The following is a 43,779-nucleotide window of genomic DNA, read 5'->3' as shown; positions in this document are numbered from 1 at the left end:
GGCCGGGACCGGGACCAGAGCCGCAGGCTGCGGCCGGTGGCCGGGGGCGCCGCGCACGCCACAAGACCGGCACAACCCGCACCCCGACAAGGAGCCCCACCATGCACACCCCCGCCCCCGCCACAGCCGGCAGCACGGCGCCCCCCACAAACACCGACACCGGCACCGTTCTCCTCGTGGGCGGCACCGGCTTCATCGGACGCGCCGTACTCAAAGCACTCACCCGCCACCACCGGGTGCACGGCACCACACCCAGCCTTCGAGTGCTCTCCCGAAGAACACCCCCCACGCTCGCGGCACACCACGTGACCGGCGACCTCACCGACCCGCCCAGCCTGCACGGCATCTGCTCCGGCATCACCACAGTGATCCACACCGCCAGCTACGTCGGCAGCGATCCGCAAAAATGCCACGCCATCAACCACACCGGCACCCAGGCCCTGCTGGCCGAAGCCGCCCGCCACGCAGTCACACGCTTCATCTACGTCAGCACCGCCTCCGTCTACGGCACCGGCCCCCACCGCGGCCCCCACGAAGGACAACTGCAGCCCGCGCCCCTCTCACCCGCCAGCACAACCCGCCTGCACGCCGAAGAAGCCGTACGCGCCGCAGGCGGCACCATCCTGCGCCCCCACCTCATCTACGGCACCGGAGACCACTGGTTCATCCCCACCCTCGCCCGCATCCTCCGCCACATACCCACCTGGCCCGACACACCACCCCCCCACACCTCCGCCATCGCAGTCCAGGACCTCGCCCGCATCATCACCGCACTCACACACCAACCCCCACCCCACAGCGACGACGCCGGCGCCACCTACCACGTGGCCGATCCCCGCCCCCTGCCCATGGACCACCTCCACACACGCCTGCGAACCCTGCTCCACCTCCCCCCCGCCCACCCCACCCCCATCACCGAACACCGCGCACAGGTACGAAAACACCTCCCCCAACTCACCGACCACCAATACGCCCTCCTCACCGAAGACCACTACTACGACACCACCCGCATCTGGCACCACACACAACTCCACCCCGGCCCCGGCTTCCACACACGCTTCACCACCAACACCCCCTGGTACACACACCACCTCAACCACCCCACCCCAACAACACCACCGCAAACCATCCTCCCGCCGGCACCGGCCTGATCAAGGACCACCAACCCACGCCACCCCCCGGTGACGGACGCCGAGGCCGAGGACCCGCCGCCGACAGGGGCGGCCGGCGCCGGCCGAAAACCCGTTGCCTGCCGGCCGCCTTCCTGGTGCGATGCAGGGGTTCCGACGGCGAGGGGAGCCGACTTGGCCGTGTTCGGGTGTGCTGGCTGCGGTGCCGTACTGACGGCGCCGGTGTCGCAGGTGGCACTGCCTATCCACCTGAGCGACACCCACTGGGAGACACTGCACCCGCCGCTCCTGGAAGCGGGGACCTACGCCATCGACCCCGAACCGTACGGGCCACCCTGGCGGCCCTGGGAAGAGATCGGAGCACAGCAGGCGGCGGCACGCGGCGTCTTCGCTCCGATCAGCCATCTGTCCGACGGGCCGCCGGACACCGTCCTGCTCGCGCCCGGCGACATGCGCGGCACCGGGCTGATCGCGAAGCGGACCGAGGGCTACTGCCTAGGGATCAACGGCAGCGGCGGACCGAACCTCGCCTGCCTGGACTGCGGGCTGGCCGCCGGATCCCGGATCGACGACTGCGGGCAATGGCAGGTGGTCAGGCTCCTCCCCCACGCAGTGGTGCGACTGCCCGGCCCGCCGGAACGGCCCGTCATGGACTGGGCGGACCTGCCGGCCGACGGCGCACTGCGGCACAGGCTGAGCGAGTACCGGGACATCCCCGCCGGCGTGACCCTCGCCCATGTCGTGGCAGCCGCCGCGGGCCAGCCGGTCAACGTGGTACCCGGCCCGGTCGCCGAGCTCCTCGGCCCGGCCCTCGCCGCGCTCCTGCCCACAGGGGAACACGCGAAGCGGCTGGCCCTGGCCGGACCGGGGATCGGCGAGCCGGCCGCCGACCTGGTACTGGTGCCGGTCCACCCGCAGACCGGCCAGACATGGCAGCCGAACAGCGGCGCCGTGCCCGTTCCCGCCGAAGCCACGCTCTGGACCGACCTCGCCTTCCCACCCCACCGCACACGGCTGCCGGCGGCCGGCCGGCTGCCAGCGGGCGTGGAGCGGGACGATCCGCTGCCGCCACACCCCCAGTCACGGTTCCGGCCCTCCCGCGACGCGTTCCGGCACACACTCACACGGATCCCCGCCGTCCGAGAACCATGGCTGCAAGCGATCCACGCCCGCGGGTACTGACCGTCACAGGCCGCATCGAAGTCAGACACCGGCCGACCAGAACAGTCCTTCCGCTCCACAGACGAAACACCGGACCGTCAGCAGCACCGAACACGACACCCCGTCCACCGAGCCGGACCCTGGTCAGGATCCGGAAGTCTTCAGCCGTCGAGAAGGCCCGCCCTCGTTCCCTTCTCTCATGTGCTCCCTTCTCTCATGTGCTCCCTTCTCTCATGTGCTCCCTTCTCTCATGTGCTCTCTTCGCTGAGGCGGTCGACTGCCCACGGCAGGAGCTCCTTGGCCAGCGCAAGACTGAACGGCCTCACCAGCGAACGAAGTTCAGCGCAGGCGGCAGGACCGAGAGTGATGTAGGGCAGGGCGGCAAGCCTGTCGGTGGTGTGCTCGATCTCCGCCCTGCGTCGCGCACCGTCCTCGGTCAGGGCCAGGTGAGGTCCGTCGTCGAGCCATCCACGCTCACGCAGGTCCTGCACGGCCTGTCCCCACTGCTCCGGCGTCCATGCCCGCGAGGCGCGCAGCACCTCCGCGTCGATGTCGCCTGTGGCGGCGTGCGCGACGAGGGACTCGAGCCCGCTCAGCCCGGCAGCCAGTAGTGCCGCCACGTGACCGTCGCCACGGAACTCCCGCAGCAGAGTCTGCGCGTGCCAGAGCACGAGGTGGGGTGCGCTCGGCCACGGCAGTGCGGCGTGCGCGGCGAAGAGGGGGCGGCCTTGTGGATGGTGCACGGTCACTTCAGCCGCGGTACGGGCCAGTTCCGCCGCGCGGGCCAGTGCCGGTGAGGAGACGTCCGCGCCGAGGATGCGGCGGAGTGTGGTATCGATCCCGGAGAGCCGGGCGGCGGCGAACCGCTGGGGCGTGGCGGCTTCCCATGCCGCGGGTATGGCCCGGCGCACCAGTTGGGGATTGAAGTTGTAGAACGTGGCGATGACCAGATCCGCGGGAGCCGCGCCGAGCGCGGCGGAGCGGGACGCGAAGTACCCCGTCCTGGCGTCCACGCCCAACTCGGCGTACTGGCCTGCTGCTTCGGGCGAGAAGTAGACAGCCCCGTGGTAGGGCTCGAGAGTTCTCCAGGTCTGGCGTGCGAGGACCGGGCCGTCGCGGTCCGTGTTCTGCGTCATGAGGGGATCTCCGTCCTGTGGCGGATAAGACGTTGCTGTTCATCGAGCACACGACGGTGCGTGGACCACAGCCATGCCGTACCGTCTGGTCGGTACGTTATCGGAGGACGGCTCCCGCAACTACTGCCCTGCGACCATTTCTCGGTGCCAGTTCACAACCGTCGGGCCCGCACGACGAACTCCCGATGCCCCGGCGGCGCAGTGCCACCGTCAACATCTGGAACAGGCCGATGAGGCTGGCCTTCTTGCCGGGCGTCCAGGCGCAGGGCGCGGCCGAGGGCCTGGACGCAGCCGACGGCGCTGCAGGTGGGGTGGCGGAGACGATGGCATCCACGCTGGGGATGTCGACGCCTTCGACGATCAGCCCTGGAGGTCGCCCCAGCAGGTACCAAGTAGGTACCATGCCGGTATGCCATCACTGAATGTGCCCTTTACTGAGGAAGAAATGGAAGGCGTGCGCGCGGCTGCTGCGGCTGAGGGCAAGAGCCTCAAGCAGTACCTGCACGACCTCGGTGTGCGCGAGATGCAGCGCAAACGGTTCGTGGCCGGCGCCGCCTCGTGGGCGGACAGACTGCGTTCCGAGTTCGACGAGGCGTTCCCGGACGAGGTTCCCGCGTCCGAACGCGGCCAGGGGGCAACCGCCGCCTGATGAGCGAGATCCTGTACATCGACGTCTCCTGGCTTCTGGACGTCCAGGACGTCGCTCTCGGTCACGACGACGTGTCGGTCACTGATTACTCGGCCCTCGTAGCGGCGATCGCGCGCCACAAGACACGCATGCCGACTCTCGCCACGTCCAATCCCGATGCCGCGTGGCGCGCTGCCGCGCTCCTGCACACCATCGTGCGTCTCGAACCACTCCCCCACCGCAACAGCCTCTTCGCCGGCTTCGTCACCGGCCAGTACATGGACCAGTCCGGAGAAGGCATCGACCCTCCCTATGGCGCTCTGTCCGACCTCATCAGAAAGGTCCGCGAGACCCGGCTGAGCATCTACGACGTCGCGGACGCGCTCCGCTCCTGGCGGATCTGAGGGGCTTTCCCGTATCCGTAGTGGGTCACAGGAGCTGGGCGGGTCGCCGGGGCCGTCTTCACCGTCACGTCAGCCTTCGTGCCGTCCCCCATCTGGGGCGTGTATCGGAAGTGGATCACTGGCTGGGCTCGACGTCCAGGATCGCCTTCTTCGGCAAGTCGATCCGGGGAGGCGACCCCAGCGACCAGCGCGGTTTGGGTTCACGGCCTGTATCACCAACCTGAGCACTTCATCCGGGTTACTGAGGGCCTGCGAGCCGTAGGCGTGGACGTCGTTGCTCCCGAACTGCATCGGGGCTCCTTGACCGCGGACACGGCGGCGGTGCAGGCCGCCGTAGACGTGCTGCCGGAGCCGCCCTTGGTTCTGGGCCACTCCTACGAAGGGTCCGTGCTCACTGGTCTGCGTGGAGTCGGGCGCTTGGCGTATCTGGCGGCCTTCGTGCCGGATACGGGGGAAAGTGCGGCGGGCTCGGGCGGCGCCTCCAGCCAGTTGAAATCCGCCATCGAGCCGCAGAACGACGGTTCCACGCGTCTTGACCCAAGCCGGGCCGTGGATGCGCTGTACGCAGATTGCCCTGGGCACCTGGCCGCGTGGGCAGTGGGACTACGACGAGCCCAGGCAGCCGGCGACGGGCGAGGAGTCCCGGAGCGCCAGGGCTGGAAACATGCCCCTTGCGCCTACGTCGTGTGCGCGAAGGACCGAGCCATCGACCCCGGACTCCAACACATCATGGCCGCGCGCTACGACTCCATCCGCGAGTGGCGGACCGGACACTCTCCGTTTGCGGGTCGGCCGGAGCTGGTCATCGACCTGGTCCTGGAACTGCTCGATTCCTCGGACGCACCGGGCCAGCCTCGTCGATCCCTACCGCGAGCACCTGCGCAAACGCCGCTCCGAGGACCCCGCCGTCCCCGTCAAGCACCTCTTCGAAGAGATCAAGGCCCTCGGCTTCACCGGCTGCCTGAACCTCCTGCACAAGTACATCAACCAGGGCCGCGCGGACGCCGACCGCAGCCACATCTCCCCGCGCAGATTCGCTCGGATGCTGCTGACCAGGCCCGACAACCTCAAGGCCGAGCATCACGAGCTCCTGGCCAAGCTCACCGCCGCCTGCCCCGAGATGACCCAACTGGCCACCCTCATCCGGGACGTCGCCCAACTCCTGACGCCTCAGGCCGGAAACGCCGCTGCGCTCACGCACTGGATCGCCCAGGCCCGCGCCGTCGACCTACCTGATCTCCACGCCTTCACCCGCGGCCTGGAACGAGACCGCGACGCCGTGAACTACGCCCTCACACTTCCGTACAGCAACGGCCCCACCGATCGATACGAGCGCCCTGGACACGCCTGCCTTCGCGGCTACGTCCGCCATCGTGGGCCGCTGCTTGGCTGACGCATCCACCTGTGAAAACCCCCCTTTGACGCGCCCCACCCCGGGGGCGGTCGCGAAATCTCCCGGCAACAAGCTATTGACATGACATTTGGACGGGGCCCATCGTACTCACCTAGAGCGCGCTAGTAGAGCGCGAGAGTGCACCATCCCCCGAGGAACTCCCCGGTACCTCCGGAGCGAAGGGAACCCAGCGATGCCGTTCGATGTACTGGCCATGGGCCGAGTGGGAGTGGATGTGTATCCGCTCCAGACGGGCGTGGGGCTGGCGGAGGTCACGTCGTTCGGCAAGTACCTCGGCGGCAGCCCCACCAACGTCGCTGTGGCCGCCGCCCGTTACGGGCACCCCGCGGCCGTGATCACCAAGACGGGCCGGGACCCCTTCGGCGACTTCGTGCGGTCGGCCCTTGAGGACTACGGCGTCGACACCCGCTTCGTCGGTACGTCGGACATCGCGCCGACGCCGGTGACATTCTGCGAGATCTTCCCGCCGGACGATTTCCCCCTGTATTTCTACAGGCTGCCGAAGGCCCCTGACCTGGACATCCGCGCCGACGAGCTGGATCTGGACGCCGTGCACGAGACCCGCGTCTTCTGGGTGACCGGTACCGGGCTGAGCGAGGAGCCGAGCCGTTCGGCCACGCTGGCGGCGCTGGCCCACCGGGGCAAGGCGGGGGCGACGGTGTTCGATCTGGACTGGCGGCCGATGTTCTGGAGCAGCCCGGCGGACGCGCGTACGTACTACGCCGAGGCCTTGCGCCACACCACGGTCGCGGTCGGCAATCTCGACGAGTGCGAGGTCGCGACCGGTGAGCGCGAGCCGTACGCCGCCGCGAAGGCGCTGCTGGCAGCCGGCGTGGAGCTGGCCGTGGTCAAGCAGGGACCGAAGGGCGTGCTGGCGATGAGCCGCGACGGCTCGGCCGTCGAGATCCCGCCGGTCCCGGTGGACGTCGTCAACGGACTCGGCGCCGGTGACGCCTTCGGCGGCGCCCTGTGTCACGGCCTGTTGTCCGGCTGGGGCACCCGCCGCACCGTCTCCTTCGCCAACGCGGCCGGCGCCATCGTGGCGGGCCGGCTGTCCTGCTCCGACGCCATGCCGACCCAGGCCGAGGTCGAGGCCAAGCTCCGCCAGGCCTCCGCTGCCCCCATCGACGGAAAGGTGTGACGACGTGCTGTCCGACAACGTGAACCGGATCGTGGCAGCCCGGGTGGGCGACCCCGGTGCCATCGCGGTGGCAGCCGCGCGCCGGGTGAGGGCCGCCTCACCGCTCGGCGGGCACGGCAGGGCGATGATCATCGCCGCCGACCATCCCGCACGCGGCGCCAACGGCGTGGGTGGCGACCCGAACGCCATGGCCGACCGCTTCGAACTCCTCGACCGCCTGTGCACCGCCCTGGAACGGCCCGGCGTGACCGGAGTGCTGGCCACCGCCGACATCCTGGAGGACCTCCTTCTGCTCGGCGTCCTGGACGGCAAGAGCGTCTTCGGTTCCATGAACCGCGCCGGACTGGCCGGCTCCGTCTTCGAGATCGACGACCGGTTCACCGGCTACGACGCGGCGACGATCGCCGCGATGGGCTTCGACGGCGGCAAGATGCTCACCCGGATCGCCCTCGACGACCTGGCGACCCCGGCCGCGCTGGAGAACACCGCGCACGCCGTCAACGAGCTGAACGACCGTCAGCTCATCGCCATGGTGGAGCCGTTCCTCAGTTCCTGGCAGCACGGCAAGGTCCGCAACGACCTCTCGACGGATGCTGTCGTCAAGTCGGTCAGTATCGCCTCGGGGCTCGGTCGGCGTACCGCGTACACCTGGCTGAAGCTGCCGGTCGTGGACGACATGGAGCGGGTGCTGGCCGCCTCGACGCTCCCCGCGCTGCTGCTGGGCGGCGAGGTCAAGGACGCCGCCGCCGCGTTCGCCTCCTGGGGCAAGGCCCTCAAGCAGCCGACCGCCCAGGGCCTGGTCGTCGGCCGCTCCCTCCTCTACCCCTCGAACGGCGATGTCGCCGGGGCGGTGGACCAGGCGGTGAGCCTGCTGTGACCGGCACGAGCAAGTACCACCTCCCTGCCGGGAGTTCGGCCGACGGACCCTACGAACTCCTGGTCACGCCCGAGTCGGCGGGCTGGGGATACTCCGGCCTCAGGATCCTGACCCTGAAGCCGGGCGAGGCGCACGCCCTGTCCACCCGGGACTGCGAGTTCCTGGTCCTGCCGCTGACGGGCTCCTGCACCGTCACCACGGACGGCATGACCTTCGAACTCGCCGGGCGGACAGGCGTGTTCGCCTCGACCACCGACTTCGTGTACCTCCCCCGCGAGTCGGAGGCCCTGATCGGCAGCGCGGACGGTGGAACGTTCGCGCTGCCCGCAGCCCGTACCGAGCGGAGCTCACTCTCCGCCCGGTACGGGCCCAAGGAGAACGTGCCCATCGAGCTGCGCGGGGCCGGGGCCTGCTCCCGCCAGGTCAACAACTACTGCCTGCCGGGCACGTTCGAGGCCGAGCAGCTCCTCGTCTGCGAGGTCCTCACGCCCGGCGGCAACTGGTCCTCGTACCCGCCTCACAAGCACGACGAGGCCCGCCCGGGCGCGGAGTCGGAACTGGAGGAGATCTACTACTTCCAGGTCTCCGGCGACGGAAACGGCTTCGGCTACCAGCGGGTGTACGGGACCCCCGGGCGGCCGATCGACGTGCTCGCCGAGGTCCGCTCCGGCGACACCGTGCTGATCCCGCACGGCTGGCACGGCCCGTCGATCGCCGCACCCGGCTACGACCTCTACTACCTCAACGTCATGGCGGGTCCCGGTCAGGACCGTGCCTGGCTGATCTGCGACGACCCGGCACACGGGTGGGTGCGCACGACATGGGACACGCAGGACATCGACGACCGGCTGCCCTTCGGCGCCGAGGAGAAGCACTGATGGAAACGATCCGGCTCACCACCGCGCAGGCCCTGGTCCGCTTCCTGGCGAACCAGTACAGCGAGCGCGACGGCCAGGAACAGCGCCTCGTCCCCGGCGTGTGGGGCATCTTCGGCCACGGCAACGTGGCCGGTCTCGGGCAGGCGCTCCTCCAGGCCGCCGTCACCGGCGAGGCCGACCTGCCCTACTACTTGGCCCGCAACGAGCAGGGCATGGTCCACGCGTCGGTGGCCTACGCGAAGATGCGCGACCGGCTCGCCACCTTCGCCTGCTCGGCGTCGACAGGGCCCGGGTCCACCAACATGATCACCGGTGCGGCGCTGGCCACCACCAACCGCATCCCGGTGCTGCTGCTGCCGTCCGACATGTTCGCCACGCGCGCCGCCGACCCCGTGCTCCAGCAGCTGGAGGACACCCGGGGCGGGGACGTCACCGTCAACGACGCCTTCCGCGCCGTGTCGAAGTACTTCGACCGTGTCTCCCGGCCCGAGCAGTTGATCCCGGCTGCGCTGGCCGCCATGCGGGTGCTCACCGACCCCGTCGAGACCGGCGCCGTCACCCTCGCCCTGCCGCAGGACGTGCAGGCGGAGGCCTACGACTGGCCGGTCGCCTTCTTCAGGCGGCGGGTGTGGCACATCGGTCGCCCGGTGCCGGAGCCCCCGGCCGTGCAGCGGGCCGCCGCCCTTCTCCGCAACGCCAGGAAGCCGCTGATCGTGGCCGGCGGCGGCGCCGTCTACTCCGGTGCCGAGACCGCGCTGCGCGCCTTCGCCGAGGCCACCGGCATCCCCGTCGCCGACACGCATGCCGGCAAGGGCGCGGTGCCGTGGGACCACCCGTACGCCGTCGGGGGTCTCGGCTCGACCGGCTCGTACGCCGCAAACGAACTGGCCCGCGACGCCGACGTCGTCCTCGGCATCGGCACCCGCTACTCCGACTTCACCACCGCCAGCCACACCGTCTTCGACAACCCGGACGTCACCTTCGTCAACCTCAACGTGGCCCGCCTGGACGCCGTCAAGCACTCCGCCGAACCCCTTGTCGCCGACGCCCGCCTCGGCATCCAGGCGTTGGCGGGCGCGCTCACCGACTGGGAGGTGGACCCGGAGTACCGGGGCCGGACACGTCAACTCATCACCCGTACAAGGGAGATCGAGGAGGAGTGCTTCGCACCGGAGCGCACCACCGGCCACCTCCCCGCCCAGACCCAGATCCTCGGCGCCCTGAACGACGTGCTCGGCGACCGCGACGTCGTCATCAACGCGGCCGGCTCGATGCCGGGTGACCTGCAACAGCTGTGGCGGGCCCGGGATCCGAAGGCCTACCACGTCGAGTACGCCTACTCCTGCATGGGCTACGAGGTCGCCGCCGGCGTCGGCGCCAAGATGGCCGACCCGTCGCGCGAGGTCGTCGTACTGGTCGGCGACGGCTCGTATCTGATGATGGCTCAGGAGATCGTGACCATGATCTCCGAAGGCCTGAAGGTCATCGTCGTCCTCGTCCAGAACCACGGCTTCGCCTCCATCGGGGCGCTCTCGGAGTCGCTCGGCTCGCAGCGGTTCGGCACCAAGTACCGCTACCGCGACGGCGATTCGGGCCAGCTCGACGGCGATGTCCTCCCGGTCGACCTCGCCGCCAACGCCTCCAGCCTGGGCGCGGACGTGGTGCACGCCACCTCCGTCGACGAGTTCCGCGCCGCGATGGAGAAGGCCAAGGCGGCCACCCGCACCACGGTCGTGCACGTCGAGACCGACCTCTACGGCCCCAACCCGCCCGGCCACGGCTGGTGGGACGTCCCCGTCGCCCAGACCTCCGCCCTGGACTCCACCCGCGCCGCGTACGAGACGTACGCCTCCCACAAGCTCGACCAGCGCCACTACCTGTAAGGACGCCTCACGTGACAACCATCCAGCACTGGATCAACGGGTCTCCGGTCACCGGAAGCACCTCCGCCACCGCGCCGGTGTTCAACCCTGCCACCGGCCAGGAGCAGGCTCGGGTCGTACTCGGCGGCTCCGCCGAGGTCGATGCCGCCGTGATGGCCGCCGCTGCCGCGTTCGAGACGTGGTCGGAGTCGTCGCTCGCGCGGCGAACCCAAGTGATGTTCGCCTTGCGCCAGTTGCTCGTCGAGCACGAGGAGGACCTGGGCCGGATCATCTCCGCCGAGCACGGCAAGACGGTCGACGACGCGCGCGGCGAGATCACCCGCGGCCGGGAGGTCGTCGAGTTCGCGTGCGGGCTCGGAGACGTGCTCAAGGGCAGCTTCTCCGACCAGGTGTCGCGCGGCGTCGACGTGCACGACTTCCGGCAGCCGCTGGGTGTCGTCGCGGGCATCACACCCTTCAACTTCCCCGCCATGGTGCCCCTTTGGATGCACCCCATGGCCATCGCCACCGGCAACACCTTCATCCTCAAGCCGAGCGAGCGCGACCCGTCCGCCGCCAACTTCGTGGCCGGGCTGTACAAGAAGGCAGGCCTCCCCGACGGCGTCTTCAACGTCGTGCACGGCGGCAAGGACGCGGTCGACGCGATCCTCGCCCACCCCGGAATCGAAGCCGTGTCCTTCGTCGGTTCGACCCCGATCGCCAAGTACGTGCACGACCAGGCCACCGCCCACGGCAAGCGCGTCCAGGCCCTCGGTGGTGCCAAGAACCACGCCGTCGTCCTCCCGGACGCCGACCTCGAATTCACCGCCAACCACATCACCGCCGGCGCCTACGGCTCCGCCGGCGAACGCTGCATGGCCGTATCCGTCGCCGTCGCCGTCGGTGACGCCGCCGACGCCCTCGTCGGGATCCTGGAGCGCAAGGCCCGCGAGGTCAGGGTCGGGCCCGGTGACGTGCCCGGCACCGAGATGGGGCCGCTCGTCACCAGGGCGTCGCGGGAGCGTGTCGAGAACGCCGTCGGCGTCGCGGCGACGCAGGGCGCCACCGTCGTCGTCGACGGACGCGGCCTGAAGGTCGACGGTCACGAGGAGGGCTTCTTCACCGGGCCGTCCCTCCTCGACCGGGTCACCGTCGAGATGGATGCCTACAAGGAAGAGCTGTTCGGGCCGGTGCTCGCCGTCGTCCGGGTCGACACCCTCGACGAGGCCATCGACCTCATCAACGACAACCCCTACGGCAACGGCACCGCCCTGTTCACCGGCAGCGGTGAGGCGGCCCGCCGGTTCCAGCGCCGGGTCAAGGTCGGCATGATCGGCATCAACGTGCCGGTGCCGGTGCCGATGTCGTACTACTCCTTCGGCGGGTGGAAGGACTCCCTCATCGGCGACTCCCCCGTCCACGGCCCCGAGGGCATCCGCTTCTACACCCGCCCCAAGGTCGTCACCACCCGCTGGCCCCAGCAGACCCAGCAGGACACCGCCGGTTTCAACTTCCCCACCTCCAGCTGAAGGACGTACACCATGGCAACGACGCCAGCCCTCCGTACCACCGTGGGCAACCTGTGCCTCGGCTCCGCGCCCGACTCCTGGGGCGTGTGGTTCCCCGAGGACGAGCACCAGGTCTCGCCCACCCGCTTCCTCGACGAGCTCGCAGAGGCCGGCTACAAGTGGCTGGAGCTCGGCCCGTACGGCTACCTCCCCACCGACCCGCAGCGGCTGAAGGAGGAGCTCGACGCCCGCCGCCTGCAGGTGTCCGGTGGCACCGCGTTCGGCGCGCTGCACCGTCCGGAGGCATGGGACGAGATGCTCGCCCATGTCCGCCAGGTCGCCACGCTCACGGCTGCCGCGGGCGCCCACCACCTCGTCCTCATCCCGCCGATGTACCGGGACGAGAAGACCGGCGCGTTCACCGAGTCGCCGGAACTGACCGCCGAGCAGTGGGCCGGCTTCGGCCGCGCCGCCGACCGGCTCGGCCGGCTCCTCCTCGACGAGTACGACGTACGGCTCGTCGTCCACCCGCACGCCGACAGCCACATCCAGACCCAGCCGGAGATCGAGCGTCTGCTCAACGAGTCGGACAGCCGCTACACAAACCTCTGCCTGGACACCGGCCACGTGGCCTACGGCGGCGGTGACAACCTCGACCTGATACGCCGGTTCGGCGAGCGCGTCGGATACGTCCACATCAAGCAGATGGACCCGGCCGTCCTCGCCCAGGTCGCCGCCGAGGACCTGTCCTTCGGGGAGGCCGTCAAGCGCGGGGTGTGTGTGACGCCGCCCGCCGGCGTGCCCAACCCCGCTGACGTGGTCGCCGAACTGAGCAAGCTCGACGCCGAGTTGTTCGTGATCGTCGAGCAGGACCTGTACCCGTGCGCGCCCGAGGTGCCGCTCCCCATCGCCGTACGCACCCGGGAGCACCTGGCCGAACACGGGCTCAGCGGGGCCCGACGCCCAGTGCTCGGGAGGTAGTTCGCGCCCATGTGTGTCGGTGACTGCACAGCACCGCCCACGGTGGCATGAGCCCGCCTCTCCTGCCCCCTCTCTTGATTAGGACATGACCATGACTGTACGTGTAGGCGTCATCGGCGCCGGAATGATCGGCCAGGACCACATACGACGCCTGACCGAGGTCGTCACAGAGGCGCAGGTCTCCGCTGTGACCGACATCGACGCCGAGCGTGCCGCGGAGGTCGCCGCCCGGGTGGGCGCCGTCGCGCTGCCCACCAGTGCCGATCTGATCACCTCCCCCGACGTGGACGCCGTCCTCGTCACCTCCTGGGGCCCGACCCACGCCGAGCATGTGCTCAACGCCATCGCGGCCGGCAAGCCCGTTTTCTGCGAGAAGCCGCTGGCCACCACCGCCGAGGACTGTCTGCGCATCGTCGAGGCCGAGCGCGCCCACGGCAGCCGTCTGGTCCAGGTCGGCTTCATGCGCCGCTTCGATCCCGGCTACCGGCAGATGAAGGCCGTCCTGACCTCCGGATCCGTCGGTACGCCTCTGATCGTGCACTGCGCGCACCGCAACCCGACCGTCCCGGACGCGTACACCTCCCCGATGGCCGCGCAGGACACCGCCGTCCACGAGATCGACGTACTGCGCTGGCTGCTGGACGATGAGATCGTCTCCGCCCAGGTCATCACTCCGCGCGCCACGAGCAAGCGGTTCGAGCACCTGAAGGACCCGCAGATCATGCTCTTCGAGACCGCGAGCGGTGTCCGGATCGATCTGGAGGTCTTCGTCAACTGCCAGTACGGCTACGACATCCAGTGCGAGGTGGTCGGCGAGGACGGTCTCGTGCGGCTGCCCACCCCGGCAGCCGTCACCGTCCGTACCGCAGGACAGCACAGCAGCGCCGTACCGCAGGACTGGAAGGCCCGCTTCGCCGAAGCCTTCGACACCGAGTTCCGTGAGTGGATCGCCGGCGTCGCGACGGGTGCCGAGCCCACCGGGCCTTCCGCCTGGGACGGTTACGCGGCGACTGTCATCACCGACGCGGCCGTCTCCTCCCTCCAGTCCGACGGCGCCGTCGTCGCCGCCGACATGAAGCCCAGGCCCGCGCTCTACGGAGGTGCCACGTGAAGATCGCCCTCGACCCGTACATGTTCCGCCACCTGCCGATCGACGACATGGTGCGCACGGTGGCCGAACTCGGCTACGAGTACATCGAGTTGTCGCCGCGCGACGACTTCATGCCGTTCTTCCTGCACCCGCGCGCCGACGACGCGCGGATCGCGGAACTGATGAACTCCCTGCGCACACACGGAGTTCGACTCTCCTCGGTGCTGCCGCTGTACAAGTGGTCCTCGCCGGACGAGGACGAACGGCAGGCCGCCGTCCGCTACTGGAAGCGGATGATCGAGATCACCGCCGACCTCGAATGCCCGCTGATGAACTCGGAGTTCAACGGCCGACCCGAGCGCGCCGCCGAGAGCGAGGCCGCGTTCTGGCGCTCGCTGGAGGAACTGCTGCCGCTGTTCGAACGGGAGGGCATCGCACTGAACCTGGAGGCGCACCCGGACGACTTCTGCGAGGAGAACACCCCGGCGGTCGACCTGGTCCGCGCCGTCAACAAGCCCTGGGTGAACTACCTTTACTGCGCCCCGCACTCCTTCCATCTGTCCGGAGCCGATCCGACGGCCGACATCGCGGCGATGATGCGCCATGCGGGCGACAAGCTCCAGCATGTACACATCGCCGACTCCTTCAACCACAAGGGTTCGTCGGGCCTGCGCTACATCCTCAACCCGCCCGGCACCACGGCCCGAATCCACCAGCACCTGGACATCGGCCAGGGCGAGGTCGACTGGAACGCCTTCTTCTCCACCCTGCGCGAGCTGGACTTCGACGGTGTCGCCACCGCCTGCGTCTTCGCCTGGGAGGAACGCGCCCACGAATCCTCCGCCTTCATGCTCGACCGCATCCGCAAGGAACTCGCTTCCTGAGCGAAGCCCTGGACGACCGATCCCGGTCAGCGGTGACGGCCGGCGCCCTCACCATGCCCGGCGTTCCGGTCCGTCCTGTCGTCACCACTCACACTCCGCCGCACCGTGGTGACCCGTGCGGTGATCCCGTCAGGGCCGGGCACCCCTGCAGCAACGACCGGAACGTCAGAGCGCACAGACCTTGTCGATACGTCCTGACAAGGTTATTGACATCACTGGTGGCCGGATCCATAGTTACGCCAACTAGAGCGCGCTAATACAGCGCTCTAGTGAAGTAGCCGGGTGGTCCGCACCAAGACCACCGAGCACGACGCTCCGCCGCCGGCAGGCGCTCGCGCTCCCGCCCACCGGCCTCACGACCCGAGGGCACATCCGCTGATCGCGGCCGCCGACCCGTCGGCTCCGGCTATCACCGCGGGATCATCCCGCGCACTCAGCCGGTGTCTGTCACACGCCGCGGACACCGGCCCGGCACATACCCGAAGCCGCTCCACACCGCCCGACACAAAGCCATCCTTACCAGCACACCGAGGTGCGAGGAACATGTACAGAAACCACCGAGCCGCCACTCTGGCCGCCGTCGCCATCACCGGGGCGCTGCTTGCCACCGGATGTTCCAGCAGCTCCGGCGGCAAGAAGTCCGAAGAAAGCGGTGCCGCCGCTTCCGCGGGCAAGGCCGACACCCCCCGGATGACGGTCGCGATGATCACCCACGCCGCCCCCGGTGACACCTTCTGGGACCTGATCCGCAAGGGCGCCGAAGCCGCTGCCGCCAAGGACAACATCAAGCTGGTCTACTCCAGCGACCCGAGCGCCGGCAACCAGGCCAACCTTGTACAGAACGCGATCGACCAGAAGGTCGACGGCATCGCGCTCACCGCGGCCAAGCCTGACGCGATGAAGGACGCCGTGGCCAAGGCCACCGCCGCGGGCATTCCCGTCGTCGGCTTCAACGCGGGCCTCGACGACTGGAAAAAGCTCGGCATGCTGGAGTACTTCGGCCAGGACGAGAACATCGCCGGCCAGGCCTTCGGTGAACGCCTCAACGAATCGGGCGCCAAGCACGCCGTCTGCGTCATCCAGGAACAGGGACACGTAGCCCTGGAGGCCCGCTGCGCCGGCCTGAAGAAGGGCTTCAGCGGCAAGACCGACATCCTCTACGTCAACGGCACCGACATGCCGTCCGTGAAGTCGACGATCACCGCGAAGCTCAACCAGGACAAGTCCATCGACGAGGTCGTCACGCTCGGTGCCCCGTTCGCCCTGACGGCGGTCCAGTCGGTGTCCGACGCCAACAGCAAGGCCAAGATCGCCACGTTCGACCTCAACAAGGACCTGGTGACGGCCGTCCAGGACGGCAGCATCCAGTTCGCGGTCGACCAGCAGCCCTACCTCCAGGGTTACCTCTCCGTCGACGGTCTGTGGCTGTACAAGAACAACGGCAACTTCAGCGGCGGCGGTACCGCACCCGTCCTCACCGGCCCGGCCTTCATCACCAAGGACAACGCCGACGCCGTGGCCGCGTTCGCCGCGAAGGGCACTCGGTGATCCGGTCATGACCCAAGTAACGGCACCGGCGGCGAATTCCTCGTCGCCGGCCTCGCCGGCCGCTCAGAAGGACGGCCGCACCAAGCAGCGGTCTCTGGGGCGCAGGGTGTTGGCCCGTCCCGAGGTGGGTGCGTCGATCGCCGCGGTCGGCGTGTATCTGTTCTTCTTCGCGGCGGCGCCTTCCTTCCGGGAGACCAGCGCGCTGGCCACGGTGCTCTACCAGGCGTCCGTCATGGGCATCATGGCGCTCCCGGTGGCGTTGTTGATGATCGGCGGGGAGTTCGACCTGTCCGCGGGTGTCGCGGTCACGACCTCGGCGCTGACCGCGGCGATCCTCAGCTTCCAGCTGTCCATGAACGTGTGGACGGGCGTGTTCGTCGCGCTGATCGTGTCGCTGGCGGTGGGGGCGTTCAACGGCTGGCTGCTGATCAAGACCGGTTTGCCGAGCTTCCTGGTCACCCTGGGCTCGTTCCTGATCCTGCAGGGCGCCAACCTCGCCGTCACGAAGATCTTCACCGGGAACGTGGCGTCCGACTCGATCGCCGACATGGACGGCTTCGACCAGGCCAAGAAGGTCTTCGCCTCCGAGTTCAGCATCGGTGACGTCAACTTCAAGATCACCATCGTGTACTGGCTGGTGTTCGCCGCGATCGCGACCTGGATCCTGCTGCGCACCAAGTTCGGCAACTGGATCTTCGCCGTCGGGGGCAGCCAGGACAGTGCCCGCGCGGTCGGTGTCCCGGTGAAGTTCACGAAGATCGCCCTGTTCATGGGCGTGGGCGTGGGCGCCTGGTTCGTGGGCATGCACCTGCTGTTCTCGTTCAACACCGTGCAGTCCGGCGAAGGTGTCGGCAACGAGTTCCTGTACATCATCGCCGCGGTCATCGGCGGCTGCCTGCTCACCGGCGGCTACGGCTCGGCCATCGGCCCGGTCATCGGTGCCTTCATCTTCGGCATGGTCTCCCAGGGCATCGTCTACGCCAACTGGAACCCCGACTGGTTCAAGGCGTTCCTCGGCGTGATGCTCCTGATCGCCGCCCTCGTCAATCTGTGGGTCCGCCGCCAGGCGACCCGGAGGTGAACTGATGACAACCAACGAAACCACCTCCCCCAACGGCACGCTCACCCAGGAGAGTTCGCCGAAGGACGCCGCTCCGATCGTCGAACTGCGCAGCACCGGCAAGTCCTACGGCAACATCCGCGCCCTGCACGGCATCGACCTCGCCGTCCGCTCCGGCCAGGTCACCTGCGTCCTGGGCGACAACGGCGCCGGCAAGTCCACGCTGATCAAAATCATCTCCGGGCTGCACCAGCACACCGAGGGCGAAGTCCTCATCGACGGCAACCCCGTCCACTTCGGCACGCCCCGTGAGGCGCTGGACGCCGGTATCGCCACCGTCTACCAGGACCTGGCGACCGTCCCCCTGATGCCGGTGTGGCGCAACTTCTTCCTCGGCTCCGAGATGACCAAGGGCCCCTGGCCGGTCCGCCGACTCGACATCGAGAAGATGAAGAAGACCGCGGATGCGGAACTGCGGAACATGGGCATCGTCCTGGACGACCTCGACCAGCCCATCGGCACCCTCTCCGGCGGCCAGCGCCAGTCCGTGGCGATCGCCCGCGCCGTCTACTTCGGCGCCCGCGTCCTCATCCTCGACGAGCCCACCGCCGCCCTCGGCGTCAAGCAGTCCGGTGTGGTGCTGAAGTACATCGCGGCCGCGCGTGACAAGGGCCTGGGCGTCATCTTCATCACCCACAACCCGCACCACGCCTACATGGTCGGCGACCACTTCAGCGTCCTGCGCCTGGGCACCATGGAACTCTCCGCCGCCCGCAGCGAGGTCAGCCTCGAAGAACTCACCAACCACATGGCCGGCGGCGCCGAACTCGCAGCCCTCAAACACGAACTCGCCCAAGTACGCGGCGTCGACGTCGACGAACTCCCCGAAGCCGAAGACCTCACCACGCCAACCTCGGCCGCTGGTCAAAGGGCCTCCTGAACTGCCCTCCGCTGTCTCCTCACGTACCAAGCCGTGGTACCTACCTGCGTCCAGAAGGTGGGCACCACGGCTTGAGCACTTCGCGGGTGTCCACCGCTCGGCGCGATGGGCGTTGGTGAGGGTATCGATTGCAGTCGACCTATTCCATCAGCTTCGCAATGAGCGAGTTGAGGACACGGGGCCCTCAGATGTCCGGCGGAGTTGGCGACCACCCTGGCCGCTCGGTGGACGGTGTCGCGTCAAGTCCCCCCTTCCGGAACGGACTTCATCGCGTTCGTCCGACCCGGCAGCCGGGCTACGGAAGACACGCCGCCCGAGCCACCGGAGCGAACTCTTGGCGAAGCGTGGACCACATCATGAGGAAACAGCAGCCTGCCCGCGCGAGTGGCGCCGAAGGCTCTGCGCGAGCAAGGGAGCAGCCGGGGCCCCGAGACATGTTGATGAGCAGGTTTCCGTCCGGGACCGGCGCCGGCCGCTCACGGTTGAGCATGCGATGGCGCCGGTGGCGGCCATCCCATTGCCCTCTCATGGACCGCCGTCTCAAAGCCCACGGGATCGTGACGCCCTACCCGCGGGGAGCCGAAGGGGGGACGATTCCGTGGCCGTGGCGGCTTTCGCCCACGCCCAGCAGGGCACCACCCGGAGTTCCTGACGGCGGCGGCACCGGTCAGGTGCGTGGCGCCGGGTACGTGGTCGAGGGAGGCGCCGTCGTACCCCGCACTTCGAGCGTCGGTGTCGCGAGGACGGTCTCGCTCGGACGGGCAGGGTCCGTGATCCGGTCGAGGAGGTGCTGCGCGGCGCGGCGGCCGACGTCGTGGCTGGCGTTGTCGACCGTGGTGAGCCACAGGTGGCGCAGGCGCGAGAGGTACGTGTTGTCGTAGCCGACGAGGGAAAGGTCTCGTGGCACCTGGAGACCCGACTCCTCGGCCGCGGACAGGGCGCCCACGCACGCGATGTCGTTGAAGGCGAAGACGGCGCTCGGCCGCTGCGGGGCACTCAGCAGCCGCACCATTGCCCGGTAGCCGCCCTCCTCCGTCAGGTCGCCCTCCTCCACGGACGCGAGACCGGCGAGTGCGTGTTCGCGCATGACCGTCTCGAAACTGCGTCGGCGCAGTTCGCCGACGACGCCCTGTCCGGCGATGTGGGCGATGCGCCGGTGACCGAGGCCGATGAGGTGTTCGGTGGCGAGGCGGGCGCCGTGTTCGTCGTCGTTGGCGACGATGTCCACGCGCGGCAGCGCCGGTTCGCGAGCGCCCGCGACCACCGTGGGAATCTGCGCCGCCGCCGCCCGCAGCGCCTCGGAGGGCGGCAGTGTGCCGACGGCGATCAGGCCGTCGACCCGCAGCTCCGTGAAGGTTCGGGTGAGATCGTCGCCGAGGCGGCGGTTGAGGTGACCGTCGGCCAGCAGCATGTGCAGACCGCTGTCGTGGAGGCGGGAGTTGAGGCCGTCGAGCAGTTCCACGAACCAGGGGTTACGCATGTCGTGCAGCAGTACGCCGACCGAGCGGGTTCGACGCTCGCTGAGACTGCGGGCGGCGGCGTTCGGCCGGTAGCCGAGTTCCTCGACGGCGGCCAGCACGGCCTGCCGCCTCTCGGGGCGCACCTGGTCGGAGCCTCGGAGCACCAGGGAGACCAGCGATTTCGACACGCCGGCCCGTTCGGCCACGTCACGGATGGTCGGAGGTCTCATGGGTGGACCGTTCCATACGACGGATTCGCTGTCAAAGGTCTTGACATCAGGGAGTACGGGCCCCAGGGTGACCGAGACAGTTTATGGACCGGTCCAAAGAAGGGCAGTCACAGTGACTTCGCTCGGTGTCGCCGTCGTGGGTTTCGGATGGATGGGGCGGGTGCATACCCAGGCGTACGCGCGGATCCCGCACCACTTCCCGCAGCTGGCCGTGCGGCCACAACTCGTGACGGTCGCCGAGGAGGTGCCGGGCCGGGCCGAGGAGGCCGCCGCGCAGTTCGGGTTCGCCTCGACGACCCGTGACTGGCGCGACATCGTCGCCGACCCGCGCGTGCAGGCGGTGAGCATCACCGCGCCGAACTTCCTGCACCGGGAGATCGGCGTCGCGATGGCCGAGGCGGGCAAGCACATCTGGATCGAGAAGCCGGTCGGCCTTACCACGGCCGACGCGAGCGCGGTCGCCGGTGCGATCGCCACGGCGGGCGTGCAGGGCACGGTCGGCTTCAACTACCGCAACGCGCCCGCCGTCGAGTCGGCCCGCGAGCTGATCGCCTCCGGCGAACTCGGGACGGTCACCCATGTCCGTGTCCGCCTCTTCAGCGACTACGCAGCCCACCCGGACGGCGCCCTGACCTGGCGCTACGAACGGGAGCGCGGCGGCAGCGGCGTACTGGGCGACCTCGCCTCGCACGGCGCCGACCTGGCCCGCTTCCTGCTGGGCGACATCGCCTCCCTGACCGCGGACACCGCCGTCTTCATTCCGGAGCGGGCCCGCCCGACCGGCGCCACCGCCGGCCACACACTGGCCACCGGCGGCGAACTCGGCCCGGTCGAGAACGAGGACTACGTCAACTGCCTGCTGCGCTTCGCCTCCGGCGCCCGGGGGGTCCTGGAAGCCTGCCGGGTCTCGGTCGGCGAGCAGAACAACTACGGCTTCGAGGTGCACGGCACCAAGGGAGCGGTCTTCTGGGACTTCCGCCGCATGAACGAACTGGGCGTCAGCCGCGGCACGAGCTATCAGGACCAGCCCGTCAGTACCGTGTACGTCGGCCCCGGCGCCGGCGAGTACGCCGCCTTCCAGCCCGGCGCGGCCTCCAGCATGAGCTACGACGACCTGAAGGTCATCGAGGCGTACCGCTTCCTGCGCTCCGTCGCCGAGGGCAAGCCGTACGGCGCCACGCTGGACGACGCCGTGCACAGCGCGGCCGTGGTGGACGCCATGACGCGGTCCGTGGAGAGCGGAACGTGGGTGAACCTGGTATGAGCACCCTGCGGATCGGTGTGATCGGCGCGGGCAACATGGGCGCCGACCATGTGACCACCCTGCACCGTCAGGTCTCCGGTGCCGATGTCGTGCTGGTCGCCGACATCGACAAGGAGCGTGCGGCCTCCGTCGCCGGCACGGTTCCCGGCGCGCGAGCCACCGACGACCCGTACGCGCTGATAGCGGACCCGGGCGTGGACGCTGTCGTCATCGCCTCGCACGACTCCACCCACGCGGATCTGTCCGTCGCCGCCGTGCGGGCCGGAAAGCCGGTGCTGTGCGAGAAGCCGCTCGCCCCGGCCCTCGGCGAGTGCCTACGGGTCGTCCGGGAGGAGCGGCAGGCCGGCGGCGGGCTCATCTCCCTGGGCTTCATGCGCCGCTTCGACCCGGCGTACGTCGAGCTGAAATCCGCCGTCTCCGCGGGGAGTTGCGGAGCTCCTCTGCTCGTGCACTGCGTCAGCCGGGGCGTGTCCTCCGCACCCGGCTGCACCGACGAGTTCAGCGTCACCGGATCGGCCATTCACGAGTTCGACACCGTACCGTGGCTGCTCGACTCGCCGATCACCGAGGTCAGCTGGCACACGGGGCGCGCCACCTCGGTGACGGCCGGACTCCGCGATCCCCAACTGATGCTGCTGCGCACGGCCGACGGTGTCCTGACCACCGCCGAGGTGTTCCTCAACGCGGGGTACGGCTACGACATTCGCTGCGAGGTGGCGGGCGAGCACGGCACGCTCGCCCTCACCAACCCGGCACGGCTGGTGACCGACTCGACCCGCGCCCGCTCCACCGGATACCCGGCCGACTGGCGTCCCCGCTTCGCCGACGCCTACCGCCTGGAACTCCAGGCGTGGACCGACGCCGTGACCGCGGGCCACCCGACGCCGCTGGCCACCTCGTACGACGGGCTGGTGGCCTCCGCGGTGGCCGAGGCCGTCATCGCGTCCATGAAGGCCGGCGGCCGGACCGTCCCCGTCCAGGTCCCGGAGGTCTGACCGATGTCCAGCTCCCCCACCGCCCCGGTCCTGGAGGTCTGAACGATGACCGCCTTCCCTACCGCCTTGCCCCTCCCCCGCACCCCCGACCCGATGGACGCCCCCGCCCTGCGCTGGGGTGTCCTTGGCACAGGCTGGATCGCGGAGCGCTTCGTGGACTCCGTCCGACGCCACACCCGCCAGCGGTTCACGGCCGTAGCCTCCCGCGACGCGGCCCGCGCCAAGGACTTCGCGGACCGCCATGGCATACCCGGCGCCTACGGCTCGTACGAGGACCTGGTCGCCGCCGAGGACGTCGACATCGTGTACGTCGCCACCGAGCACACCGCCCATCTCGCCTGCGCCCGGCTGGCGTTGGAGGGCGGCAAGCACACACTGGTGGAGAAGCCGATCGGGCTGGACGCCGCCCAGGCGGCCGAGATCTCCGAACTCGCCGCCGCGCACGGCCTGTTCTGCGCCGAGGCCCTGTGGACCTTCTTCCTGCCCAAGTTCGACGTCGTCCGCCAGATCCTCGAATCGGGTGTCCTCGGCGACGTCCATACCGTCCTGGCAGACCTGGGCGAGCACTTCGGCCCGGGGCACCGCATCCTGCGCCCGGAGCTGGCCGGCGGGCCGTTGCTGGACCTCGGCACCTACCCCGTCTCACTGGCCACCTGGGTCCTGGGCGCACCGGCGCGGGTGCAGGCTTCCGGCCAGCCGCACCCAGCGGGAGTGAACGGCCAGACGTCCGCGATCCTCCACGACCCGCACGGCAACCAGGCCGTCGTCCACACCACCCTCTTCAGCGACACTCCCACCACCGCGACCATCGCGGGCACCCGGGCCACCCTCAGCCTGCCCGGCCCCTTCTACCAGCCCGGCGACCTCGTCCTCACCCCCGCCGGCGGTGGCACCACGCTGATCCGCACCGAGCCCCGCAACGCCCACGACGCTCTGCACTTCGAGGCCGCCGAGGCGGCCCGGTGCATCGCCGCGGGCCTGCGGGAGACCCCGTTGCGCCCTCTGTGCGAATCCGTCGTCACACTCCGGGCGATGGACGAGATCCGCAGACTGTGCGGCATCACGTTCCCCGTTCCGCCCGGCAACGAGTAGGGGGCGGCGACCGTGCCGGCCCTGTGCGCGACGAGGAAACCGATGACGTAGTCGGCAGCCCCGGGGGCTGAGAAGCGCGACTCCTTCGCCGGGCGCGCGACGGTGGCCCGCCACTGTTCACGGGCCGGACCCTCGCGAACGTCTACAGCGAACGGCGGCTGCTTCGCCGCCGCTCAGGAGATCGTCCGCATGTCCCTGCTGGGCATGCTCCCCACGAGACACCGCAACACCGCAACGCCGCAACGCCGCGAAGAACGTCCTCGCCACCGTGGTCAACACCGTCGCCGCGGTCTTCTTCCCCTGCGTGGCGGACGTCGACCGGACGGCCGTATCGCTGATCGCGGTGGGTTCCGCGATCAGCGGTCAGCCGCGGGTCGGTGGAGAGTTTGAAGGAGTCCTGCAGGTGCGGCTTGAGGTCGAACCGCTTCCAGATCCGCCCGATGGTCGAGTTCGGCAGGCCCGCGCGCTGGGCCATCGAGGCCCGTGACCAGTGCGTGTCCTTGCCCGAAGCGGACTCCAAGGTCGCCACGATGACGTCCTCGACCTGATCGAGCAGGATCGAGGGCGGTCGGCCCACCCCTCCGGCCATGTCGGAGAATGGGCAGCAACGGCCGGATGGTCTGCCATTTATGGATTCGGGCCATGATGCAGCCGAGGACTACCCGGATGGTCGCCTGGGCCTGAGGCTGGACCGCGCTTCAGCGAGGCAGCAGGACGTCAACCTGCCCCCGGATGTCCTGCACGATCTCCTCGACGCTCAAGGCGATGTTCACGCTCGCCGCCGTGCTGAGGAACATCACGGCGGACACGATGTGCGCCAGCGTCGCGGCGTCGCCCTCTGTGACCCGCTCGTCTCGGCGCAGCACGGCGGCGATGGCCTCCTCGGTCTGCGCGACGATGGCGAGTGCCGCGCTGTGCCGGGGCTCCTCGGGGTCGCCGAAGACCATCTCTCGCAGGTAAGTGCGTCCGTTGTCGATCTGGGTGCGGTTGCACTCGACGATCGGCCGGACGATCGCCAGCACCGCGTCCAGCACGCCTGGGATGACCTCGGCGTCCGCCCGGCCCTGCTCAAGTGCTTCGGCGTACTTGGCGTTCTGGACAAGGAGGAGGAGTTCGCCCTTGGTCTTGGCATAAAGGAACAGGGTCCCGGTGCCGATGTCGGCCTTGTCGGCGATCTGCTGGGTCGTGACCTCATCGATGCCGTGTTCGGCGAACAGCTCAGTGGCGGCAGCGACGATGCGGTCGAATTTCTCCTGCTTGTTCCGCTCGCGCCGTCCGACCGACCGGGGGGCGACAGACATGGCGGGGTCCTCCAGGAGTAGATTCTGACTGCAATCAGTTATGATTGCAGTCAGTACCGCGTGGGCTCGAATGTGGCTCCGCTCATTCTCCCATGGCGGGGCGACGAGTCATTGCTCCATCCGTGCACAGCCACGCACTTCACACCACCTTGGAAAGAAGGAACCAATGCCCTCTCTCGATGGAGCAGTCGTCCTCGTCACCGGCGCCAATGGCGGTATCGGCACCCACTTCGTCCACGACGCCCTGGCTCGCGGCGCCGTCAAGGTCTACGCCACCGCCCGTTCCCCCCGCGCCTGGGACGATGACCGCATCGTCCCCCTGACCCTTGACGTCACCGACCGCGCGTCGATCGCCGCGGCCGTCGCCGCCGCGGCGGATGTCACCGTGCTCGTCAACAACGCGGGCGCCATCCCGCCGAGCGCGAGCCTGCTGGACGTCACCGAGGCGGACATCCGGGCGAACATGGAGACGAACTTCTTCGGACCGGTCTTCCTTGCCCGCGCCTTCGCACCGATCCTCGCCGCCAAGAAGGGGTCAATCCTCATCGACGTGCACTCCGTTGCCAGCTGGTATGCCTTCGGCGGCGCCTACAGCGCGTCCAAGGCCGCACTGTGGTCGGCCACCAACTCGCTGCGCATCGAGTTCGCACCCATGGGCGTCCACGTGACGGGTGTGCACATGGGCTACGTCGACACCGATATGGCCGCGCACGCTGACGGACCCAAGATGCTGCCGGCACAGTTGGTGACGACGGTCTACGACGCCGTCGAGGCCGGAGAATACGAGGTCCTGGCCGACGAGTTGACCAAGGGGGTCAAGGTGGCTCTGAGCGGCCCGGTCGAGGCGCTTTACCCGGACCTGCACAGCACGGACGCCTGAGCTTGTTCTTCGGTCCCGACGCGATCTCTTCACGCCGGGACCCCGTGATCCATCGCGTTCGAACAGTTGGCCGGCCGGTGTCGAGAAGGGGTGCACCGTCGCGGCCGTCGAGCCGTGGATGACATCGGCGGTCGATCCGCCAGCAGCCCGACCAGCAGCGGGGCGCCACCGTGGTGACAGACCATCACGGCTGTCGGGCCACGGGCTAAGAGGCCCTAACAGAAGCCGTTGATCATGTGACTGTCGGTCTGGTCGCTCATTGGTGTTGTTGCGGGAAAGAGGGAGTCACGTCCGTGGATCGTGTCGGACGAACTGTGGTCGCTGATCGAACCGTTGCTGCCTGAGCCGGGGCCGAAGCTGGTGGAGGGCAGGTCTCGGGTGCCGGATCGGCAGGCCTTGTGCGGGATTCTGTTCGTGCTGCATACCGGCATCCAGTGGGAGTACCTGCCGCAGGAGCTGGGCTTCGGTTCGGGGATGACGTGCTGGCGGCGGCTGGCCGCGTGGAACGAGGCCTGCGTGTGGGACGAACTGCAGCTGGTGCTGCTGAGGAAGCTGCGGGCCGCGGGGAAACTGGACTGGTCGCGGGCGGTGATCGACTCCTCCCACGTGCGGGCCGCTCGGCGCGGCCCAAAAGCGGGCCCAGCCCGGCCGACCGCGCACGGCCGGGCAGCAAGCACCACGTCCTCACCGACGGCCAGGGCATCCCGCTCGCGGTGTCGCTGACCGGCGGCAACCGCAACGACGTCACCCAGCTCCTGCCGCTGCTGGACAAGGTCCCCGCTGTGGCAGGCGTCGTCGGCCGGCCCAGACTCCGGCCCGACGCGCTTCTCGCGGACCACGGCTACGACCACGACAAGTACCGCCGGCTGCTGTGGGCGCGGGGCATCCGCCCGGTCATCGCCGAGCGAGGCCAGCCACACGGATCTGGCCTGGGCATCTTCCGCTATGTGGTCGAGCGCACGATCGCCTGGCTGCACGGCTTCCGCCGACTGCGCATCCGATGGGAACGACGCGACGACATCCACGAAGCCTTCCTCGGCCTCGCCACCTGCCTCATCACTTACCGGCACGTTCAGCGCCTTTGTTAGGAGCTCTAAGACGGTGCCAGGCACCGCGAGTTCGGCCCGGTCGGTGTCGGTGAAGCTCGGTCAGGCCATGCTCGGCGCGCACTCGTCCGCGCATCATCCGGTGCAGTTCGTCCAGCGACCGCCAGGGCACTGCCCCGAACGCCAGCCGTAGCAGTGTCAGCGGGTACAGGCTGCGCCACTGGGTGGTGAGTCCTGGCCAATCGGCCCGTGGCCCGGAGAGGCGCAGACGCGTTCGAATTCGCCCTCGATGCCGGTGCGCCGGTCGACCACGGTGCCGAAGACGTCGGACATCAGGTGGGCCCTGTGGCAAAAGAGGACGGACGCGGCATCGGCTGCGTCCGTGCTCGCTTTCTGATGGGTGTCAGCGTTGCTGGTTGGCGATGCCGATGTAGTGCCCGAGACGGTACTCGAAGTCGATGCCGGCCTGTTCGACGACGGCCTGCGTGCCGGCGGCGCGGGTGAGGAACCCGGGGAGGGTGAGGGATCGGGTGAACTCGCCGTACGCGGCGACCAGGTCCGCGTCCGGGGGCAGGGATGCCCGGTTGATCTGGGCTTTGGCTGAGGCGAGTGAGGCGCGGTCGAAGGAGGCCAGCCGGGCGGCGACGGTGCCGACGAAGGCGTCGAGTTCGCTGTCGGGGAGGACGCGGGTGATCCAGCCCCAGCGTTCGGCGGTGTCGGCGTCGTAGTCGTCGCTGGTGAGGATGGCTTCCAGGGCGCGGTCGCGTCCGATGGCGCGGGGCAGGCGTTCGGTGCCGCCACCGCCGGGCAGCAGTCCGCTACCGACCTCTGGCTGCCCGAAGATCGCTTTCTCCCGGCTGGCGTAGCGCAGATCGAGGGCGAGGGCGAGCTCGTTCCCGCCGCCGCGGGTGCGTCCCCGGATGGCCGCGATGGTGATGTACGGCGCCCTGGAGAGTTCCAGGACCAGATTCGTCCATGCCGGCACCGCGTCCGGGTCCTCGGGGGCGGGGAAGTCGGCTGCGGCGGCCAGGTCGAAGTGGTTGTAGAAGAAGTCGGGGGTGGCGCTGTCGAACAGCACGACCTGGATGTCCGGGTCGGTGGCCAGTTCTTCGACGATCTCGATGAGGCGCAGGACGGTCTCGCCGGCGATGAGGTTGACAGGCGGGTTGGCGAAGGTGATCTTCGCGATCTGCGGTGAGGTGCGCTCGTAGTGGATGGTGCTCTGCTCACTCATGGCTGGCTCCAGATGCATGATGGGTATCAGACGGCGACGGGGGGGCGAGGAGGGCCGGGCCAGGAAGCCGGGGCGGATGGATTTGACGAGCAGATCCGGCGGTCCCGCTTCCCATCGGCGCGCCGCTCACTCCTGGTAGCGCGGGAGGATCTCGCCGTTCTTGACGTAGGTGAGGGCGGCGGTGACGTCGTAGGCGTGGATCGCGGAGACTTGCGGTGCCAGCCGGTTGGACAGGTCCTCGATCACGTTGCCGGTGAAGAAGGCGTCCCGTGCCGCAGTGTCGGTGAACCCGAGGCTGACCGAGGCATGGAAGCGCTGGTCGTGGGGGTTGTCGTGGGCGACGTCCGGGGTGTCCCAGAGCTTTTCGATCCAGGGCAGGAACGTCTGCGTGCGCAGCTCCTTCAGCACTCCGGTGCCGGCGAGTGCGGGAGCGAGCTGCTCGTTGACGAGCTTTCGGAAGGCGCCGGCGCCGGCCCCGTCCCTGCGGCGAAGGTAGATCAGCGCGCGGGCACCGACCGTCTGTCCGGGGCCTGCGACGTCGTACCACCGAGAGGAGTTCGGCGGGCCGGCGTAGAGCAGGGTGCGGCGGAACACGTTGATCTCGTCGGCGTAGGCCAGCTTCGTCTGCTCGCGCCCTTTCAGGGGCGCAAGCGCCGATTGGAAGGTGACTTCCGCGACGCCGTCGATCTTCCGGTCTGCGGGGATCGCGGTCTGGACCCCGTCGGTGGCCGGCCACCGGCCCGGGTTGTGCTCGGCGAGGTGGATCTGCCGGTACTCCTCCAGGCCCGGGGTGGCGGAGATGATCCCCGAGTGCGGGCCCTTCCAGTGGTCCATGCCGGTCTGGCGGGGCTGGTCGGTGCGCACCCACAGCAGGATCGAGGAGGTGAGAGGCTTCTTCACTTCAAGGGGTGCGACGGCTGGTGACGTGCTCATGATGTTTCCCTTGTCTTCCTGGTCAGGCGCTGGTCATCGGGCCAGAAACTCGACCGCCACGGGGGCGAACTTCTGGTGGTACTGGAAGATGCCGCCGTGCCCGGAGTCGGGGTAGATGATCACCTTGCTGTCCTTGATGCGCCGGTGCAGGTCCTCCGACAGGACCGAGGGCACCATGCGGTCGTTGTCGCCGTTGGCGATCAGGGTGGGCTGCGTGATCGTCGACAGGTCGTCGGGGGCGGAGCGCCCCCACTTTTTGATCGCCTTCAGCTGTGTCTGGAACGCCTTGACCTTGATCTCCGCGTCGCGGTCGACGGTGCGCTCCTTGAGCCGGTTGACGAACGCGCGCGCGGCGGGCTTGCCGGTGGCGTTGCGGTTGAAGAACAGGAACTCCTTGGGGTCCGAGCGGGTCAAGGTGGCGCGCAGGATGTCCCAGTAGGTGGTGCCGGCGACCTTGTCGATGTCCTTGCCGCCCTTGGGCCCGGTGCCGGTGAGGACGAGCTTGCGGATGAGCTCGGGGTGCTTCACCACCAGGGCCTGGGCGACCATGCCGCCGAGGGAGAAGGAGAAGACGTCGATCTTGTCGTACCCGAGCGCCCTGATGAAGGTGTAGGCGTCGTCGGCCATCGCCTCGACGCTGTCCGGCACCCGGCCGGTGGACGCTCCGACACCGCGGTTGTCGAAGGCGATGACGTGACGGCCCTTCGCGACGGGGTCGATGATGCGGGGGTCCCAGTTGTCCAGGGTCGCGGCGAGGTGGACGAAGAAGACGACGGGGATGCCGCCCTTCGGCCCCAGCTCGCGGTAGGCGTAGGTGACGCCTCCGGCGCTGACGGTGCGGGCCGGCGCCTTCGCGTAGGAGGTGATGACGGCTTCGTTCGGGGTGTCGGTGCTGCTCATGACGGATTCTCCTCGTGTGTTCTGTGACGCCCGTCGCGGTTGCGGCGGGTCAGCTGTTGCCGATGACGGCCTTGCCGCGGATGCCGCCCTGGGACAGGGACTGCAGCGCCTGGGGGGTCTGGTCGAAGCGGACCACCTTTCCCACGACCGGGCGCACCACGCCCTGGTCGATGAGGGTGGTGATCCGGCGGAGCTGGTCGCCGCTGGCGCGCATGAGCAGGAACTCGTACGTCACGCCGAGCTTCTTGGCCTGGTTGCGGATCTTGCGGCTCAGGCCTGCGACCGCCAGGCGCAGCAGCGGGTTCAGGCCGGCCTCGCGGGCGAACGCGGGGTCCGGGGGGCCGGAGATCCCGATGGCTTTGCCGCCGGGCTTGAGCACCCGCAGGGACTTCTCGAGAGTCTCCCCACCGAGGCTGTCCAACACCACGTCGTAGCCGGTCAGGAGCTGCTCGAAGTCCTGGCTGCGGTAATCGATCACCGTGTCCGCGCCGAGCGCGCGCACGAAGTGCGCGTTGGAACCGCTGGCGGTCGTGGCGACGCTTGCACCGAGGTGCGCGGCGAGCTGGATCGCGATCGAACCGACCCCGCCGGCGCCGGCATGGATGAGAACCTTCTGCCCGGGCCGCACCTTCCCGCGCTCCACCAGCGCCTGCCACGCCGTGAGCGCCACCAGCGGCAGCGAGCCCGCCTCTTCCATGCTGATCGAGGCGGGCTTGAGCGCCAGGTCGCCCTCCGCGACGGCGATGCGCTCGGCGAAGGTGCCGATGCGGTTCTGGTCGGGCCGGGCGTAGACCTCGTCTCCGGGCTTGAAGCCGCGAACTGCCGTCCCGACACCGATGACGGTGCCCGCGACGTCGTTGCCCAGGATCAGTGGCAGCTTGTAGGGCAGGATCTGCTTGAACTCACCGGCGCGGATCTTCTCATCCAGCGGGTTCAGCCCGGCAGCCTCCACCCGCACAAGCACGTCGTGCTCCCCCACGGTGGGCTCAGGGACCTCCACCTCCTGCAGCGGCTCCTTGTACTTGGTGACGACGAACGCTCTCATGGGGCGTCTCTCCTTGCCTTCATCCTATTTATCCAGGTCTGAGACCAGGTCGGCCAATTCAGCGCGACTTCCGGGGTCTCGCCCCACTCGGCCAATCCGAGTACACTCAACTATGAGTGCACTCAGAATTATTGTCAAGGGAGGTCCCATGGGACGCGGCCACATGCCGATCGGGCGCCGCGAGCGGGCCAAACAGGCCAAGCGCGAGCGCATCATGACCGCGGCCCGTGAGCTGTTCGCCGAACACGGCGTCAGCGGGGTCACGACGCAGCAGATCGCCCACCGGGCCGGCGTCGCGATCGGCACCCTCTACCTGTACGCGTCCACGAAGGCCGAGTTGCTGATCATGGTGCAGAACGAGAAGTTCGCCGCCGCCATCGACGTCGGCCTCGCCGCCGCGAACGCCGCCGTCGGGCAGGGCGTGCTGGAGCCGGTCGTCGCTCTCATCCGTCCCGTGGTGGAGTGCGTGAGGGAGCACATCGAGAACGGCCGCACATACCTGCACGAACTCGTCTTCGGCGACCCGGCCGAGCCCTACCGGCAAGCGGGTCTAACCCTTGCCGGCCGTCTCGAGGACGGCGTCACCGGCCTACTCACCCGCAACGATTACATCGGTGCCGCCGACGCGGCAACGCTGGCGCGGGTGATCACCGCGATCATCCACATCAGCACCACCGCCACCGTGTACCTGCACCGCAGCGACGAAGCCGTCCTCGCCGACATCCGCGACCAGATCCACGCCACCCTGGCGCCCCACCACCGCGCGGCATGACCGCTCGCTCCACGAGCCAACCATCGAACACCCCGGCCAGGGGGCACGTCATGAGCGCGCACTACGACGTCATCGTCCTCGGCGCCGGCTCGAGCGGGTACGTCGCCGCGATCCGCGCCACGCAACTCGGCAAGAACATGGCTGGTGGCTGTTCTCCGCCCGGTTGTTCAGCCCCTTGTGGGAGCGGTGCTCGACGGAGGGCATGACCTCGCGGTGGGCCGCGCCGTAGGAGCGGAGCTTGTCAGTGACGATCACCCGGGGCACCGCACCCGTCTTCTTGAGCAGGCGGCGGAAGACGCGCCTGGCCGCGGCCTTGTCGCGGCGGTCCTGCACGAGGATGTCAAGCACCGTCCCGTCGTGGTCGACGACCCGCCACAGGTACCGACGTTCGCCATTGATCTTGATGAAGACCTCGTCGAGGTGCCACTTGTCGCCGGGCCGGGGCTACCGACGGCGCAGTGCGCTGGCGTAGGTCTGCGCGAACTTCAGACACCAGCGGCGGACGGTCTCGTAGGACACGACGACACCGCGCTCGAGCATGAGCTCTTCGACTTCGCGGAAGCTGAGCGGGAAGCGGTGGTACAGCCGTACGCAGTGGGAGATGATCTCGACCGGGTACCGGTGCCCCTTGTACGACGGCGACCTGCTCCTCACAAACGCCCCTCCGGCATGATCAACCCGGAGATCATCCCACGTCATCCGCCAACGTGACAGCGCCTGCCCAGAGCCAGCTGTGCCGTCACAGCAGGCTCCCCTCCACGGCGGCCGCCCGGACATATCCCGCGGCACATAGATACAGCAGCCGCGGTGGACACGGCGGACCGCGCCCCTGCCGGCCGCACCAACCTCGGAATCCCTCGTCCTGATCTGCCGGAGAAAAGCGCCCCTGGAAGGCCCGTAGCCACACGCGGACTTGAGCGTTGATCACTGGATGGAGTGGCGTGCCATGCGCGTCTGATCGTTGGGAAAGGGTGCGTGATGAACTTTCCCCGTGTTGCTGGACACTCGACGCTTATGCTGTGAGGGCGTGTTCTTGCTCGTGTCGCTGCCGGGTCTCCAGCGGGGTGAGGTAGCCCCAGACTGGATGCCTCCGCAGCCGCTTGCGGTTGTAGAAGGTCTCGATGAAGGTGAAGATCTCAGCGCGGGCAGTGGTCCGGTCGGGCCAGCGGCGGGTGCCGATCTCCGCTTTCAGCAGCGCGAGGAAGCTCTCGGCGGCGGCATTGTCGTAGCACGAGCCGGTTCGTCCCATGCTCTGCCGCAGCCCCAACCAGCTTACTTCCCTGCGGAGTTCGTCAGCGGTGTACTCCGCAGGGCCTCGGTCCGAGTGCACGATGCAGCCGGGCTGGAGGTCGCTGCGGCCGGCGGCCATCGTCAGTGCGTCGACCACCAGGGATGCGCGGTGGTGGTCGGCCATCGAGTAGCCGACGATCTCGCGGGTCGCCAGGTCCAGCCAGGTCGCCAGATACAGCCAGCCCTCATCGGTGGGGATGTAGGTGATGTCACCGACCAGTTTCCGCCCCGGGGCGGCGGCCGTGAAGTCGCGGCCGACCATGTCGTGAGCGGGCACCGCCTTCTTCGCCGGACGGTCAGCGACCGGCGCTTGCGCCGGGTGACCCCGCAGATGTCGCGCTCACGCATGATCCGCTCCACTCGCTTGCGGTTGACCCGCCGGCCCAGCCTGCGCAGCTCGGCGTGGATGCGCGGCACCCCGTAGGTGCACCGGGAGGCGATGTGCAAGACGGTGATCTCGTGGGCCAGGGCGTCGTCGGCGGCCCGGCGGGCGGCTCGGGCCTGCTCGTCGGCCATCCAGGAGTAGAAGGAGGAGCGGGCCACCTTCAGCAGCCGGCACAACAGAGCGACTGGGTGGGTGGTCTTCTCCGCCTCGATGAACGCATACACGTCGTTCATCGATCACTCTCCTTCGCGAAGAAGACCGCCGCTTTTCGCAGCACCTCGATCGTCTCGGCCTGCTCACGGTTCTGCCGCCTCAGCCGACGCAGTTCCTCCCGCTCCGCGCTTGTGAGCTCGCCCGGCGCCCCCTGCCCGTGGTCGACCACGTCCTGTTTGACCCAGTTCCGCAGGCCCTCGGCGCTGATCCCGATCTCCCGGGCCACCTCGGTGACGGTCTTGCCGGACGAGCGGACCAGCGCGACCGCGTCGCGCTTGAACTCCTCCGAGTACCGCCTGCTGCGGTTGCTTTTGCTTCCCACCTGGCACTACTTCCTCTGGAACCTCACGTCCCAGTCTCCAGGTGTCCAACATCAAGGGGAAGCTTCATAGGACGGGTGCCCCCGTTCACCGAGCATCACCCACCAGGGGATTGAGCACAGCTAGGACGGCACACCATCCGCCGCCAGCTACGAACACGCCTGGATCTTCCTCGCCAGGTGCCGCGCCTAGCCGACCAGGAGATCGAGGTTACGTCCCCGCCTCTGGTCGGGGGCGGGCGTCCGTGGCCAGGGTGTGGTCGAGGACGGCCGCGGCCAGGGGTGCGTGGACGGCGCGGGGCAGGGCGTGCCCCATGCCCGGTATCTCCACCAGCCGTGCCCCGGCGATCACTTGGGCGAGATGGTCGGGGTGCGGCGGCGGGAAGACAGGCTCGGCCGGGGCGGAGATAACCAGGGTCGGCACCTCGGTGCGCCCAAGTTCCTCGGTGCGGTCCATGCCGGAGTGGTCCGCGCGCCCGTGGGTCATGGGCGCCTCGTAGCGCCCGGCGTGCTCGATGATGCGGCGCTCCGAGGCCCGGAACTCCTCGGAGTCGAAGGGGATCTGATCGCCGTTGAGCACCCGCCAGTGCTCCACGCGGTGGTCCAGCTCGCCCTCCAGGCCACGGTCCTCGTGGGGTTGGGACCACAGTTCGAGCACCCGTGCGTCGATGGGCGGGAGGCGGCCTACGGGAGTTCGGGAGCCGTCCGGGTGCGACAGTGGGGTGCTGCTGAGAGCGCCGGTGCCCATCACTGTCGCGCTGAGCAGCCGTTCGGGGTGATCGGCGATCAGCAGTTGGGTGAGCATGCCGCCCAGGGAGTGACCGACGATGTGCGCCCGCTCCACTTCGTACGCGTCGAGGACGGCGATCGCGTCCGAGGCGAGGTCGACGATGCGGTACGGGTGCGTGTCGAAACTCAAGCTGGAGCGGCCGGTGTCCCGGTGGTCGTAGCGGATGACGTGGTGGCGCACGGCCAACGCATCAACCAGTCCCTCCGGCCAGCCCAGCCCAGACGCCCCGGCCCCCATGATCAGCAACAGGGTGGAACCCCGGGGGTCGCCGCGCACCTCGGACCACAGCCGCACCGCCGGGCCGACCTGGACAAACCGCTGATTCATGGCACCACTCCCCCACATCCACGATCCGATGACGAGACGAGCCGTCTCGTCATCTTGCGTCGCCATCATGACGCACACCTCCGGAGTGATGCAATACGACTCGTCCCGTCTCGTTGCTGACCGGACACTCGAAGAGGCGTCAGAACGCATCTCGATACCTTCTGAACCCCGTCGCACGCGAGCCGTGCGCGACATTCGGTCCGCTCCGGCGGCGACGAACTATGCGCCTGACGCAAACGAGCAAGCCGTTACTCTGCGTGACGCCCGAAGATAAAGCACAAGCCGAGTAGGTGCTTTCCTTCCTCGGCGCGACAGGCCAGTTCCGTCGCGGGGCTTCTGGGGCAGGAGTGGCCGTTCCGCGAAAGCGTCTCGGTAACGGCGATAACGAACGGCGTTACATCCGCGTATGTCCGATTATGCGGGAAGGGCTGCTGACAGACGGGCGCCCCACGTCATGCTCCCTGGCCGTCCGTATCGTGCACGGGCGACAATCGCCCGCATGATCGAGTCTTCCGGTGGCCCGTCCGCCTTCCGTGACCTGTCCGCATTCGTCGCCTGCCCCCGCGTCAACTCCCTTGCTCTGTCCGTCGATGGCACTCGTCTCGTCGCCGCCGTGCAGTCGCTGTCCGGGGACGGGACGCGGTTCGTGTCCGGTGTGTGGGAGATCGATCCGGCCGGGGAGCGCGACGCGCTGCGGCTGACCCGGTCCGACAAGGGTGAGTCGGGGCCGGTGTTCGGTCCGGACGGGACTCTGTACTTCCTGTCCGGACGCGCCGCCGTGGACGGTGACGAGGACGAGGGCGCCGCGTTGTGGGCGCTGCCGCCGTGCGGGGAGGCCGTCGTCGTGGCCCGGCACCCAGGTGGGATCGCCGCGGTCACCGTCGCCCGGGACTCCGGCGCGCTGTGCCACACCGCGGGGCTGCTGCCGGGTGCCGCCGACGCCGAGGCGCACGGCAAGCTGCGCGCGGCGCGAAAGGACGCGAAGGTCACCGCGATCCTGTACGAGGCCGGGCCGACCCGTGCCTGGGACCACGACCTCGGCCCGGCGGAGCCGCACACCTTCGTCCGTGCCGGTGCCGACGCGGAGCCGGTCGTCGCCGGTGGGCAGGGGATCGGTCTGGAGGATCCGGGGGACGCGGCGTTGTCGCCGGACGGCACTCGGGTCGCGTACCGCCGGTTCGTGGCCGGGCGGGTCCCGGACGAGCACCGCACCGCCGTGGTGGTGGCCGACGCGGTGAGCGGTGAGGAGATCCACGTCGTCGGTGATCTGGAGCACCTTTACGAGGCACCGCGGTTCACACACGACGGCTCGGCCGTCGTGTGCTGCCGGATGCGCTACCCCACGTACGACACCCCCTGGGAAGCGACTCTCGTCCGGATCGACCTGGCCGACGGCGCTGTGCGGGACCTGCTGCCCGGGTTCGACAACTGGCCTGGCGGCGTGGCCTGTTCACCGGTGGACGACACACTCTTCTTCACGTCCGACGAGCAGGGGCACGCGCCCGTCTTCCGGCGCGACCCGGACGGTGGCGTCACACGTCTCACCGCTTCGGGTGCGTACGGCTCGCTGACCGTGGCCCCCGACGGGCGGACGCTCTACGCCCTGCGCCACGCGGTCGACGCGCCGCCGACGCCCGTCCGTATCGACGCCGACGTCGTCGACCAGACTCCGGCCGGGCTGCCCGCCCCGGGCGGCGTCGGGGAACTGCCCGGCACGCTCACCGAGGTGCACGCGGAGGCGGACGACGGGTTCGTGCTGCGCGGCTGGCTCGTGCTGCCCGAGGGCGCGTCCGCCGAGCAGCCCGCTCCGCTGCTCGTCGCCGTCCACGGCGGACCGCAGTTCAGCTGGAACGGCTGGACCTGGCGGTGGAACCCGTGGCCGTTCGCCGCGCGCGGCTATGCGGTACTGCTGCCGGATCCGGCCCTGTCGACCGGCTACGGGCAGATCAACCACCGGCGCGGCTGGGGACAGTGGGGCGGGCGCCCCTACTCGGATGTGATCGCGCTGACCGACGCGACCGAGGCCCGGGACGACATCGATGCCTCACGTACCGCGCTCGCCGGCGGCTCGTACGGCGGATACATGGCGAACCGGGTCGCCACCAGTACGAACCGGTTCAAGGCGATCATCAGCCATGCGGGTCTGTGGGACCTGCGGATGTTCCAGGGCGACACCGATGCGCCCTGGTACTTCCAGCGGATCTTCGGCGACCCACTGACCCGCCCCGAGCGCTACGACGCCGGCTCGCCGCACCTGGACGTCGCGAAGATCCGTACCCCGATGCTCGTCATCCACGGCGCGAAGGACTATCGCGTGCCCGTCGGGCAGGGCGCCACGCTCTTCCAGGAGCTGCAGCGGCACGAAGTCCCCACGAAGTACCTCTACTTCCCGGACGAGAACCACTGGGTCCTGAGGCCGAACCACACGCGCCTGTGGTACGAGACGTTCCTCAACTTCCTCGACCATCACGTCCTCGGCGCCGAATGGCAGCAGCCCGGCCTGCTGTGACCGGGCCGAGCCCGGCGGCCATCGTACGCGTGTGAGCAGCGCTCGGCGCCCTCGTAGCCAGACGAGATCCGTACAACAGCAAGAGGTCCTATGTGCACGCCCAGCTGGAGAACAAGCCGCTCCCCGAGCTGACTGCGATAGCCCGTCGAGTGGTCGATAAGTACGGCGATGACGACATCGGGTCCGCTCGTGGCCGGCCTCGTGGCCGCGGTGCGGTCCGGGCGTCTGTCGGTGGTGCGTCTGCTGGTCCTCCTGGTGCACCGAGTGCGCGTCGGCATCGTCCTGTTCGGCGTAGCGGTCCGTGCGGGCGCGGGAGTCGTCGGCCGCCTTGGTGAACGCGTCCTGGAGGTGGCGCAGCCGGTCGGCTGTGAGATCGAGGGCTTCCACGTCCGTGCGGGACTCCCCCAAGGGCCCGCAGCGCCGCCAGGTCGGTCGCCTCCCCGCGTCCGACCTCCGGCTCCTGGTCGTCGTGCTCGGGGTCAGCGGCCGGGGACGCGAGCAGTTGCTCGGGCGGCGAACTGGACGTGGTACCAATGCGATTCGGAGTCCAGGTACGCCCCCGTTCGTCACCCGCGACGAGGAGAAGATCGCAGCCAACGTTTGTCTCTTCAAGACCAACACTGTTTCTGCAGATGGACCCGGACGAGGGCGTCGGCGAGGTCGGCTGGGGTAGGCCGGGGGCTCCATGCAGCGCGTTGAGAAGGGGCCCCGGCAATGCCGGGGCCCCTTCTCAACGCTGGGCGGGACGTGGACCTGCGACTCGCGCTTAAATGCGGGCTACTGAACTTGAATTCGTGATGTCGGTCGGAGCGTGGTGTCGTGCAGATCGGAAACCGCTGAGCGCTGGCCGTCCGGGATCAAGAGCGTGGCTGCAGCCAGTGACGCGCGGCGGCCAGTGTCACGTCGATGTCGTCGCTCCATGAACAGACTTCTAGCCACGACAAGAAGCCGCCCTGCGTGAAGGCCAGGACCTCGCCGGGGCACTCACCGGCTTCGGTGACGAGCTGAGCTTCGGCCGCCACGACAGTGCCGGGACCGGTGGGCGCGGGCTCGACCTCGCTGGTGTCGAGTTCGAAGTAGGCGGTACCGCACCCGCATGTGCAGCGAGCTCGCACGCTGAGGTGCGGAACCTGCCGTCGGAGCGCGGCATGAACCGGATTGTCCGCGTTCAGGACTGCCGCAAGCACGTCGGCTACATCGGCAGGCAGGCTCTCGGTCATGCCGTCACCGTATCTGAGCAGGGGCTTTTGGCTCCGCCCGTGCCTGGCTTGTCGCCGTTTGGCCGGCCGGTGTGTTCACGTGTCCAGGGCCAGGTCGGTGTCGGCGAGGCAGCCGCCGATGACCTCCGGTCGGTACTGCAGCATCTTGAGCTTGCGCTTCACGGCGCGGGTGATCTGGCCGAGGTCAGCGGCGGCGAGGTTGCCGATATCTCGCTTGACCAGCGACCAGATACCTTCTTGCGGGTTCAGGTCAGGCGTGTAGGTGGGCAGCTGGAAGACCGTGATCCAGTCTGCGTTCGCTTCGATGAACTCCCGCAGGGGCTTGGTCAGGTGCAAGCGGACGTTGTCCCGGACAAGGACGATCGGGCCGCCAAGCTGGGTGCGTGCACGGATCAGCAGGTCGCGGAAGTCGCGCCAGCCGAAGCCTTGGGGTTGGTCCTTGCGTCCGGTGCACTCGCGGACGGAGTAGAAGAGCCGGGACCGCCCGCCGAGCTTGTAGCAGGTCATGCCCGCTATCGATACCCGGCCTGAGCCTCGGCCGCGTACGCGGACCACCGGGGTGCAGCCCCTGCGGCCCCAGGTCCTGGCCCGCGGCGGCGTCAGCGACTGACCGGCCTCGTCCTCGAAGACGATCCATCCGTCGCAGGCCGCCGCGGTGCTTTTACCCGCGGCCAGACCTCCATCTTCCAGAGGTCCACCGCGTCGTCGTCGCGCTCGATCGCTCGCCGTGCCAGCTGCTGCCACGACCAGCCGTGCCGCTTCAACAATCGCCACGTGCCCTCCACGGTGCAGGAGACGTGGAACTCCGACCGATCAAGGTCTTCACACGGGCCAAAGTCCACCGCTGATCAGCCCAGCCATGCGTGAGTGGACCGCGCTCCAACTCCCGTTCCAGTCTGAACACTTGGCCGTCGGACAGCCGGGAGCGGCCAGGCGACCCTTTCGAGGCGACACCAGGTGCACCGCTCTCACGCCACTGACGTCACCACCGTTCCGACACCCTGAGCGCGGTCGCGACGGCTCTGGTCGTCTGCCCAGTCTCGAACCGGACCACCGCATCCAGACGCACTCGCTCGCGAGTAGCCCTCTCCGCGTCGGTGAAGCCCCCACCTTGCGCATACCTCACAGCCCCAGCAGTACCGGACCCGGAGTCCTGGATCTGCCGAACGCCCCGACATCACTCGTTCAGGTTCAGTAGTTGGTCCGCTCTACCAGCCAGCCCGCAGCCGCCTCTGCCGCCTGCCTCTGGCCGTCCCACATACCGGCGGGATGACGGACTCGCCGCTCGGCAAGCGGTCCTGTCTGCGCTGGAAGCGCGTCGAGATGATCAGCACCGAGCTGTTTCCCGCGCCCGGAGGCTGGCCACCGAGCGGCCGCGAGTGAGGCCCGGCCTCTTGGAAATTGCCGGTAGAGCCCCGCCGCAGGGCGTCATGAGGCGGGTGCCGCGGCACTGCCGTCATCGGCTTGCTGTCATCCGAAGACATCGGGGTATGCCCTCGCCCAGTGGCGCAAGTCTGGTGCGGATCAGGCATTTTTCTTCCTGTTGGGGTCCAACTTCGGTTGTTGCGCTTCAATATGGGTGAGACCGTCCGTGTTCGGCATTTGACGTGTAAGTGGGACGGCGTGCCGTTCCGTCCGTGATGGTGGAGGGCAGGGTGTGGCGGTCGCTTCGCCTGTGGGTGATCCTGCTCGGCGTATCGGCGGGTGGGGCGGGCGCGGCACTGGCAACCTCAGCCTGGCTGCCTGCAGGCTGGACGGCTGCCGTGGCTGCTGTTGCCGCTGCGGTGACCGGTGTCTTCGCCGATGAGACGCGGACTGCTCTCTCGGCGCACCGTCAGCAACGTCACGCCGCTGCGGCCCGCGGAAGAGAGCTAGCCGCTCGAACGCTGCGTGTGCGGGATGCGGTCGATCCGATCAGTTTGGGGGTCCATCCTGCGGCGTTGCGTCGTAGTGCCCGTCAGAGGGCCAACCGAGTGCCTGCGTTCGTCAAGCGAGACCGCTTCGACGACGTCGTGCGGCGGGTCCGGCAGGGGGGCTTTGTCCTGATCGTGGGTGACTCGACGGCCGGCAAGTCCCGGCTGGCCTACGAGGCCATGCGCATGGTTGTTCCCGAATTCGCCCTGTTGCAGGCGCGGCCGTCGGACGACCTGCAGACGTTGTCTTCCACTGTCAGCGGGACCCGGCGTTGTGTGGTGTGGTTCGACGAATTCGACCAGTTTCTGCGAGCCGGAGGCATCACTCTGGAGATGGTCAAAGCGATGCTCGCCGGTCCGGAACGGCAAGGGGTGCTCCTGGCGTCGATGCGCAGCAAGGAGTACGACAGGTACAGCGCCCGGCAGCGTGACGTCACCGACGCAGCAACCTGGCGGGCCGGCCGTGAGGTGCTGCTCCATGCCGGAGAACCGGTGGAGCTGGATCATCTGTGGTCACCGCAGGAGGTCGGGCGGGCCCGGGAAGCGGATCGGGATCCGCGGCTGAAGGCGGCGGCTCAGGCACCCGATCGCTTCGGAATCGCCGAGGTGCTGGCGGCAGGTCCGGAACTGCTCAACGACTGGACGCACGCCTGGCACACGGGTGAGCATCCGCGCGGTGCCGCGTTGGTCGCCGCCGCCGTCGACTGTCGGCGTATGGGCTTGCACCGGCCCGTGGACGCATCGCTGCTGGTGCCGTTGCACGAGATCTACCTGTCCGCTCGCGCGGAGCCGTCCTGCGTCCGGAGCCCCTGGAGGACGCGCTGGCGTGGGCCACCGCGCCGGTGCAGGGGGCAAGTAGCCTTCTGCTGCCTGACCAGGGCCGCTATCTGGCGTTCGACTACTTGATCGACCTTCCCGGGACTGGAGTAATAGTCAAGACCTGTGGATATGGATCTTTGGCCCACGGTCAGAGGACGCCGCCGCATACGATCAGCTCGTGAACTCCGCCGCCCCACTGCATGCGCGCCCGACACCGTCCGCTCCCGCTCTCGTTCTTCGGCCCTGGTGCGCGGAGGACGTTGATGCACTGGTCGAGGCGTTCCAGGACTCCGCTTTGCGTCATTGGACGAGCACGCCCGTGGAGAACAAGGCTGACGGGGCACGGTGGGTGCGGGCCCAGCAGCGTGGTTGGGCAGCAGGGGACCGGTTCGGCTTTGCCGTCCTTGAGACACAAACCGATGTGATTCACGGCCAGTTGGTGGGCAACGTGGTCCTCAAGGAAATCGTGTCCGGCAAATCCTCTGCTGAGGTGGGATATTGGACAGCAGCCCATGCGCGGGGGCGGAGTGTGGCCCCGCGCGCTCTTGAGGTTCTCACCGGCTGGGCCTTCGACACCTTCGGCGCGGACGGGCTGGAACGTCTCGAACTCCTTCACCAGGAAGACAATCCGGCATCGTGCCGCGTTGCGCAGAAGAGCGGTTATGAGTTCGACAGAGTCCTGCCCGCAGCGCCACCCGCCTTCCCTCTCGATGGCCATCTGCACATACGGCGAACGGATTCCTGAGATCCGCTCGCCTTCTGCGGGCAGGGTGAAGCTGTTCAGGCCGCCAGAGTCTCGGGGCGTTCAACGAGGTGGCCTCGTTCGAAGCGGGCGCCGGCTCGGACGAGGGCGACGAGGTGGGGTGCGTTCACGGCTCGCCAGCGTGCCTGGGCGGACTCGACGAGTTTGAAGACCATGGCGAGGGCGGCGGCCGCGCTGCCTGCGCCGCGGGTGACCTTGGTTCTCAGCCGGACGGTCGCGAAGGTCGACTCGATCGGATTCGTCGTGCGCAGATGGATCCAGTGCTCGGCGGGGAAATCGTAGAACGCCAGCAGCTCGTCGACGTCATCGGTGATCTTCCGGGTCGCCTTGGGCCACTTCGCGCCGTAGGTCTTATCGAACGCGGCCACCGACATGAGTGCATGCTCACGGTCCTCAGCGTTGTAGATCTCCTGCAGTGCCTTGCGGGTGCCGGGCTGAGCCGATGACGGCAGGGCGTTGACGACGTTGGCCGTTTTGTGAACCCAGCACCTCTGATGACGGGTTTCGGGGAACACCTCCGCGAGGGCCTTCCAGAAGCCAAGTGCGCCGTCGCCGACACCGAGGACGGGAGCACGCATGCCGCGCCGGGCAGCGTCGCGCAGCAGGTCGGCCCAGGACTCGGCGGACTCGCGGTAGCCGTCAGCCATCGCGATCAGTTCCTTGGTGCCGTCCTCCCGCACGCCCATGACGACCAGCACGCAGGACTTGGCCTGCGCGAGGCGGATGCGCAGGTGGATGCCGTCGGCCCACACGTAGACGTAGTCGGTGGCGGACAGGTCGCGCTCGCCGAACGCCTTGTGGTCGGCCTGCCACTGCGCGGTCAGCCGGGTGACGGTGGCGGGCGACAGCCCGGCGGCGGAGCCGAGGAACTGCTCCAACGCGGGTACGAAGTCGCCCGAGGACAGGCCGTGGAGGTAGAGCAGGGGCAGCACCTCGCTGATCTTCGGGGACTTGCGGCACCAGGGCGGCAGGATCGCCGAGGAGAACCGCTTGCGCTCGCCGGTCGCCTCGTCGACGCGCTTGTCGTTCACCCGTGGCGCCTTCACCTCGACGGTCCCGGCCGCAGTAGTGACCGACCTGGGCTGGTGGTAGCCGTTGCGGACCACGAGCCGTCGCCCGTTCTCGTCGCGTTGGTCGGCCAACTCGGCTATGTAGGTGTTGACTTCGGCCTCCAGGGCGGCGGCCAGCATCCGGCGGGCGCCATCGCGGACGATTTCATCGATCAGGGAGCCGTTCGGCGTGGTGCCATCGGCGTTGACTACGCTGAGCACGGGCAGGCCTTCCCGACCCGCGCGGCTACGCGGGCCTACTCGATACCAGTCGATCGATCACTCGGGAAGGTACGTCGTTCGCGCATCAACCCGAGCCCGATCCACAGGTAATGAGCATTGCTCGGGATCAAGACCTTCGGTGATTACGTCGTAATCACTGCCGTGC

The 43,779-nt window shown here is 68.8% G+C and carries 37 protein-coding genes and 6 pseudogenes; 28 read left to right on the top strand and 15 right to left on the bottom strand.

What is annotated here, in order from left to right:
* Positions 1 to 101: 101 nt before the first annotated feature.
* On the top strand, positions 102 to 1,151 hold the full coding sequence (locus tag AWZ10_RS42000) for an NAD-dependent epimerase/dehydratase family protein (protein ID WP_060893730.1): 1,050 nt from the start codon (positions 102 to 104) through the stop codon (positions 1,149 to 1,151).
* Between the two features lie 210 nt (positions 1,152 to 1,361).
* On the top strand, positions 1,362 to 2,312 hold the full coding sequence (locus tag AWZ10_RS41995) for a hypothetical protein (protein WP_244172739.1): 951 nt from the start codon (positions 1,362 to 1,364) through the stop codon (positions 2,310 to 2,312).
* Between the two features lie 227 nt (positions 2,313 to 2,539).
* Here AWZ10_RS41995 and AWZ10_RS41990 read toward each other — a convergent pair whose 3' ends face one another.
* A complete protein-coding gene (locus AWZ10_RS41990) occupies positions 2,540 to 3,427 on the bottom strand; it encodes an SCO6745 family protein (protein WP_046706819.1) in 888 nt (295 codons plus the stop codon).
* 409 nt (positions 3,428 to 3,836) lie between these two features.
* Between AWZ10_RS41990 and AWZ10_RS41985 the strand changes: the two genes are divergently transcribed.
* The 15 genes and pseudogenes from AWZ10_RS41985 to AWZ10_RS41920 all read left to right on the top strand — a co-directional run bounded on the left by AWZ10_RS41985 (position 3,837) and on the right by AWZ10_RS41920 (position 18,642).
* Positions 3,837 to 4,076, top strand: coding sequence for a hypothetical protein (locus AWZ10_RS41985; RefSeq protein WP_046706820.1), 240 nt, complete (start codon positions 3,837 to 3,839; stop codon positions 4,074 to 4,076).
* Entirely contained in the window at positions 4,076 to 4,459 is a 384-nt protein-coding gene (locus AWZ10_RS41980; RefSeq protein ID WP_046706821.1) for a hypothetical protein, read from the top strand. The genes AWZ10_RS41985 and AWZ10_RS41980 overlap by 1 nt, the downstream gene beginning before the upstream one ends.
* A gap of 207 nt (positions 4,460 to 4,666) precedes the next feature.
* A pseudogene (locus AWZ10_RS54710) lies at positions 4,667 to 5,287 on the top strand (alpha/beta hydrolase); the annotation flags it as partial.
* Between the two features lie 13 nt (positions 5,288 to 5,300).
* Positions 5,301 to 5,783: pseudogene (locus AWZ10_RS41975) on the top strand (transposase); the annotation flags it as partial.
* Positions 5,784 to 6,045: 262 nt separating this feature from the next.
* Positions 6,046 to 7,014: a 5-dehydro-2-deoxygluconokinase gene (iolC, locus tag AWZ10_RS41970; protein WP_060893728.1), complete on the top strand. Its 969-nt coding sequence runs from the start codon at positions 6,046 to 6,048 to the stop codon at positions 7,012 to 7,014.
* Positions 7,015 to 7,018: 4 nt separating this feature from the next.
* The gene (locus AWZ10_RS41965; RefSeq protein ID WP_060893727.1) at positions 7,019 to 7,891 is read left to right on the top strand and encodes a Cgl0159 family (beta/alpha)8-fold protein; all 873 of its coding nucleotides are present in this window, start codon (positions 7,019 to 7,021) and stop codon (positions 7,889 to 7,891) included.
* Positions 7,888 to 8,769, top strand: coding sequence for a 5-deoxy-glucuronate isomerase (gene iolB / locus AWZ10_RS41960; RefSeq protein ID WP_046706824.1), 882 nt, complete (start codon positions 7,888 to 7,890; stop codon positions 8,767 to 8,769). The genes AWZ10_RS41965 and iolB overlap by 4 nt, the downstream gene beginning before the upstream one ends.
* The gene (gene iolD, locus AWZ10_RS41955; RefSeq protein WP_060893726.1) at positions 8,769 to 10,652 is read left to right on the top strand and encodes a 3D-(3,5/4)-trihydroxycyclohexane-1,2-dione acylhydrolase (decyclizing); all 1,884 of its coding nucleotides are present in this window, start codon (positions 8,769 to 8,771) and stop codon (positions 10,650 to 10,652) included. The genes iolB and iolD overlap by 1 nt, the downstream gene beginning before the upstream one ends.
* 11 nt (positions 10,653 to 10,663) lie before the next feature.
* Entirely contained in the window at positions 10,664 to 12,160 is a 1,497-nt protein-coding gene (locus AWZ10_RS41950; protein WP_046706826.1) for a CoA-acylating methylmalonate-semialdehyde dehydrogenase, read from the top strand.
* A gap of 12 nt (positions 12,161 to 12,172) precedes the next feature.
* The gene (locus AWZ10_RS41945; protein ID WP_046706827.1) at positions 12,173 to 13,120 is read left to right on the top strand and encodes a TIM barrel protein; all 948 of its coding nucleotides are present in this window, start codon (positions 12,173 to 12,175) and stop codon (positions 13,118 to 13,120) included.
* 91 nt (positions 13,121 to 13,211) lie between these two features.
* Complete coding sequence (locus AWZ10_RS41940; RefSeq protein ID WP_060893742.1) at positions 13,212 to 14,231, top strand: Gfo/Idh/MocA family oxidoreductase; 1,020 nt, start codon at positions 13,212 to 13,214, stop codon at positions 14,229 to 14,231.
* On the top strand, positions 14,228 to 15,094 hold the full coding sequence (locus AWZ10_RS41935; RefSeq protein WP_046706828.1) for a sugar phosphate isomerase/epimerase family protein: 867 nt from the start codon (positions 14,228 to 14,230) through the stop codon (positions 15,092 to 15,094). The genes AWZ10_RS41940 and AWZ10_RS41935 overlap by 4 nt, the downstream gene beginning before the upstream one ends.
* A 543-nt stretch (positions 15,095 to 15,637) precedes the next feature.
* Complete coding sequence (locus tag AWZ10_RS41930) at positions 15,638 to 16,642, top strand: sugar ABC transporter substrate-binding protein (protein WP_060893725.1); 1,005 nt, start codon at positions 15,638 to 15,640, stop codon at positions 16,640 to 16,642.
* Between the two features lie 7 nt (positions 16,643 to 16,649).
* Positions 16,650 to 17,723, top strand: a complete 1,074-nt coding sequence (locus AWZ10_RS41925) for an ABC transporter permease (protein WP_046706830.1) — start codon at positions 16,650 to 16,652, stop codon at positions 17,721 to 17,723.
* Positions 17,724 to 17,727: 4 nt separating this feature from the next.
* Complete coding sequence (locus tag AWZ10_RS41920) at positions 17,728 to 18,642, top strand: ATP-binding cassette domain-containing protein (RefSeq protein ID WP_046706831.1); 915 nt, start codon at positions 17,728 to 17,730, stop codon at positions 18,640 to 18,642.
* Between the two features lie 667 nt (positions 18,643 to 19,309).
* Here AWZ10_RS41920 and AWZ10_RS41915 read toward each other — a convergent pair.
* Positions 19,310 to 20,332, bottom strand: a complete 1,023-nt coding sequence (locus tag AWZ10_RS41915; RefSeq protein WP_046706832.1) for a LacI family DNA-binding transcriptional regulator — start codon at positions 20,330 to 20,332, stop codon at positions 19,310 to 19,312.
* Between the two features lie 151 nt (positions 20,333 to 20,483).
* On the opposite strand from AWZ10_RS41915, the gene AWZ10_RS41910 reads away from it, so the two are divergent.
* The 5 genes and pseudogenes from AWZ10_RS41910 to AWZ10_RS52680 all read left to right on the top strand — a co-directional run bounded on the left by AWZ10_RS41910 (position 20,484) and on the right by AWZ10_RS52680 (position 24,231).
* Complete coding sequence (locus AWZ10_RS41910) at positions 20,484 to 21,596, top strand: Gfo/Idh/MocA family protein (RefSeq protein ID WP_046706836.1); 1,113 nt, start codon at positions 20,484 to 20,486, stop codon at positions 21,594 to 21,596.
* The gene (locus tag AWZ10_RS41905) at positions 21,593 to 22,591 is read left to right on the top strand and encodes a Gfo/Idh/MocA family oxidoreductase (RefSeq protein WP_046706833.1); all 999 of its coding nucleotides are present in this window, start codon (positions 21,593 to 21,595) and stop codon (positions 22,589 to 22,591) included. The genes AWZ10_RS41910 and AWZ10_RS41905 overlap by 4 nt, the downstream gene beginning before the upstream one ends.
* Positions 22,592 to 22,636: 45 nt before the next feature.
* Positions 22,637 to 23,683 (top strand): Gfo/Idh/MocA family protein, encoded by a 1,047-nt coding sequence (locus tag AWZ10_RS41900; RefSeq protein WP_060893724.1) that lies wholly within the window; start codon positions 22,637 to 22,639, stop codon positions 23,681 to 23,683.
* A gap of 86 nt (positions 23,684 to 23,769) precedes the next feature.
* A pseudogene (locus AWZ10_RS54705) lies at positions 23,770 to 24,050 on the top strand (sulfite exporter TauE/SafE family protein); the annotation flags it as partial.
* Between the two features lie 43 nt (positions 24,051 to 24,093).
* Positions 24,094 to 24,231: a hypothetical protein gene (locus tag AWZ10_RS52680; RefSeq protein ID WP_167366039.1), complete on the top strand. Its 138-nt coding sequence runs from the start codon at positions 24,094 to 24,096 to the stop codon at positions 24,229 to 24,231.
* Between the two features lie 150 nt (positions 24,232 to 24,381).
* Here AWZ10_RS52680 and AWZ10_RS41895 read toward each other — a convergent pair whose 3' ends face one another.
* Entirely contained in the window at positions 24,382 to 24,984 is a 603-nt protein-coding gene (locus tag AWZ10_RS41895) for a TetR/AcrR family transcriptional regulator (protein WP_060893723.1), read from the bottom strand.
* A 166-nt stretch (positions 24,985 to 25,150) separates the two neighbouring features.
* Between AWZ10_RS41895 and AWZ10_RS41890 the strand changes: the two genes are divergently transcribed.
* Positions 25,151 to 25,864 carry an SDR family oxidoreductase gene (locus AWZ10_RS41890; RefSeq protein WP_060893722.1) on the top strand — a complete coding sequence of 238 codons (714 nt, stop codon included), beginning with the start codon at positions 25,151 to 25,153 and terminating at the stop codon, positions 25,862 to 25,864.
* Positions 25,865 to 26,161: 297 nt separating this feature from the next.
* A protein-coding gene (locus AWZ10_RS49350; RefSeq protein WP_409000796.1) for an IS5 family transposase occupies positions 26,162 to 26,952 on the top strand; the annotation gives its coding sequence in 2 pieces (ribosomal slippage) (positions 26,162 to 26,492 and positions 26,492 to 26,952; 792 coding nt in all).
* Between the two features lie 361 nt (positions 26,953 to 27,313).
* Here AWZ10_RS49350 and AWZ10_RS41875 read toward each other — a convergent pair.
* From AWZ10_RS41875 to AWZ10_RS41860, 4 genes are all read right to left on the bottom strand, one after another.
* Positions 27,314 to 28,144 (bottom strand): enoyl-CoA hydratase/isomerase family protein, encoded by an 831-nt coding sequence (locus AWZ10_RS41875; protein ID WP_046708703.1) that lies wholly within the window; start codon positions 28,142 to 28,144, stop codon positions 27,314 to 27,316.
* A gap of 126 nt (positions 28,145 to 28,270) precedes the next feature.
* Positions 28,271 to 29,077: a hypothetical protein gene (locus AWZ10_RS41870; RefSeq protein ID WP_052769742.1), complete on the bottom strand. Its 807-nt coding sequence runs from the start codon at positions 29,075 to 29,077 to the stop codon at positions 28,271 to 28,273.
* A 33-nt stretch (positions 29,078 to 29,110) separates the two neighbouring features.
* Positions 29,111 to 29,977: an alpha/beta fold hydrolase gene (locus tag AWZ10_RS41865; protein ID WP_060893719.1), complete on the bottom strand. Its 867-nt coding sequence runs from the start codon at positions 29,975 to 29,977 to the stop codon at positions 29,111 to 29,113.
* A gap of 49 nt (positions 29,978 to 30,026) precedes the next feature.
* The gene (locus AWZ10_RS41860) at positions 30,027 to 31,022 is read right to left on the bottom strand and encodes an NADP-dependent oxidoreductase (protein WP_060893718.1); all 996 of its coding nucleotides are present in this window, start codon (positions 31,020 to 31,022) and stop codon (positions 30,027 to 30,029) included.
* 148 nt (positions 31,023 to 31,170) lie between these two features.
* Here AWZ10_RS41860 and AWZ10_RS41855 point away from each other — a divergent pair, with 148 nt between their 5' ends.
* Positions 31,171 to 31,794: a TetR/AcrR family transcriptional regulator gene (locus AWZ10_RS41855; RefSeq protein ID WP_060893717.1), complete on the top strand. Its 624-nt coding sequence runs from the start codon at positions 31,171 to 31,173 to the stop codon at positions 31,792 to 31,794.
* A gap of 138 nt (positions 31,795 to 31,932) precedes the next feature.
* Here AWZ10_RS41855 and AWZ10_RS41850 read toward each other — a convergent pair.
* The 5 genes and pseudogenes from AWZ10_RS41850 to AWZ10_RS41835 all read right to left on the bottom strand — a co-directional run.
* Positions 31,933 to 32,448, bottom strand: a pseudogene (locus AWZ10_RS41850) (IS6 family transposase); the annotation flags it as partial.
* Between the two features lie 358 nt (positions 32,449 to 32,806).
* Complete coding sequence (locus tag AWZ10_RS41845; protein ID WP_279616675.1) at positions 32,807 to 33,415, bottom strand: IS3 family transposase; 609 nt, start codon at positions 33,413 to 33,415, stop codon at positions 32,807 to 32,809.
* Positions 33,403 to 33,600 (bottom strand): annotated as a pseudogene (locus AWZ10_RS56130) (IS3 family transposase); the annotation flags it as partial. The pseudogene AWZ10_RS56130 and the gene AWZ10_RS41845, both read right to left, overlap by 13 nt.
* 98 nt (positions 33,601 to 33,698) lie before the next feature.
* Positions 33,699 to 34,004, bottom strand: a complete 306-nt coding sequence (locus tag AWZ10_RS41840; RefSeq protein WP_060893716.1) for a transposase — start codon at positions 34,002 to 34,004, stop codon at positions 33,699 to 33,701.
* A gap of 208 nt (positions 34,005 to 34,212) precedes the next feature.
* The gene (locus tag AWZ10_RS41835; protein WP_046708698.1) at positions 34,213 to 35,118 is read right to left on the bottom strand and encodes an alpha/beta fold hydrolase; all 906 of its coding nucleotides are present in this window, start codon (positions 35,116 to 35,118) and stop codon (positions 34,213 to 34,215) included.
* Positions 35,119 to 35,617: 499 nt separating this feature from the next.
* Here AWZ10_RS41835 and AWZ10_RS41830 point away from each other — a divergent pair, with 499 nt between their 5' ends.
* Positions 35,618 to 37,627 (top strand): alpha/beta hydrolase family protein, encoded by a 2,010-nt coding sequence (locus AWZ10_RS41830; protein WP_060893715.1) that lies wholly within the window; start codon positions 35,618 to 35,620, stop codon positions 37,625 to 37,627.
* An 857-nt stretch (positions 37,628 to 38,484) separates the two neighbouring features.
* Here AWZ10_RS41830 and AWZ10_RS41825 read toward each other — a convergent pair.
* Positions 38,485 to 38,847 (bottom strand): hypothetical protein, encoded by a 363-nt coding sequence (locus AWZ10_RS41825; protein WP_060893714.1) that lies wholly within the window; start codon positions 38,845 to 38,847, stop codon positions 38,485 to 38,487.
* Positions 38,848 to 38,922: 75 nt separating this feature from the next.
* Positions 38,923 to 39,973: pseudogene (locus AWZ10_RS56125) on the bottom strand (IS630 family transposase).
* Positions 39,974 to 40,484: 511 nt separating this feature from the next.
* On the opposite strand from AWZ10_RS56125, the gene AWZ10_RS41815 reads away from it, so the two are divergent.
* Complete coding sequence (locus AWZ10_RS41815) at positions 40,485 to 41,666, top strand: hypothetical protein (RefSeq protein ID WP_159058553.1); 1,182 nt, start codon at positions 40,485 to 40,487, stop codon at positions 41,664 to 41,666.
* Between the two features lie 91 nt (positions 41,667 to 41,757).
* Positions 41,758 to 42,324, top strand: a complete 567-nt coding sequence (locus AWZ10_RS49335) for a GNAT family N-acetyltransferase (protein ID WP_079104657.1) — start codon at positions 41,758 to 41,760, stop codon at positions 42,322 to 42,324.
* Positions 42,325 to 42,359: 35 nt separating this feature from the next.
* Here the strand turns inward: AWZ10_RS49335 and AWZ10_RS41810 are convergent, their stop codons facing one another.
* Complete coding sequence (locus AWZ10_RS41810) at positions 42,360 to 43,613, bottom strand: IS256 family transposase (protein WP_079104656.1); 1,254 nt, start codon at positions 43,611 to 43,613, stop codon at positions 42,360 to 42,362.
* Between the last annotated feature and the right edge of the window lie 166 nt (positions 43,614 to 43,779).

Origin of the sequence: Streptomyces europaeiscabiei (genome assembly GCF_001550375.1) — a bacterium.
In the GTDB taxonomy this organism is placed as follows: Bacteria; Actinomycetota; Actinomycetes; order Streptomycetales; family Streptomycetaceae; genus Streptomyces; species Streptomyces europaeiscabiei.
The sequence above is the reverse complement of the archived record's forward strand: the minus strand, read 5'-3'. Positions and strand labels throughout refer to the sequence as shown.

What these genes read in the sequence shown, in the direction of transcription:
- AWZ10_RS42000 (WP_060893730.1), top strand. Translation starts at nt 102, where the DNA reads ATGCACACCCCCGCCCCCGCCACAGCCGGCAGCACGGCGCCCCCCACA.
- AWZ10_RS41990 (WP_046706819.1), bottom strand. Translation starts at nt 3,427, where the DNA reads ATGACGCAGAACACGGACCGCGACGGCCCGGTCCTCGCACGCCAGACC.
- AWZ10_RS41985 (WP_046706820.1), top strand. Translation starts at nt 3,837, where the DNA reads ATGCCATCACTGAATGTGCCCTTTACTGAGGAAGAAATGGAAGGCGTG.
- AWZ10_RS41980 (WP_046706821.1), top strand. Translation starts at nt 4,076, where the DNA reads ATGAGCGAGATCCTGTACATCGACGTCTCCTGGCTTCTGGACGTCCAG.
- iolC (WP_060893728.1), top strand. Translation starts at nt 6,046, where the DNA reads ATGCCGTTCGATGTACTGGCCATGGGCCGAGTGGGAGTGGATGTGTAT.
- iolD (WP_060893726.1), top strand. Translation starts at nt 8,769, where the DNA reads ATGGAAACGATCCGGCTCACCACCGCGCAGGCCCTGGTCCGCTTCCTG.
- AWZ10_RS41945 (WP_046706827.1), top strand. Translation starts at nt 12,173, where the DNA reads ATGGCAACGACGCCAGCCCTCCGTACCACCGTGGGCAACCTGTGCCTC.
- AWZ10_RS41940 (WP_060893742.1), top strand. Translation starts at nt 13,212, where the DNA reads ATGACTGTACGTGTAGGCGTCATCGGCGCCGGAATGATCGGCCAGGAC.
- AWZ10_RS41930 (WP_060893725.1), top strand. Translation starts at nt 15,638, where the DNA reads ATGTACAGAAACCACCGAGCCGCCACTCTGGCCGCCGTCGCCATCACC.
- AWZ10_RS41925 (WP_046706830.1), top strand. Translation starts at nt 16,650, where the DNA reads ATGACCCAAGTAACGGCACCGGCGGCGAATTCCTCGTCGCCGGCCTCG.
- AWZ10_RS41920 (WP_046706831.1), top strand. Translation starts at nt 17,728, where the DNA reads ATGACAACCAACGAAACCACCTCCCCCAACGGCACGCTCACCCAGGAG.
- AWZ10_RS41915 (WP_046706832.1), bottom strand. Translation starts at nt 20,332, where the DNA reads ATGAGACCTCCGACCATCCGTGACGTGGCCGAACGGGCCGGCGTGTCG.
- AWZ10_RS41910 (WP_046706836.1), top strand. Translation starts at nt 20,484, where the DNA reads ATGGGGCGGGTGCATACCCAGGCGTACGCGCGGATCCCGCACCACTTC.
- AWZ10_RS41905 (WP_046706833.1), top strand. Translation starts at nt 21,593, where the DNA reads ATGAGCACCCTGCGGATCGGTGTGATCGGCGCGGGCAACATGGGCGCC.
- AWZ10_RS41900 (WP_060893724.1), top strand. Translation starts at nt 22,637, where the DNA reads ATGACCGCCTTCCCTACCGCCTTGCCCCTCCCCCGCACCCCCGACCCG.
- AWZ10_RS41895 (WP_060893723.1), bottom strand. Translation starts at nt 24,984, where the DNA reads ATGTCTGTCGCCCCCCGGTCGGTCGGACGGCGCGAGCGGAACAAGCAG.
- AWZ10_RS41890 (WP_060893722.1), top strand. Translation starts at nt 25,151, where the DNA reads ATGCCCTCTCTCGATGGAGCAGTCGTCCTCGTCACCGGCGCCAATGGC.
- AWZ10_RS41875 (WP_046708703.1), bottom strand. Translation starts at nt 28,144, where the DNA reads ATGAGTGAGCAGAGCACCATCCACTACGAGCGCACCTCACCGCAGATC.
- AWZ10_RS41870 (WP_052769742.1), bottom strand. Translation starts at nt 29,077, where the DNA reads ATGAGCACGTCACCAGCCGTCGCACCCCTTGAAGTGAAGAAGCCTCTC.
- AWZ10_RS41865 (WP_060893719.1), bottom strand. Translation starts at nt 29,977, where the DNA reads ATGAGCAGCACCGACACCCCGAACGAAGCCGTCATCACCTCCTACGCG.
- AWZ10_RS41860 (WP_060893718.1), bottom strand. Translation starts at nt 31,022, where the DNA reads ATGAGAGCGTTCGTCGTCACCAAGTACAAGGAGCCGCTGCAGGAGGTG.
- AWZ10_RS41855 (WP_060893717.1), top strand. Translation starts at nt 31,171, where the DNA reads ATGGGACGCGGCCACATGCCGATCGGGCGCCGCGAGCGGGCCAAACAG.
- AWZ10_RS41835 (WP_046708698.1), bottom strand. Translation starts at nt 35,118, where the DNA reads ATGAATCAGCGGTTTGTCCAGGTCGGCCCGGCGGTGCGGCTGTGGTCC.
- AWZ10_RS41830 (WP_060893715.1), top strand. Translation starts at nt 35,618, where the DNA reads ATGATCGAGTCTTCCGGTGGCCCGTCCGCCTTCCGTGACCTGTCCGCA.
- AWZ10_RS41825 (WP_060893714.1), bottom strand. Translation starts at nt 38,847, where the DNA reads ATGACCGAGAGCCTGCCTGCCGATGTAGCCGACGTGCTTGCGGCAGTC.